Source organism: Deinococcus phoenicis, from assembly GCF_000599865.1.
In the GTDB taxonomy this organism is placed as follows: domain Bacteria; phylum Deinococcota; class Deinococci; order Deinococcales; family Deinococcaceae; genus Deinococcus; species Deinococcus phoenicis.
Window position 1 is genome coordinate 1 of sequence record NZ_JHAC01000023.1, and the last position, 48999, is coordinate 48999.

Sequence of the window (48999 nt, forward strand, 5' to 3'; positions counted from 1 at the left end):
GGTCGTCCTGAAGCTCGACGAGGAAGGCGCGCTGCTGGAAGGGCCGGGCCAGCCCCGCCTGCATGTCCCGGCCACCCGTGACCCGCTGATCGACGCGACCGGGGCGGGGGACGCGTTCGGCGGGGCCTTCCTGGCGGGGTGGCTGGCGCACGGCGACGCGGGCCGGGCCGCGCGGCTGGCCGTGCAGGTGGGCGGCTGGGTCGTGTCGCGCTTCGGCGCGCGTCCCCCCGCCGACGCGGCCCTGCGGGAGCGGCTGGAACGCTTCAGCGTCAGCGGGGTGGAGGCGTGAGCCGCCTGCAAGGGCGCGGCATGGCCCTCTGGGTCAAGGTGCTGCTGGCGCTGGTGGTGGTGCTGCTGCTGGTGGCGCTGGCGGTCTTCCTGTACCTGCGGGGCCTCACGCAGCCCGCCGGGGGCAGCCCGTACACGCTGGAGGTCAAGCCGGGTGACAGCCTCCCGCAGGTGGCCCGCACCCTGCAAACGCACGGCATCGTGAAAAACGCCGACGCCCTGAGGTTCGTGATGCGCCAGAACGGCACGGCGGGCAGCCTCAAGGAAGGGCTGTACGACCTGACCGGCCAGATGAACGTCTATCAGGTGGCCGATAAGCTGGCCGGCCCGGCCCGCATTCCGACCGTGAGCGTGACCATCCCCGAGGGGCGGCGGATCAAGGACCTGCCGCCGATCTTCGCCAAGGCCGGATTCGACGTGGCAGGTCTGAAAACGGCCCTCAACGACGTCAGCCTCAGCCCCTACGCGAAGGGCAACCTGGAAGGCTTCGTCTTTCCGGCCACCTACGAGTTCCGGGTGGGCGAGAAGCCCCGCGAGGCCGTGCAGGAGATGGTCGAGCGCATGAACCAGGAGTTCACGACCCCGAACGTGGCCAAGGCCAGGGCGCTGGGCCTCTCGGTCCGCGACTGGGTGACCCTCGCCAGCATGGTGCAGGCCGAGGCCGCCAATGACGGCGAGATGCCCGTGATCGCCGGGGTGTTCCTCAACCGCCTGAGGGACGGCATCGCGCTGGGCAGCGACCCGACCGTCGCCTACGGGCTGGGCAAGGACCTGCCCGACCTCGACCGCAGCGCCGGGGACTTTACCCGGGACACGCCCTACAGCACCTACACCCGCCAGGGCCTCCCCGCCGGGCCGATCAACAACCCCGGCCAGGCCGCGCTCCTGAGCGTGCTGGACCCCAAGCGCCAGCTCGCGGATGGCCGCGCCGCCCTGTACTTCCTGCACGGCCTCGACGGCAAGATCTACGTGAACCACGACTACGCGGCGCACCTGCGCGACGTGGCCCGCCACCGCTGACCCCCTAGACTCCCTCCATGCCTTCCCGTGACTTTCTGGAGCGCCGCAATGCCCTGTGGGCGCGGTTGCGCGCGCTGACCCCCGGCACGCCCGGCTTCGATGCTGCCGGGTTCGAGGAGACGCTGGCGGACCTCGCCGCGCTGACCGGCTGGAGCCGCGAGCGTGTGCTGGCGGGCCTGGGCCTGACACCCGCCGAGGTTCCGCCCCCCGGAGAGCGGCCTTGAGCGGCGCGGAGGTCGTGCCGTTCGAGCTGGGGCGGATGTTCCTGGGCGACACCTCGCCGCTGTTCTTGCTGGAAATCGTGTTCCGTACCGCCGTGATCTTTCTGTGGCTGGTGTTTCTGCTGCGGCTGACCGGCAAGCGGGGGCTGGCGCAGCTCAGTCCGCTGGAACTGGCCATCGTGATCGCGCTGGGGTCGGCGGCGGGCGATCCGCTGTTCTATCCGGAAGTGCCGCTGCTGCACGCCATGCTGGTGCTGGCGCTGGTGGTGGGCTTTCAGCGGGTGCTGGCCAGTCTGGTGATCCGCAGCGAGGCCGTCGAGACCTTTATCGACGGCCAGCCGGTGGAACTCGTCCGCGACGGCGTGATCGGCCGCCGGGCGCTGGACAGCGTCCACCTCAGCCTGGAAGACCTGTTCGAGCGGCTGCGCAGCCAGGGCGTGCGCCAGCTCGGGGAGGTCCAGCGGGCCTATCTGGAACAGGACGGCAACCTCAGCGTGTTCACGCACCGGCAGGACCCACCCGCCGGGCTGCCCATCGTGCCCCCCTGGGACCTCGAGGCCCCGCCGCGCTTTCAGGCCGGCACCGCCTGCCCGCAGGAAGTGGCGTGCCTGAACTGCGGCTCCCGGCTGGAAACCTCCGGCCCGCTGCCCGCCTGCCCGGTCTGCGCCTGCGAGGCCTGGACGCCTGCCGTCACCGACCCGCTCGGCGGTGGAGACTGCTCCCAGCCCGTGCGGGAAGGCCAGGAACGCGGCCCCAAGTTCGCGGGGCAGGGCTGAGGCGCGGGGCGGGTGCCCGGGGTCGCGCTACCCCTCGGTCGAGGCCCCGGGCCGGGTGGTCCACTGGGGTTCCGGCTCGATCTGCTCGGCGGGGGCCTTGCCTTGCCGGCTTCCAGGCCGGTGGTCTGCACCGTCTGGAGGGGGGTCAGCACCATGCCCTCCGCGCACTCGATCTGGCAGGAAAGTCGGGCCTGTCCCAGCAGGCCTTTTTCCGTGAGCTTGTCGTACTCGGCGACCGTCATGGCGTCCGGTTCGCCCTCCGAGAAGCTCACCCGGCAGGTGGTGCAGCGCGCGTGGCCGCCGCAGCGGTGCAGGATGTCCACGCCGCCGCGTTCCAGCGCCAGCACCAGCCGCTCGCCTGCCCGTGCCGTGAGGTCCCCGTATCCCTGGGCTGTGATGCTCACCGTGTCGGTCGTCATGATTCGAGGATGGCACGAACTGCCGTTGCCGTGGGCGGGGCGGACAGAAACCCGGTCAGCAGGTTGTTGACCCGCACCGGCTCGTCGCGCATGACCCAGTGACTCGCGCGGGGCAGGCGCACCACCCGCAGGTCCGGCACCCAGCGTTCCAGCCCGTCCGCCAGCTCGGGCAGCAGCGCCGCGTCCCGTTCGCCCCACAGCACCAGGGTGGGCACCCGCACCTGCTCGTCCTTCTCCCCTCTGCCCTGGCTCTTTCCCGGTGACCTGCCCGGGCGGCCCATCGCCCGGTAGTAGTTGATCATGGCGGTGGCTGCCCCCGGCTGGTCCCAGGCCTGCCGGTAGAGCTGGCGGTCCCGGTCGGTGTAGGCGGCGGGGTTGGTGCCGTGCAGCGCCCAGGCCCCGAAGCGGTGCAGGAACCGCTCGGGCAGCCAGGGGAGCTGGAAGAAGAAGATGTACCAGGACCGCCGCCACTGGGCCGGTTTGCGAAACACGCGGCGGGCGGCGGCGGGGTGCGGCGCGTTGAGGATCACCAGCCGCTCGACCACCTCCGGCTGCCGGATCGCCAGTGCCCAGGCGATGATGCCCCCCCAGTCGTGCCCGACCACGTGCGCCCGCTCGTGGCCCACCCGCTCGTGGCCCAGTGCGCGGATCAGCGCGGCCACGTCACTTTGCAGGGTGTGCAGGCGGTAGGCGGCCACGCCCGGCGGCTTCTCGCTGAGGTTATAGCCGCGCAGGTCCGGCACGACCACCCGGAATCCGGCGCGGGCCAGCGGCCCGATCTGCCGTTCCCAGGCCCGCCAGAACTCGGGAAAGCCGTGCAGCAGCACCACCAGGGGGCCGTCCGCCGGTCCCGCCTCGACGAGGTGCAGACGGACGCCGTTCACGACCAGCTCTCGCTCGCTCAGTCCTCGCTCGGTCAGCATGGGGCCAGTGTTCCTGCCCCGCTCACGCCTGCGGTGCGAGGAACCCCAACCCGCCTTGACGTTCTCCTTCAGCTCTCCGGCCCGCCAGACACCCGGCGCGGCTCACGCGGCAGAAGCTGCCAGGCGTTCACGTCCAGCAGGCCGCGCGGCGTGAGTTTGAGCGCCGGAATCACGCTGAGGCCCAGGAAGCTGAGGGTGGTGACCGGATAGGGAAGGGTGCAGCCCAGCGCCCGCGCCGCTGCCGTCACTTCCGACAGCCGCGCGGCAGCGTCCTGCGGGGGCAGGTCGCTCATCAGGCCCGCGTAGGGCAGGGGCAGGCTGGCGCGCACCTCGCCGCCCGCCACGACGACCACGCCGCCGCCCAGGGCCTCCAGCGCCCGGCCCGCCGCCCGCACGTCGGCGTCGGTGCCGCCCAGCACGGCCACGTTGTGCGCGTCGTGCAGCACGCTGAGGGCCAGCGCGCCCCCGGTCAGGCCGGTGCCGGAGGTCCAGCAGGCCGCGTGTTCATTCCGCCCGTACCGGTCCGCGACCACCAGCCGCGCGTCCCCGCTGCCCGGCGCACCCACCCCGGTCGTGATCTGGTCGGGCCAGACCTGCATCACCGGCCAGTGGGCGGGGACCTCGAAAGTGGCGCTGTCCCAGCCGGGTCCCAGGTCCACGCCGCCGCCGGGCAGGGGTGGCGTCACGGTGCCCGCCCGCGCCTCCACGCCGCCCACGAACGTCTCCAGCACCTCGAACCGTTCCAGATCGCGCAGCAGCACGAAATCGGCGTGATAGCCGGGCGCGACCAGGCCCAGGTCGTGCAGGCCCCAGTATTCGGCGGGGTTGCAGGTGACCAGCGCCACCGCGTCGGCGGGGTGCAGGCCGCCCGCCACGCAGGCCCGCAGCAGCCGGTCGAGGTGCCCCAGCGCGAGCAATTCGTCCACGCTCACGTCGTCGCTGACCAGCATCGCGCGGCGGGGGCGTTCGCGCAGGACGGGCAGGAGGGCTTCCAGGTTCCGCGCCGCCGACCCCTCGCGGACCATCAGCCACAGGCCCGCGCGCAGGCGGTCGCGGGCTTCTTCGGGGGTGGTCGCCTCGTGGTCGGAGTGGGGGCCGGCCGCCGCGTAGGCTTGCAGGTCGCGGTCCCTCACGCCCGCCGCGTGCCCGTCGATCCGCCCGCCCCGCGCGGCGTCCAGCACGGCCCAGGTGTCCGCCTCCAGGTTCAGCACGCCGGGGTAGTTCATCAGCTCGGCCAGGCCCAGCACGCCCGGCAGGCGCAGGGCCGCCGCGATCTCGGCCCCCTCCAGCACCGCGCCGCCGCGCTCAAAGGGGCTGGCGGGCACGCAGGACGGCACCGAGCCGAAGACCCGCAGGCCCGACGCCTGCCCCGCCTCCAGCATCCAGCCCATCCCGCGCACGCCCAGCACGTTCACGACCTCGTGGGGTTCGGCCACCACCGCCGTTGTGCCGCGCGGCAACACCGCCGCCGCGAAACGCGCGGGCGTCAGCAGGCTCGACTCGATATGCACGTGTGCGTCCATGAAGCCGGGGGCGAGGTACGCCCCGCGCGCCTCCACCGTCCGGGCCGCCCGCGCGTTCGCCCCCGCGCCCAGCAGCGCCGCCACCCGGCCCCCCGCGATCAGCACGTCGGCCCCGAACACCTCGCGGGTCGCGGGCTGCACCACCTGTGCGCCGCGCACCAGCAGGTCACCTTCCTCCAGCCCGCGCGCGACCCGCACCAGGCGCTGCCGCGCCGTCCTCTCTTCTGCCCGGTCTCCTGCTGCTTCTCCTGCGGTCATGGCGCAGTCTAGCCGGGACTTCCCGCCGGGGAAGGCCGCCGTTTGAACACGTCCAGCAATGGCCCCCGTTCGGCCAGCGCGCGGGCGAAGGTCTGCGCGTCGTTGAGCGCAGATGCACCGTTCACGCTCCGCGCCGTCATGCCTGGCCCGGCTTTCGCTGGGGGGGCCGTCCCGAACCGCCGCGCGCGGAACATGCCCGGATGTTCCTCGAAGATGGCGGTCACCCCTTCGGGCAGGGCCGCCAGATGGGCCGCGAACGCCTGCTCCTGGCTCAGCTCCGCGTGCGCCGCGCTGCCGCCCAGCTCGGTCAGCAGCCGGTCGATCAGCGCGAAGACCCGCGCCGCGTAGGCGTCCACCTCCGCGCGGCGCGGCAGGTAGCCTCTGTGAATCACCCGGTTGCGGAAGTCGGCGCCCAGCGCCTTCGGCGTGAGAAAGTCCGGCTCGCGGCCCTCGCGCAGCAGGTACGCCAGGGCCAGCATCCCCACCTGCCGTTCGGACTGGCTCGCCACGTGCCGCCAGGTGCCGTCGAGCGCCGCGAGCGCTTCCCCGAAGTCGCCCGCCGCATCCGCCGCCCGTTCCAGGGCGAAGGCGCGCACATAGAACTCGAAAAAGCGTTCCAGCGCCGCCGCGAAACTTGCCACCGCCTCCCGCGCGTAGCCGTCCAGCAGCGCGCGGGTGCCCAGGTCGAACAGCACCTCGAACTTGTGCTTGCGCACGAACACGCAGTACCGCGTGCCGCAGTGCGGGCAGGTCAGGTCATGAATGGCGCTGTCCGCGAACTCGGCGCGCACCTCGCGGGCGCAGCCGGGGCAGACCGTGGGGAAGTGCATGGGGAAAGTCTAGCCCGCGTCCCTCAGGGCAGCTTCGCTCCCGGTGGCGCGATCACGTAGCTCAGCCCGCCCGAGTGCGTGAGCCACTGCCGCTCGAAGGCCGCGCGGGGATAGGTGCGGCGCACGCCCGCGTCGGTGGGCGCGGCGGGATCGTTCAGCACCGGGTTGCCCCCGGCATCGAAGCCCACCAGGACCATCAGGTGCCCGTCGCTGTAGGTGAGGGGCGCGCCGGGCAGCTCGCCTTTTTTCCAGCCCAGGCTGACGGCCAGCGGGAAGCCCGCCGCCGTGTACCGCTCGGCCTCCGCCAGACTGGGCAGGCGGGTAATAAAGGCCCGCAGGCCGAGTGCGCCCGCATAGGCCGCATTGAAGGACCAGTTGCCGGTGCCCTGATAGGCGCGGTCGAAGGTGCCTCTGGCCGCCTGCGGCACCGTCACGTTCACGCCGTGCCGGGCCAGGATCATGGAGACGCTGGTGGGGCTGCACCAGACCTCGCCGCCGTCCGGATAGAGCATCTGCGAGCGCTGGGGTACGGTCACGACCTTGCCCCAGGCCGCCCGGTCGCCCGCCTGCCCCAGCCCCGCCGTCCGCCGCGCCCGGTCGGCCGTGTTGAAGGCCAGCAGGCGCACGCCCGTCCCCGCGCCGCGCAGCGTCACCCGGTACTGGTAGGCACTGGCTTTCGCGTTCAGGCGCAGGGTGTCGGTCAGGACCTGCCCGGCCCCGTCCTTCTGGCCGTTCAGGCTGGCGCGGCCTTCCCCGCCCGGCCCCTCGCCACTGCGCCAGCTCCCGAAGGAAAACCAGCGGCCCCAGCCCGCCGCCGTCTGCGCCCGCACCTCCACCGTCACGCTGCCCGCGCCGGGCGTCACCGCGTTCCAGGAGGGCACCAGCTCGTCGAAGGCCGCGACCTTGAGGGGCTGGCCGGTCAGCGTGCCGCTCGTGACGCTGGGGGCCAGGGTCAGCGTGTCCCCGCGCACCTCCACGCCCTTCAGCTCCGCACCTGCCCAGTCGCCCGCGCGCTCATGGATTACGGTCGTCGAGTGGGGATAGGTCATGGTCAAGGCCTCCGCGCCGCCCGCCAGGGACAGCGCCAGCAGAAGTGCGGCGCGCATGGCGTGACTATGCCGCGCCGGCAGGGGCGGGCGGGTGAGATGGGGGCGGGGGCGACCCTCCCCTCAGCCCCCCTGCATGTACAGGAACGCCTCGGGCAGCGCTTCCCGCCAGGTGACCCAGTTGTGCCCGCTGGGATACTCGCGGTACTGGTGCTGAAGGCCCAGGTCGGCAAACATCCCGGCCATGCGGCGGTTGGGGCCGGTCAGCCATTCCAGCGTGCCGGTGTCCAGGCTGGTCTTCAGGTGACGGGGCGGCGTCTGCTCCAGCCGTTCGCGCAGCCACTCGCCCGCCGTGGTGGTGTCGATGACGCCCTGCGCGTCCGCTGCCCCGGGCCGGGCGATGAAGGCCCCCGAGTGGCTCACCACCCGCGAGAACAGCTCCGGGTGCCCGCTGCCCAGATACAGCGAGATCAACCCGCCCAGCGAGGCACCCCACAGCCCCCGCTCGCTGACGGTCACGAACTCGCCTTCCACGCGCGGAAACACTTCCTCGCGCAAGAAGTCCAGATACCGGTCGTTCAGGTAATATTCGGCGCTGCGGTCGCCCGGCTCCACGAAAACCAGCACCGCGCCCTGTGCCAGCCCCGCCTCCACCGCCCGGTCCATCACCTCGCCCAGCTTACCGGTGCGGTAAAAGGCCACACCGTCCTGTATGTAGTACACCGGCGTGGGGTGCGCGGGGTCGTGGCCGTGCGGCGTGTACACGATGGCGCGGCGGGTGCCGGAAAAGACTGTGCCCGCCCAGGTCAGGCGGTGGGCCGTGCCCCTCCGGGCCGCGTCGGGCCGCAGCCACAGCGGGTGGCGCGCATACTCGCCCACCACGGCCGCGCGGGGGTACGGCCACCAGGGATTCAGGGACCTTTGCGGGTTGTCGGGGTCCGCAAAGGCCTTTCCCTTCGCGTCCAGCCACGCATACTCCACCCAGGCCCCACGCGGCAGCGTGAGCGTGACCGGGTGCCCGCCCTCAACCGGCAGGGCCGGTTTCTTGTGCCAGTCCGTGAAGTCGCCCACCAGCGCCGCGGCCCCCGCTGGAGGCGTGAAGGTCACCTGCTGCCCCTGTACCGAAACTGCCATACGGGCGATTCTACGGGGAGCGGTCAGCGCTCAGGCGGGAAGGCCGAGGCCGGGCGGTGGTCCGCCGCTTACTCGCTCTGGCCTGCGGCGGCTGGTGCAGCTGTCCCGCCCGCCGTGCCGTAGCCCCGGTACTGCTCACGCAGTTCGCGTTTCAGGAACTTGCCGGTCGCGCCGATGGGCAGACTTTCCGCCACGACGGTCGCGTCGGGGAGCCACCACTTGGCGAACTTGGGGGCGAGAAACGCGTGCAGCTCCTCGTGCGTCACCTGCTGCCCCGGCCTCAGCGTAATTACGGCCAGGGGCCGCTCGTCCCACTTGGGGTCGTCCATCGCGATGACGGCGGCCTGCGCGACGGCGGGGTGGGCCATCAGCGCGTTTTCCAGATCCACGCTGCTGATCCACTCGCCGCCCGACTTGATCAGGTCCTTGGCGCGGTCCTGGATGTGCATGAAGCCCCGTTCGTCCAGCGTGGCGATATCGCCTGTGTCGAACCACAGTTCGCCGTCCAGATCGAGGAAGTTCGCCGTACCCTCGCCCTTGAAATAGCTGCTGGCGATCCAGGGGCCGCGCGCGATCAGGCGGCCCATCGTCTTGCCGTCGTGGGGCAGCCGCTCCCCTTCCTCCGAGAGCAGGTCCAGAAACACCAGCGGGACGGCGCGGCCCTGCTTGGCCCGCAGCGCGTAGCCCTCGTCGCTGGTTTCGGAAACGCCGGAGGGAACGATGCTGGCGGTGCCCAGCGGATGCGTCTCGGTCATGCCCCAGGCGTGGGCGAGGCTCAGGCCGTGCCGGTCCTCGAAGGCGCGGATCAGGCTCTCGGGTGCGGCGCTGCCGCCCACCACCAGGCGTTCCAGGCTGTGCAGGTCGTAGGGCTGCCCCGCCGCCTTCGCCCGGTCGAGTTCGGCCAGCAGCCCCATCCAGATGGTCGGCACGCCCGCCGTGATGGTCACCTGCTCGTCCTGCATCAGGGCAGCGAGGGTGGGGCCGTCGCTGAAGGGACCGGCAAAGACCTGCTTCGCGCCGTACATGGCGCAGGTGTAGGGCAGCCCCCAGGCGTTCACGTGGAACATCGGCACGATGGGCAACACCGTGTCGCGCTCGCCCACGTTCAGCGCGTCCTTGGGGGCGCTGGCCAGCGAGTGCAGGATGGTCGAGCGGTGGGTATAGATCACGCCCTTGGGGTTGCCGGTCGTGCCGCTGGTGTAACACATCCCCGCCGCGTCGGTTTCCGCGAATTGCGGATAGCGGCTCAGCGGCTCATGGCCCATCACCCAGGCGTCGTAGTCCTCCGCGCCCTCCACGGGTGCAGGCGTCGGCCCCAGCACGAAGACCCGCTCAATCTTCGGACAGGCGGCGCGAATGGCCGGGACCATCGCCGCAAAGAGATTCTCCACGATCAGCACGCGGTCCTCGGCGTGGTTCAGAATCCAGGCGATCTGCTCGGCATGCAGGCGGATATTCACCGTATGGACCACGAAACCGGCGGAGGGTACGCCCAGGTACGCTTCCAGGTGCCGGAAGGAGTTCACGGCCAGCGTCGCCACCCGGTCGCCCGGCTTCAGTCCGAGGGCTTGCAGGCCCGCGCCCAGCCGCAGCGCACGGTCGGCCACCTCGCCGTAAGTCGTGCGGTGCTTGTACGGGACAAGTTGCCCGGCGGCGTCTCGCCCACCGACCAGCAGGCTCACGATCTCCCGCTCGGCGTAGGTGGTGCGCGCGCGCTCCAGGATGAAGGGGATAGTCAGGGGAACGTCCATCATGTTGCCTTGCATGGGTTGACCTCCGTGGGGTAAGGGGCGCGCGGCCCGGCGAATGGGGACGCCCGGCCGAAGCAGGAGACTGTGTGTGGGCGCATTCTAATGCCTGGAAAGGGTTACTGGACCGGGTGCAACGGGGGAGAAATCAAAAAAGGCCCCCCGAAGGGAGCCTTTTGAGAAGAGAAGAGGATCAGGGGGTGGCGGTGGTGTCGGCTTCTTCGCCGAAGAAGCTGTACGAGCCAGCGGTGTCGGTGACGATACCGTTGAACTGGTCGTAGGAGACGGCGTCGGTGGACAGGACGGCGTCATCGTTGCCCGTGTTGGGGAAGCCACGGTTGTTGTAGAAGTCGTTCAGCAGGTTGCTGGTGAAGGTGTACTGCTGCTTGTTGTCGGCCGTGGCGCTGTCACCCAGGGCGACCCAGGGGCTACGGATGCTCCAGTTGGTGACGCGCTGGTTGGCCAGACCGCTGTTGGTCGCGTTCGGGCTGGTGAGCGTGGGGTCACCGGCGCGCTGGTAGTCACGGATGGCCGCCCACTGGGCAGCATCGAAGCGACCGTACGCCATCACAGCGTTGATCTTCTCGACCAGGTTCGGGGTGGGCGAGGGGAGAGGCTGGTTGGGGAAGCCGTTGGTGGTGAAGGTACCAGTGGCATCCAGCGTGAGGTTGTTGTCCAGGGTGCTGTTGCCGGTGGTGTTGACCACGAGCACCGTGCCATTGGCACCCAGCCCAGCGATGGTGTTGCTGGTGTTGCCGAAGACGGCGCTCGTGTTCCGCAGGTAGCCGTCCGAGAGGCCCAGCGTGGGACGGGCATTGTTGATGGTCACGGTGGAGATCACGCCAGCACCGTTGTCAATCTTGCCCGTCTTGGGAACAATCACGATCGGCGTGCTGACGATGGTCGCGTTACCGGCGCGGTCGGTGACCATGGCACGGAGCTGCACGATGCCGCCTTCACCGGGCACTTGCAGCGCGTTCCAGCCCTGATTCAGGCTCATGGAGGAGCTGCCAGCGTCGGCCGTGCGGCGGGCGAACTGCACCGGGTGACCGATGGTGTCCGTGGTGCCGTCATCAATCGCACCGGGGGCACCATTGGTGCTGATGTTGGTGTCCCAGAACAGGCGGGCTTCGTAGACACCACAGCCGCCGTCAGAAGCGCTGCTCTCCACCGAGACGCGCTCGCCGCTGTTGACCACGGATTGCAGCGCCGGACGGTTGAAGTTGACGGTGGGGTCGGTGTTGTCGATGAACACCGTGTTGTTGACAGCGCCGGTGGCGGGGTTGCCCAGGGCGTCGGTCAGCGTGCCGTAGTCGATCTTGTACTGGCCGTCCGCGAGGCGGTTGGTATCGAAAGCCTCGCCGTTGGTCAGGTTGATGCCACCGATGTTGAAGGTGGGCTGGCCGATCACGCCGATGCCGCCTTCGTTGTCCGTCGCACCACCCAGGTTGACCGTGGCGATGTCGCTCAGGCAACGCTCGGGTTCCAGCGAGGGGAAGGGCAGGGCGGAGGTATCACGCAGCGCGCTGCCAGTGATGACCGGGCCGACGTTGTCGAAACGGATGGTTTCGTAGCTGGCGCTGGCGGTCTCGTTGCCCAGCTGGTCGCGCACGATGGTGTAGATGCGGTAGTTGACGTTGTCCAGCGCCCGCTGGGCCGTGCCCACGGTGGTCTGGCTGCCGGAGCCGATCATGCTGCTGAACGCGGTGCTGCGGTCGCTGCCGGGTTCGAGGATCGCGGCGCTCTTGACGGTCGCCACGCTCTTGATGGCCTGGGCGCGGCGCATCTCGTCGCTGTCCTGGAGGCCGTTGTCGTTGAAGGCCGTCTCGGGCACCAGGTAGTAGCGGATGCTCTCGAAGCCGGCGGGGCGGCGCTGGAGGAAGGAGGCACCGTAGGGAGCCTGGCCGTACTCGCGGTCCTGGAGGCTGGGGTTGCTGGTGAACAGGTTGATGTCACCACGCGCAAAGTTGATGTTGGTGCCGTTGTAGTTGCGGCGGAGGGCCGAGTAGCCGTTGCTGACGCCGTTGAACTCGGGGTCCGCCTGCTGCGGGCCTTTGTTGTCGGCAATCACGGGCTGGAAGCTGACAGCCGTGCCGTTGACACGGAAGACCAGCCACTCGCGCACGGCCTCGAACTCACCGAGGCGGCGGGTGTCCAGCTGGGCCGTCACGGGGCCGTTGGCCGAAGCCACGGCGCGCAGAACGTCGCCCGCCTGGATGTCGTCGTTGGTGGGCACATCCGAGCCGGTGGTGCGGGCCAGGATGATCTCGACCTTGGAGCCGGCCGCGGCGGTGTAGGACACGTTCACGGTGCCCTTGACGTACACGTCGACGTTGGTGTCGGGGTTGCCGGGGGTGCTGACACCCTGACCGATGCGGCGCCAGCCGTTGACGGCATCAATAACGATGCCCTCGTTCGTCAGGGTCAGTTCCTGGGTGGGGTCGAAGCTGATGTTGGAAGTCGCGGGGGTAGCCGGAGCCTTGGCGTCCACAGCCACGCTGCTGGACACGGTGTTCCCGTTGGCGTCCTTACCGCTCACCGTGATGACGTTGCTGCCTGCGACTGTGGGGGTCACGGTGCAGAAGCCGCCGCTGGTGCTGCTGGAGGCGTTGACGGCGGTGCCGTCGGCGATGGTGCAGGTCACGCCGGTCAGGGCTGCCGAGGTGGTAAAGGTCACCTGGATGGCCTGGTTCATCGTCACCGAAGCGCCGTTGGTGGGGCTGGTGATGTTGAGCACAGCGCTGGGGTTCGGGTTGGGATTGGGGTTGGTCCCGGGGTTGCTGGCCGTGTAGTTCAGCGTGACGCTGCCGTTACCGTTGGTCAGGTCGGCCGTCTGGGAGTTGGGGGAAGTGTAGCCGTTGACGGTGCCGCCGGTCACGGTGTACTTCTTGTTCTTCAGCGTGAGCACCTGGCCGTTGTTGACCGTGAAGCTGCTGGTCACGCCGTTGGTGTCGGTCACGGTGATCGGGGCGGAAGTAACGCCACCCGTCAGGTTGACAGTGAGCGTGCGGTCCACAACCTGCGTACCACTGTTGTCCGTGGGCGTGTTGCCACCGCAGGACGCGAGTGTGAGGATGCCCGTCAGGGCCATCAGAGCCATGTTCTTCTTCATACTTCCTCCGTGGGGATGAATCCCCAACCTGCTTGACGTGTGCCGCCGCTTGGGGCTTGGTGAGCGAACTGGAGGCCAGTTGCCGAGTTTCCTGCTCCCGCTCGTTCCTGCCGCCCTGTCCATAGGTCCCACGTTAAGCCAGGATGTGAATCCTTAGGCGAGTATATGGACGCCCCTGGGGGGTGTCAACAAGATTTGTGCGGCGTGTACGGGGCGAAGGACTCATGAAGAATCAGGAACCGGTCAGCTGAACCAGGTTCAGTTTTCTTCCAGGGAGGGTGCCCTGAGAGAAGGCGTTCCAGAGAGAAAAAAAGCCGCAAACTCACTTCGCCTTCCGGAAAGAGAAGCCGCGCCACACCGGCCTCACTAAAGGGAGGATAAAGAGAGGGGTGCCCCTGGTGGGTCAACGGGTTTTTATCGAAATCTCATCCGAGAACGGCTCTGGCTGGCTCCTTTCTTTGGCACATTGTTCTCATCTCCTGACAGTCGGGATGGAATGGTCCTCGTTCCCAGGTGCAGCGCCCCTTACTCCCGCCCCAGCAGGTACAGTTCCAGAATCTGCACCGCCGCTGCCTCGTCCTCGTCCTGTGCGCCCAGGGCGCGGGCACGGCGGGTGGTGAAGCGCTCGTCCTGATAGGCGATCCGATACCCCTTTTCCTGGAGGACTTTTCCAAAGGCCCGCACCCGGTCGGCGCTGGGGCTGTGTGCGCCGTCGGTCCGCAGGGGCAGCCCGAGCAGCAGCAGACCCGCGCCCGTTTCCTCGACCTTCAGGCGCACGGCCTTGAGGTCCAGCGGCAGGCGTTTGCGGTCCACGCTGCCCCGTCCGAAGGCCAGCTTTCCCGCATTCACCGCGAACCCAATGCGCGTTTTGCTCACGTCGAGCGCCAGGATGACGGGGGAAGCAGACGCGGGAAGGGTCATTGGGACGAGTGTAGCCGAGGGGGCGTGGCCCAGGGAAAAGAAACAGGCTGGCCCTCACGCGCTACGCTGCCCGCATGACCAGCGATGTGATTCTCGTAGACACCCGCGCGGGCGTCCGGACCCTGACGCTGAACCGCGCCGACCGGCTGAATGCCGCGAATGACGCGCTACTCCTGGCACTGACGGAGGAACTGAAGGCCGCCGACGCCGATTCCGGCGTGCGCGTGGTGGTCATTACGGGGGCGGGGCGGGGCTTTTGCGCGGGGCAGGATCTGGGGGACGTGTCGGGGCGGGACATGACCTTCACCGAACACCTCAACCGCACCTACAACCCGTTGATCCGCACCATCCGGGGGCTGGGCAAGCCCGTCGTCACCGCTGTCAATGGGGTGGCGGCGGGCGCGGGGGCCAGCCTCGCGCTCTCGGGAGACATCCGGCTGTGGGCGCAGTCGGCCAGCCTGATCGAGGTGTTTTCCAACATAGCCCTGGTGCCGGATTCGGGCAGCACGTGGTTTCTGCCCCGGCTGGTCGGGTACCACCGCGCCTTCGAGCTGATGGCCCTGGCCGAGCGCGTGAACGCCGAGGAGGGGCAGCGCCTCGGGCTGTGCGAGCACGTCTACCCCGACGAGACTTTCCGGGAGGACGTGCAGGCGTACGCCGAGCGCCTCGCCGCGCGGCCCGCGCACACGCTGAAGCTGACCAAGCAGGCGCTGAATGCCGCCATGACCAGCACGCTGGACGAGGCGCTGGACCAGGAGGCGGCGTTGCAGCAGCTGGCCGGGGATCACTGGGAACACGAGGAAGGGGTGACGGCCTTCAAAGCGCGGCGGGCGCCGGTGTTCGTGCGGGAGGAGTAAGGGCGGTGTTCACTGGGGCTGGAAGGCGTTTCCCCACCCCCCAGCCCCCTACCCCGCCGGGTAAGGGGAGCTTTTCGCTGCGCTCGGCAGGAGTCGTTCCGGGCGTGTTCGGCGTCGCCTGTCCCGTGACGGTTCCGGCCTCGACGCCATCCTTCGCCCAGGGGGAAGGCCTCGGGCCTGCGGCCCGAACGGCTCGGCGGCCTGGAAGGTGAAGTGGGAAGGTAGGGCTTGGCCGTCCGCTGACCCGGTCAAAAGCCGGGGAAGCGAGAGCTTTGGCCTTTTCCTCCTGCCGCTGAGCGCCCTTACGTGAGAAACAGCCGGTACGCCGCGTTTTCCGTCATGTCCTGGGCCGGGTAGCCCAGCCCGGCGAGGAAAGCGGCGAAGTCGGCGTGCTGCTCTCCCGGCACCTGGATTCCGGCCAGGACGCGGCCATGCGCGCTGCCGTGGTTGCGGTAGTGAAAGAGGCTGATGTTCCAGCGCGCGTGCAGGTGCGTCAGGAACTCCAGCAGCGCGCCGGGCCGCTCGGGGAAGGTGAAAGAATAGACCTGCTCGTCGGTGGCCTCGGGGGCGCGGCCGCCGACCATGTGGCGCACGTGGACCTTCGCCAGTTCGTCGTCGGTGAGGTCGGTGACGGCGTAGCCCTGCGCGGTGAGGGCGTCCACCAGTTCGGCCCGCTCCGACGGGTGCCCGAGCTGCACGCCCACAAAGATGCGGGCCTCGGTGCGCGGCGCGTAGCGGTAGTTGAACTCGGTGATGGCGCGGGGGCCGATCACCTCGATAAAGGCGCGGAAGGCCCCGGGGCGCTCGGGAATCGTGACGGCCAGGATCGCTTCCCGCCGTTCGCCGATCTCGGCGCGTTCGGCCACGTGGCGCAGGCGGTCGAAGTTGACATTTGCGCCGCAGGTCAGGGCCACCAGCGTTTCGCCCTTCAGGCCGCGTTCCTGCGCGTAGCGTTTCAGGCCCGCTACGCTCAAGGCCCCGGCGGGTTCCATCACGGCGCGGGTGTCGTCAAAGACGTCCTTGATGGCCGCGCAGACCTCGTCGGTGTTCACGCGCACCCAGTCGTCCACGTAGCGGCGGGTCAGGTCGAAGGTGTAGGCCCCCACCTGCTTGACCGCCACGCCGTCCACGAAGATGCCCACCGTGTCCAGCCGGACCCGTTCGCCCGCCTGAAGGCTCTGGTACATCGCGTCGCTGTCGTCCGGCTCGACGCCCACGATCCCCACGTCGGGACGCAGGGCCTTGAGCACGCCCGCTACGCCCGCAATCAAGCCGCCGCCGCCCACCGGCACGAACACCGTGTACGCGCCCGGCGTCTCCACCTGCCGCAGCAGTTCCAGGGCCACCGTGCCCTGCCCGGCCAGCACGAGGGGATCGTCGTAGGGATGCACAAAGGTCAGGCCGCGCTCGCGTTGGAGGGAATAGGCGTGCGTCTCCGCGTCACTGAAGGAGTCGCCGTGCAGGATCACTTCTGCGCCCCGGCTGCGGCATGCCTGCACCTTGATCTCCGGCGTGGTCGCGGGCATCACGATCACCGCGCGCACCCCGAGCTGCTGCGCCGCGTAGGCCACCCCCTGCGCGTGGTTTCCCGCCGAGGCGCAGATCACGCCGCGCGCGGCCTCCGCCGCCGTGAGCTGGCTCATCTTGTTGAAGGCCCCGCGCAGCTTGAACGAAAAGATCGGCTGCTGGTCCTCGCGCTTGAGCCACACGGCGTTGCCGCTGCGGGCGCTCAGGCCCGGCGCGGCGCTCAGGGGCGTCTGCACCGCCGCGCCGTACACCTTGCTGGTCAGGGCCAGGCGCAAGACGTCCTGCGCGTCCAGCGTTCCCGGCCCAAAGTCCTGTGTCTGCGTCATAGGTCCCCCGGTTCCCAAAGAAAACTCCCCGCCGGACAGTGGCGGGGAGAAGCGTGCAGCGCGCAGGCCGGAAGCGTCAGTCCCCGAACCCCCGAATAATTCGCGCCGCGTTCATGGGGCCAGAATAGGGGCGCGGCGGGGGAGAGGATGGCGGGAGAGGTAGACAAATCGGAAAGGGGACGCGGGAGGGGAGGCCCCCTCATTCCCACGGCCTTTCCCGCACGCCCGCTATCTGGGCGGCGAGGTCGGAGGCCACCGCCAGACCGAGCGTGTCCGCCAGCGGTCCGCCGAGGAGAAGGTGAACGCCGTCCGTGAGGCGTTGATGGACCGGTGGTGTCTCGGTCCGGCCCCCGGGAAGCGCCAGCCACGCGCCCGGCACGTCCGCGAGACTGTGCCCGACCTCCAGCGCCTCCGTCGCCAGGGGCGGCAGGGCGTCCATCAGCCGGATCAGGTCTTCGAGCGTTTCGCGGCGCACGCCGACGGGCACGCCGGTCAGGCGGCCCCCGCCCGGCAGGTAGCCGTGCGGGTCGCGGTGGTGAATAGGGGGAATCAGGGTAAAGCCGCCGTGCTGCGGGCGCAGGGTCAGGCCGCCCGCGCGCAGGAGGGGTGTCCGGTCACTGCTGGCCGTGTTCAGCCGGGGCGTCTGCCGGTACGCCCGTCCATGCGCCGTATGAACGCCCAGATCGTGTTCGGCGGCGTGGGGACCGTCCGCGCCCATCGCCACCACGACCACGCCCGCGCGCAGCTCGTGCGTCTCGTGCGTGACGATCTGGTGGGTGTTGGTGACGGTCAGGCGGTCGAGCCGGACCCCGCCCGGTGTGAGGTGCGCGTGGGTGTTCAGCAGCAGGTCGGCCCCCACCCGCACCGCGCCCTGCCCGCAGGCGAGGGCGACCGCGCCGGGGCGGTAGGTGGCCGCCTCCCCGTCCAGCCGCGTCCAGGGGAGGGCGGCCGGATCGAGCAACCCGGCGGCCTCCGGAAAGTGGGCGAGGAGGTCGGCGGTGGGCACGTGGCCCTCCCCCTCGCCCGCGTGCAGTTCGAGCAGCGCACGAGTCTGAAATGTGACGTCCCCGAAGTCGCGCTCCAGCGCCGCCCGCACCCAGGCGGCTTCCCGCTCGCGGCCCGGCGGCACGTCCAGCGCCGTCCAGACCCCCGGCGCGAGGATCGTCGCGCCTTCCTCGTTGGGCAGGCCGCCCCGCTCGACCAGCAGCAGGCGCAGCCCGGGCGCGAGCCGCCGCAGGAACAGCGCGCAGGCCGTCCCCATACGCCCCGCGCCGACCACCACCACGTCGTACTCCCACTCCGCGAATGCCTGCCCGACGTGTGCCCAGACCCGCCCCGCCTCCTGCGTCCCCCCGGTCATGCCGGACATCATGCCGCAGCCGATCCTGGAGGCAGGGGAGCCGGGTGGGCTGCACGGCCCTCATCTCACGCGCCTGTCAGCCCCCGCACAGGGGCCGCCCCTTATACTCGCGGAACAGATGCGCTCCCTCCTGCTTACGCTGGCGCTCGTCACCGCTGCTCTCCCGGCCGCCCAGGCGCTCAATGTCCGGGTGCTGGTGGCGAGTGCGCCGCAGCTCACCGTGCGCCTGCCGGTCACGCCGCTGCCCGCGTCGTCCCCGCTGGTGGCGGCCCCGGCGGCCCCCTCCGCCCCGGCGCGGGAAACGGCCTGGACTGTGGGCGCGCGGGGCACGGCGCTGACCCTCAACGGGCAGGACGCGGGCAGCCCCACGCTGTACCTGCCGCCCACGCCGGGCAGCCTGGTCACGGTCGCGGGGCAGACCTACCGGGGCGGCGTGCTGCTGCGGGCCGTCTCGGGCGGCGTGCAGGCCATCAACGTGGTGGACGTGGAGGACTACCTGCGCGGCGTGGTGCCCGCCGAGATGCCGACGAGCTGGCCCGCCGCCGCCCTGGCCGCCCAGGCCGTGATCGCGCGCACCTACGTCGCGGCCCGCGTCAATCCGGCGTTGCCCTACGACACCTGCGCCACCGAGAGCTGCCAGGTGTACCGGGGCCTCATGGCCGAGAAACCCAGCGCCGACGCGGCGGTCCAGGCCACCGCCGGCCAGGTCGTCGCCTTCGGGGGCAAGGCCGCCAGCACCTACTTTTCCAGCGATTCCGGGGGCTTCACGGCCTCCAGCGCGGAGGTCTGGGGCAAAGCCCTGCCGTATCTGCCCGCCAAGGCCGACCCGTATTCGGGAGGCAGCCCGCGCGCCCGCTGGCGGCTGGAGATCGGCGCCGCGAAAGTGGCCCAGGCCGCCGCCGCCTACCGCGTGCGGGTGGGCACCCTGCGCGACGTGCGCGTGACCCAGGCGAGCGAGTCGGGCCGGGCGCTGGAGGTCACGCTGACGGGCAGCGGGGGCGTCACCCGCCTGACCGGGGCCGACGCGGGCGGCTTCGTGCGGGCGCTGGGGGCGGCCAGCAGCCGCGCGACCCTCAGCGGCCCGGTCGGTCCCCAGACGCCGCTGGTCGTGGAGGGGTCGGGGTCGGGGCACGGCGTGGGCCTCTCGCAGTACGGGGCGCTGGGGCTGGCGCGGCAGGGACAGGACCACCTGCATATCCTGGGGTTCTACTACCCCGGCACGGCCCTGAGCCAGCTCGCCGCCGCCCCGCGAACCGGGCAGCCCGTGCTGGCCCAGGTGCAGCCGCTGCCAGGCCTGCCGCCCCTCCTCCCCACGCTCGCCCTCTCCGGCCCGCATGGCGAGTAAGGCCGTCCGGAACCTGTTCCGGGGGCGGCCGTTCCGGGGTCAGGTCAGGCGCGGCGCGCTGGTCACACTGACCTCGCTGGCCGGGCTGCTGGCGCTGGGCGAGGCAGACGCGCGCACCGTGCGGATCGTGCAGGCGCAGACGCTGGAACTGCGCCGCCTGGACGATCAGGAAATCGTGATCATCACCGGGGGCGCGGGGGGTGGCCCGGTGGAACTGCGGGTGGACGACGACGTGGTGCGCGCGACCCGCGTCGAGTACAACCGCACCCGCCGCACCCTGACCCTGATCGGGGCCGCCACCTACCACACCGCCCGCGACAACCAGAACCTCCAGGGCGAGAACCTGGTGGTGGACCTGGCCGGGGAACAGCTGACCGGCGAGGACGTGCTGATCAGCGACGGCGACATCGAGATCCGCGGGCAGGAGGTCGAGCGCATTCCGGGGCAGCTGCGGGCGACCGGCGGCTACTTCACGCCCTGCGCCAAGTGCGGGCGGACGCCCAACGACTACGCCTTCCGCGCCGAGCGCCTGATCGTGTATCCCGGCGACCGCCTGGTCGCGTACCGCGCGCAACTGCTGCTGGCCGACTTCCCGGTGCTGTACCTGCCGGTCGTGGTGATTCCGCTGAACGATCCCGAGCGTCAGCCGCGCCTGGCGGTGGGCCGCGGCGACCCCGACGGCGTGACGGTCGAGGCCGACCTGCCCTTTTCCATCGGTGCGAACACGCTGGGCACCAGCCTGATCCGCTACTACGAGAACCGCGACCCCAGCATCGGCCTGGGCGTGGCGCTGCGGTCCTACGCGCCGCTGCCCTTTGTGGACCGGGTCAACCTCTACACGCTGGCGAACCCCAAACCCTTCGCCGCCGACGGGACCCGTCAGGTCGGCTACGACGTGGACCTGGACTTCAGCGCGCGGGGCCGGGTGCCGCTGGCGCTGGCCGTGCGCGACCTGGACTACACCCTGAACGTGGTGCGGCGCGACATCGGGCGCACCGAGACGGACCCCGAACGCGGCGTGACGCGCGTGAACTTCACGGCCAACGTCGAGTACCCCAGTTTTGCGGCGCAGTTCAACTACGTGGACCGCTTCGGCCCGGAACCCACCACCGCGCTCACCACGCCGCTGAAGCAGCCGGAAGTCGTGCTGGACCCCAAACCCTATACCCGGGGCAACCTCAGCGCCGATACCAAATTCACGGCGGGGCGCTACACCGGGCAGAGTAACCCCCTCTCACGCAGCGCCACGGCCCAGGGGATCAACATCAGCACGACGCGGCTGGAGGAGCAGCACAGCGTCAACTACAGCGTGCAGCCCTGGAAGAACGCCGACCTGACGCTGCGCAACACCTTTACCGGGCGCTATTACGGCACCGGGGCCAGGACGGTACAGCTCGACGCGGGCGCGCAGCTCACCCAGCGCTTCAACGTGACGAACACCGTCACTGCCCGCTACAACTACATCCGCATCGAGGGCACCAGTCCCTTTGCCTTCGACGCGCTGTCGGGCCGCCGCCTCAGCGCGCCGCTGAGCGTGGACCTCTACACGGTGCCGGTGCCGGACGTGATCTTCGGGGCGTCGTACACCCGGGACCTGTTCCTGCCCTGGAACCAGCAGGCCCCCGCCACCTTCCGGCTGAACGTGAACCGCCTGCCCGTGCTGCTCGCGTACAACCTGGCGCACAATTTTGCTACTGGAGAACTGGAAAGCACCAATTTCAACCTGACGCTGGGTGACCGGGGCCTTTCGCGCCCGGTCAGCCCGGTGCCGGTGCGCCCCGGCCAGCCGCCCGTGCCGGCGCCCTTCCGCGCCACCTGGCCCGCGCCGAACCTCACCCTGACGGCCAGCGGCGGGTATACCCGCACGGGCGGCTACCAGCCCTTCACGGTGCGCGCGACCGTGACCGGGGATAACCGGGCCAATTCGTTCAGCGTGTACGCCACCCACGACATCCAGACGCCGCGCCTGAGTGCGGTGGGGGCCGAGTTCAGCGGCGTGACCCGGCAGGACACGGTGCTGAACCCCATCAGCTTCACGGGCCGCGAGAATCTGAATCTGCTCACGCCGCGTGTGACCGGGGCCTACAGCCTCACTTGGCGCGGCGCGTACACCCTCTCGACCGCGCACGACCTCGCACTGGAGCAGGCCGAGAACGTCAAGGAAAGCGGCACGATGACCTTCAGCGTGGGCACCGCCAGCGGGCGCGCGACCAGCTGGCAGCTCACCTACGGCGGTCCCTACGACGTGCGGCGGGCAGGCTTCACGCGCCCCAGCGTGACCGGCACCCTGACCGCCACCCGGCCCGGCCAGCGGCTGGGGTTGTCGGCGGTCGTGAACACGCCCGGCCTGGACCAGCAGCGCAGCGAGCTGGTGCGCGCCGACGTGAGTGCCGACTGGCAGTTCGGCACGCGGGTGGCGCTGGCGGGGCGGGCCGTGTACACCCGCAGCCGCACGGGCACCTACCCGGACGACGTGCCCACCGACACCCTGATCCTGGACCCCATTCAGGTGGGCCTTGCCATCGGCAGGGGGCCGAAGCCCGGCGCGTACCTGACCGGCAGCCTGCGCCAGACCTTTACCTGGAAGGATGGCGAGCGCCAGAACCCTGCGCCGCTGGCCCCCGTGATCGGCCTGACCATCGACCGCTGCTGCTGGGCCTTGCAGGCCGAGATCGACATGAGCCTGCGGCGCTACCGCCTGGGCATCAGCCTGCCGGGCAGCACCAGCTATCCGCTGTTCGACTACGGCACGGGCGGCCTGAATGTGCCGCTGCTGCCCGGTGCCCTGAATCCCGGCAACCGCTAAGGGCCGGTTCTCCCGCCCCCCCTTTTTTTGCCTTGTCCCCGGAGGTTCTCTTGAAACGTTCGCTGCTTCTGCTCTTGCCCGGCCTGCTGCTGGCCGCCTGCACCGGCACCGAGGAGTCCACGCCGCCCACCCGTCTGGCCGTGCTGACGGACGGGGGAGCCTCGGTCCGCACCGTGACCGTCGGGGGAACGGGCGTGACACCTGCGCCCGCCGATCCCAGCGTGACCGTCAACGGCGGCGTGACCCTGGACACCCTACCCGGCGGCAAGCGTCTGGCCCTGACGCTGACGGGCGGCATCGAGAGCCGGGACGTGGATCTGGCCGACGTGCAACCCTTCGCGCCGCCTTTCGAGGTTGCCGGCTTCGTGTCGCCGCCCTGCCTGAAGACCACTGTCCTGAACGCGCAGCGCGACCGTCTGCTGACCCTCAGCCAGTGTGGGAGCGGGGGCACGGCGAACGGAACGCAGCAGCTTGCCCTGTACCGTACCGACGGGACGCTGGTGTGGCGCGCGGCCCTGCCGGTGGCCTTCACGCCCACCGACCCGGACGCGCCGCCCGTCCGCCTGGCCCTGGTGCGTGAGGGCACGGTGGATATCGGCATCGTGGCCCGCCCGGCGCTGGGCGGCGGCAGCGAGGTCCTGCGGGCCGCCGTGCCCACGTCCAGAACCGGGTCGGACCTCGCCGACGTGAGTGCCCCGGTGTCGGCCCCCGCCATCCGCGACCTGGCTCCGGCTCCGGGTGGCAGCGTGGTGTATGCCGCGACCGATACCGGGGTACAGCCCCTCACGGGAACGGGCATTCCCGACGCCGCTGCCACGCTGCCCGCCTTCGGCACGGCCCGGGTGGACCGCCTGTGGACCGGGGTGGGCAGCGGCGCCGGCGGCAACCTGATCGCCGCCTGGCGCGACACCACCCTCACGGGAGGGGGCAGCGAACCCCTACGCCTGTGGGACGGTACCCGCTCCAGCGCCGCCGTCGTCGCCTACGTCTCCGAGCTGCGCGACGTGACCTTTGCCCTCGACGGCAACCTCTACGCCCTCACCCGCACGTCCCTGACCAGTTACGACACCCTCTTCGGGCTGACCCAGGGCAACTGGCGCGCCACGACCCTCCTGTCCAACCTGAACGACGCGCGCGCCGTGACCTGGCTGGTGCCCTGAGCGCGCCGAGTTCAGCGTTCAGGACGTCCGGCTAACGGCGGGGCACCCAGGAGTGTCAGCAGCGTCGCCGGCACCGCGCCGCGCGGCCCCCAGAGCGGCAGGCCGCCGCGCACGAGCAGGGTCACGGCGGCGCCGTCCGCCGGGCGAAAGCCCAGGGCCGTACGGGTGCCGCGTGCCACACCGTCGTGCCACCACACGCCCCGGGTCTGAAACCAGCCGGGCGCGACGCCGGTCAAGTGCGGGGGCAGACCGGGGGACCGCGTGACAGCCTGCCAGTCTGTCCCTGCCCGGCCGTCCAGCTGCGCGGTACCGAAGATCAGCAGGTCCGCCGCCGTGCCGAACAGCCCACCCGCGCCGATCAACGGCCCGAAGCCGGTCACGCCCTCCCCGAACAGGGTGGCGGTGGGAGTCACCAGCCGGGCGGGGTGAGGCGTGGCCGTCACGCTTTCCAGCGCCAACGGGCCGGTCACGTGCCGCGCGAGGGCCTGAGCGTACCCCGCCGCGCTGACCGCCTCATCCGCCGCATGCGCGAGAGCCAGGGCCAGCACACCCGCACCCAGGTTGGAATAGACGAAGCGGCCTGCCGCGCGGCGACTGGCCCAGCGGCGCGCACTCAGTAGCACACCGGGCGCGCTCATCTGGCCGTAGGGGTCCTGAAAGTGCGTGAAGGCCGTCACCATCACCCGGGCCGGGTGGGGCGGCAGGCCCGCCGTGTGGGTCGCCAGCGCCCGCGCCGTCACGAAGTGGGGAAAGCCCCGCAGCGGTCCCCCCAGTGCCGAGATCGGGGCGTCCCAGGCCAGCCGCCCTTCCCGCACCAGCGCCCCGGCCAGCGCCGCTGTGAAGGGCTTGGTCACGCTGGCGAGTTCAAAGACGCCCTCACGCGGCACGCCCCCCAGCCCGGCCAGGACGACCCGTCCTTCCCGCGCCGCGCCCAGCACGCCCCCCCGCCGGAACGCGGCCCGCAGCAACGGCAGGGCGGGCCGGACCTCCTGGCCCAGCACCTCCTCCACTTCGGCCAGGGCGGCGCGCAGGGGATCACGGCGAAACATGGAGTCAGGGTAGCGTCCCCGCCCGAGTCCCACCGTGCCAGTTCTGGCGGGTGTGGCCGCACTGACCATAAAAAGCCGCCCTCTCGGGCGGTGATGGAACCAGGATAGCGTAGAATGCAGGGGAAGTCAAAGTATGCAGGGGGCTTCGCCGGGGCCGCGCCTCACGCCCAGCGGAGCGGCAGCTCTACTTCGGCCGTCCCCACCTCCCGGCCCGCCCAGTTGTACTGCACGTTCGGGGCGAGCGCGCGCAGTTCCGCCGTCACGGGCACGCCCAGCGCCTCCAGCATGGCGAGGGCGACATGGGGCCGCGCCCGCTCGCCGCCGTCCTGCACCTTGAACGCCACACCCAGCGGCCCGCGCGGTGTCTCCCGCAGCGCCATCCCGTAAAAGGCTTCCGCACCCATCTTGGCCGCCAGACCGGGGACCAGCGACATCAGCGTGGTGTCGAGCCGGCCGGGTCCGGCGATCAGGAGGGGATGGGCGGTCATGGCCCCAAAGACGCGCTCCAGTGCGGGGGCGAGGGGGCCGGCCAGACTTTCGGCAGGGGCGGCCAGCCGTGCGAAGACGCGGGCCATCCCATGCAGCGGCAGCGCGAGGGCGGGCACGCTGCATCCGTCGGTGCCCACGTGAACGTCGTCCATCGCCACGCCGCCCAGGTCCGCGTGCAGTTCCCGGATGCGCAGCTGGAGCGGGTGGGGCTGTTCGGTGTACCCCTCGCGCGGCCACCCGTTCAGGACGCAGGCGAGGAGCATGCCCGCGTGCTTTCCCGAACAGTTGTGGTGCAGCGGCGTGGGCTGTTCGCCCCGCCGGATCAGGTCGGCGGCGGCAGCGGGGTCGAAGGGCGGGTGCGTGCCGCAGCGCAGGTCCTCCACTGTGCTGCCCGAGCGCGCCAGCAGCCGCGCCACCACCGCCAGATGCTCCGGCGTGCCCGCGTGGCTCGCGCAGGCGATGGCGAGTTCGTCCCCCGGCAACTCCGGCGCGGCCAGCGCCAGCGGGAGCGCCTGCACCGGCTTGGAGCTGGAGCGCGGGAAGGTCACGAGGTCCGCATCCCCGCAGGCCGCCACCTGCCGCCTGCCCGCGTCCACGACCGCGACGTGGACCCTGTGGAGACTCTCCGGCACCCCGCCGCGCGTGAAGATGACCTGTCCGGCCTGCCCCGCTCCCGTCTGCCCTGTCATGGTGCCCAGGGTAGCGTGGCTTGACTTCTGCCCGCGCGCCCTTTAACCTTCTGTCCGCTGGTGCGCCAGTGTTGGTCCGACAGTTCTGGTCCGGTAGTGTAGCGGTTAGCATAACTGCCTGTCACGCAGTAGGTCGCGGGTTCAAATCCCGTCCGGACCGCCATCAGAAGAGAGCGAGGTGCCTAAGCCTCGCTCTTTTTGTTTTGGCTTTCAGCAGAGGAGCTGCTTTCTGGCGGCTGAAAGCGGAGCACTGGCCGCGCAATTGCCACCCATGCCCCCACCCATGCCCCCGCCTTGCCGTATCATGCGCGGCGGTTTCGCACGGCGTCCGTGAGCAGCTTCCGCAAGGCAGGCTCCCTCAAGGCCCCGCGCACGGCGAGCCTACCTTAGTCACGGAGGACGCCTGAATTGACGACTTTGCCTTTTTCTGTTGCTGACGCCGCCGAGCTGTACCAGGTGCCGAACTGGAGCGGCGGCTGGTTTCGTGTGAACGACCGCGGCCAGGTGGAAGTGACCCCCGCGCCCGGCCTGCACGCGCCCCTGCGCCCCATCATCGACGAGATCGTGGAGCGCGGCGAGAGCCTGCCGGTGATCCTGCGCTTTCCGCAGGTCATCGCGGGCCGCGTCAAACACCTCAACGATGCCTTCCGCAAGGCCATTACCGAGTATGGCTACAGCGGGCACTACCAGGGCGTGTTTCCGATCAAGGTCAATCAGCGCCGGGTGGTGGTGGAAAGCATCGCCGCCGCCGGGTACGAGTACGCGCACGGGCTGGAGGCGGGCAGCAAGGCCGAACTGGCGCTGTGTCTGGCGCAGCGGCTCAACCCCGAGGCCCTGCTGTGCTGCAACGGCTTCAAGGACGACGGCTTCATCAAGCTCGCGCTCTGGGGCCGCACGCTCGGCAAGAACGTGGTCATCACCATCGAGAAGTACTCCGAGCTGGACCGCATCCTCAAGCAGGCCCGCGCGCTGGGCGTGAAGCCCGCCATCGGCGTGCGCTTCAAGCTGCACGCGCGCGGCTCGGGGCAGTGGGAGGAATCCGGCGGCGACCAGGCCAAGTTCGGGCTGAACGCCTACGAACTCCTGCGCGTGGTCGAGCGGCTGCGCGAGGAGAACATGCTCGACTCGCTGGTGATGCTGCACACCCATATCGGCTCGCAGATCACCGACATCCGGCGCATCAAGGTCGCCGTGCGCGAGGCCACCCAGACCTACGCGGGCCTGATCGCGGCGGGCGCGCAGCTCAAGTACCTCAACGTGGGTGGCGGCCTGGGCGTGGATTACGACGGCTCCAAGACCACCTTCTACGCCTCCATGAACTACACGGTGGCCGAGTACGCCGCCGACGTGGTGTACACCGTGCAGGAGGTCTGTAAAGCCCGCGAGGTGCCCGAACCCACCATCGTCTCCGAGTCGGGCCGCGCGCTGACCGCCCACCACGCCGTCCTCGTGATGCCGGTGGTGGACGTGACCGGCCCCACCCGCGACCTGGAAGAGCTGGCCGCGCCCAACGAGGACAGCCACCAGATCGTCAAGGACCTGGAAGAGATTCTGGTGGGCATCAGCGCCCGCAACTACCGCGAGATGTACAACGACGCGGTGGGCGACAAGCAGACCTTGCACAACCTCTTCGACCTGGGTTACGTCACGCTGAACGACCGCGCGCGCGGCGAGGCGCTGTTCAACGCCATCCTCCGCAAGATCGCCAAACTGATTCAGGGCGAGAAGTACGTGCCCGACGAGCTGGAAGACCTCCAGAAGGTGCTGGCCGACAAATACATCTGCAATTTCTCGCTGTTCCAGAGCCTGCCGGACAACTGGGCGATTCAGGCGCTGTTTCCCATCGTGCCGCTCGACCGCCTGGATGAGAAGCCCACCCGTCAGGGCACCCTGGTGGACATCACCTGCGACAGTGACGGCAAGATCGAGAAGTTCATCGACCTGCGCGATGTGAAGGCGACCCTGCCGCTGCACGAACCCGGCAGCCGCCCCTATTACCTGGGCGCGTTCCTGATGGGCGCGTATCAGGACGTGCTGGGGAGCGCGCACAACCTCTTCGGCAAGGTCAGCGAGGCGCACGTGACGGTGCGGCCCGGCGGCAAGTTTCACATCGACCTCTTTGTGCGCGGCCAGAAGGCCCGGCGCATGATCGAGTCGATGGGCTACGAGGAACCCATGCTGCGCGACTCCATCGAGGACCAGGCGGACGAGGCCCTGAAGGAGGGCACCCTCACCTCCGACCAGGAACACGAGCTGCTGGAAGACTACGGCGAGGAGCTGCTGGGTTACACCTATCTGGAGTACGAGGAGGGCTGAGGGAAGCGGAGGCCACCCCGGCAAAGTCGGCCGACCCGCCAGACACACCCTCTGCGGTGCTGTGGCGGGTCGGTTTCCGTGCGGTCTTATACGAACTTAAGGTGAGTCGAAGACGAACCCGAGCGGAGCGAGAATAAGAGAATACCGGCTGGCGGCGATGGAAGAACATCCGGTGTTGTGCCCGGATGTTCTGGAATCAGAGCAAGTCGGTCTTAGCGGTTGTCCTGTTCGGTCGTGGTCGTGGTGCTCGTGCCCTGCGGCTGACCGCTGGAGTCGAAGGACTTGGTCGTGGTGGTGCTGGTGCTGCTCTCGGTCTTGTTGTCGCAGGCGGCCAGCAGCAGCGCGGCGCAGGCACACAGCAGGGTCAGGGCCTTTTTCATGCCCCCACTTTTGCGGCGGAGCGCTGACGCCAGATGAAAGAATGCGGCAGAAGGTCTTTACGCTGAGGGGGAGAATGACGCCGTGAACATTCCCGGCCTGGACCTCCCGCCCCTCCCCGGCGCTGCCGCCCTCACGCTGCCCCTGGAAGACGTGACGCTGGGCGGTTACTTCTGGGCGCAGCCGCAGTCCGCGCCCGCCGTTCTTCTGCTGCACGGCTGGGGGCAGGACGCCTCGCACATGGCGCACCCGGCCCGGCTGTTCCGCGCGGCGGGGTGGCACGCGCTGAGCCTCTCGCAGCGGGGCTGGCGTGGGTCGAGCGGCTGTGACGACTACGGGCGCAGCGGCGCGGGCGACGTGCGGCGGGCGCTGGCGTGGCTCGGGCAGCAGCCCCGGGTGACGTCCACCCTGCTGCTGGGGTTTTCGATGGGCGGGCTGGTGGCGCTGCTGGCGGCTTCCGCGCCCTGCGCCGCGCGTGGGGTCGTGGCGGTGAGTGCGCCCACCGACCTGCGCCGCACGGCCCGGACCACCGCGCTGGGGATTTTGCGCCGCTATTACGACGTGGTCCTCACCGAGCGGCAGTGGGTGGAGGGTTCGCCCCTGCACCACGCCGCGCACCTGGGCGTGACCGCCCTGATCGTGGTCGGCACGGAAGACCGCTTCTGCCCGCCGGAGGAGGGCCGCAGTTACGCGGCGGCCACCGGCGCCCGCCTGCTGGAGCTTCCCGGCATGGCCCACCAGCCGACCGGCGAGGAGTGGCGGCTCATCGTGGGGGAGACGCTGACCCTGTTCGGGGGCTAGCCTGTTCGGGGCCAGGGCGCAAGCGTGAACGGTCCCCCGGCCCGGCCCCATCTTCTCTCACCCCCGGCCCGGCATGATTCCGGGCATGGAGCCTCAGTCCTTCCTGAAGTCGGCCGCCGCCGGTTGCGCCGCCACCCTGCCCATGTCGGTCTGGATGCTGGCGGCGCAGCATTTCCTGTTGCCGGGCCGTGAGCGGTACCCGCTGCCGCCCGAGCAGATCACCGAACACGCGGCGGAGGCGGTGGGCCTGGACACGGTGGCCGAAAACGAACCGGCGCTGAAGGCCGCGACCGTGTTCAACCACTTCGCTTACGGGGCGGCGGCGGGTGCCCTCTATGCCCCGCTGCGGTCCCTGCCGGGTGCGCCGGTGGTCAAGGGGATGGGTCTGGGCCTTTTCGTCTGGACCGGCAGTTATCTGGGTTTGCTGCCCGCGACGGGCCTGCTGAGTTCCGCCAAACACCACCCGGCCCGCCGCAACGCCCTGATGATCGTGGCCCACCTGATCTGGGGTGGGTGGACCGGCGTGCTGGCCGAGCGCAAGCGGTAGGTGGTCAGGCGTCCGGCGTGTGCTGCCTGTCCGGCGGCCCCCCGTCCCGTTGTCCCGCCCGGCCCTGATACGCCCGGCTGGGCAGCCAGTAGCGTACGGCCCAGCGTTGCAGCAGCAGGGCGACCGGCACGGCCAGCAGCGCGCCCCACGCGCCCGCCAGCCCCAGCCCGATCAGGACCGCCACCATCAGGGCCGCCGGGTTGGCCTGGGTGGTGCGGCCCATCACCAGCGGCCCCAGGACATTGCCGCCCACCTGATTGAGAATGAAATACAGCCCGGCCACCAGCGCCAGCGTGGTCGTGCCCTGCGGAATGGACTGGAGCAGGGGGGGGACGGTCGCCAGGACCATCCCGACAAAGGGCACCAGATACAGCACGGCGGTCAGCAGCCCCAGCGCCAGCGGGTTGGGCACCTTCAGCAGCAGCAGGCCCAGGCCCGCGAGGACGCCCACGCCCAGGCCGGTCAGCAGTTGCCCCCGGATAAAGCGCCCGAAAGAGACGCTGACATCCTCCGAGAGGCGCTCCATAGTGGGTTGCCAGTCGCGCGGGAAGACCTTCAGCAGGCCGCGCCCGACCCGTTCGTAATCCAGGGCGAGGTACAGCGCCAGCGTCAGCACCAGCCCTGCCTGCCCCAGCCAGCCCAGCAGGCCCGTCAGCCGACCCAGCAGCGAGGGACCGGAAAACAGCATCTGGTCCAGAATCGGGCCGATGTTGTGGGCGATCTCGCCCGCCTTGGTCTGCACGTATTCGGCCAGGCGGTGCTGAAAGGCCAGCATCCCCGACCCGCCGCTGGTGTGGCTGAGGGCCGAGTCCAGCAGCGCGGTGAGGCGGTCGGCCAGCGCGGGCAGCCCCTCCACGAAACTGCTGACCTGCGTGACCAGCCGCCAGAACAAGAGCGCCACGATCCCCAGGAAGGCCAGCAGCACCAGCAGCACGCCCCAGGCCCGCCCCAGCCCACGCTTTTCCAGCCGGACGAGCAGGGGATTGACCAGGTAGGCCAGGCCGTACGCCAGAGCCACCATCACCAGCACGCTCGACAGCCGCCGCGCAGCGAGGGACAGCAGCAGCAGCAGTAGCAGATAGGCCAGCAGCCGGACCAGCGGCCTGGCCCACAGGTTCTCCAGCATCTCGGGCACGGTGCGGGTTCGGTTCAAGGCGGCTCCTTGGGCGTGGGAAAGTGGCGGGTGGGGGGGCGGCTCTGTCCCGACTTTAGAACAACCATCAGCAAGGGGGCGGGCCGCCGCGTGTTCCGGTGGGTGGCTGGTGGACGCGGGAAGCGGTTTCCTGGCCCCTCAGGACAGCGGCGATCGAGCGGCCCCATCGCCCTTCGCGTCCGGCCTTCCCTTCGCCGGGGGCTGGGCGCGCTACCCTGTGCCCCGTATGTCTGACGCTCTGATCACGCTGGAAATCGAAAAACTCGTCGCCGGAGGGCTGGGTCTCGCGCGGGACGAGTCCGGCGTGGTGCTGGTGCGCGGGGCGCTGCCGGGCGAGCGGGTGGAGGCCAGCGTGCGCGCGGGCCGGGGCGTGCGCCAGGGCCTCACCCGCGAGGTGCTGCGTGCCAGTCCCGACCGGGTGGACGCGCCGGACCTGCCCACGGTGGACCTCGCGCACGCGTCCTACCCGGCGCAACTGGTCTACAAGCGCGGTTTCGTGGAGGAGGCCCTCTCGCGCATCGCCAAGCTGCGGCACCCGGTCGCCGAGACCGTGCCCAGCCCACACGAGTGGCACTACCGCAACACCGCGCAGTACCTCGTGACGCCCCAGGGCCTCGCCTACCGCGAGCGGCGCGGGCGCGACCCCCTGGTGGTGGGGCAAGACCCCCTGGTGATGGCGCAGATTCAGGCCGTGCTGGACCGCGTGGACCCCGCTCAACTCGACCCCGCCACCGAGGTGGCCTTCCGGGCCAGCCGCCTGACGGGTGAGGTGGTCGCGGCCCTGATCGGGGCGGGTGAGCCGCGGGTCTTCCTGCGGGCCAGCGACCACCTGATGGACGCCGGGGTGGTCGGCGTGAGCCTCGCGGAACCCGCCGGGCGGCGCTTCGGCGCGGGCGTCCGGTTGATCGCGGGCGAGGCCGAGGTGCAGGAGCAGTTCGGGCGCGTGCAGGTGGGCGTGACCGCGACCGGCTTCGCGCAGGTGAACCCCGAGGCGGCGGGTCTGGCCTATCTGCGCGCGGCGGAGCTGGCCGGAAGCGGCCTGCACGCGGTGGACCTGTACGGCGGTTCGGGGGCCATCGGGCGGCACCTGGCCCCCCACTTCACGCGCGTGACCGTGCTGGATTCCTCCCCCGAGGCGCTGGCGCGCGGAAGGCAGGCGGTGGCCGTCAGCGGCGAGCGCAACGTCACCTACCGCAGCGGCGACGCGGCCCGCTTCAGCGAACTGGGCACCGACGTGATCGTGGTCGACCCGCCCCGTGCGGGCCTGGAGGCGGAGGCGCGCGACCACATCCATGCCAGCACTGCCGACCGCCTGGTCTACGTGAGCTGCGACCCGGCGACCTGGGCGCGCGACGTGGGCGACCTCACCCAGCGCGGCTGGAAACTGGGGGCCGTCACGCCGCACGACTTTTACCCGCAGACCAGCCACGTGGAAGTCGTGAGCGTGCTGGACCGCTGAGCGGGGCGCCCTTGACCGATCACTCACGCCCGCCGGGGCGCTGGGAGGAACGCGTTACGCTGCGGGCGTGAAGCGAATGGCCCTGCCTCTGCTGCTGCTGCCGGGCCTGCTGTGCGGCTGTCAGGACCGGGAGGCGCGGGCAGAAAATGCCCGGCTGGCCGCCCGCGTCACGGCGTTGGAGGCCCAGATCGGGGCGCTGGCGGCGCAGGCCAGGACCGAGCGCCGGACCCGGGCCGACGCGGACAGCGTGGTGAGGCAGGCCGCCGCGCAGAACTGCGCCAACGATCTGGCGCGCTTTCTGGAGAGCCTGCGTCAGGACGTGGGCACCTACCCCGCCATGCGGCTGGTGACCCTCCCCGACTCGTGCGTGGACCTGCGCGTGAACTGGCGCACGCTGAAGCCGGAAGCCTATGCCTTTGACGTGCTGGACAAGGGTGGAGAAGTCCTCGCCACCGGGCGCGGCCCCTGAGGCCCGGCGTTCCGTCCCTGTTTGCCCTGGGCTGTTAGAGCATTTGTCAAAAAGAGAGCTTCTTGTTGACCGAGCGGGCGGGCAGCGGGCAGGCCCCATCCGGGTGCCGTTTTGCCCAAGAAGGCGTCCTCAAGGGGAGGGCAGGCTGGCTCAAGCGCGTCCGTTCTGACCGACCGTCCGTTCTGGAGGCGTGGCGTGCTCCTGCGCGTCCGTTCACGACGATGCCCAAGACAGCGAGTGAAAGAGGAAGAGCGTTTGGGACTTGCAAAGCTCCGAAGGAGAGAATGGAGCCGGAAGAGGCGCTTTTCCTCCTCCGGCGTAATTCGGACAAATGCTCTAGGCTCGGCCCATGCAGGACATTCTGGTGATTGGCGCAGGTCTGGCGGGCCTGACGGCGGCGCGCGTGCTGACGCGGGCGGGGCGGCGGGTCCGGGTGCTGGAGGCGGCGGACCAGGTCGGGGGGCGGGTGACGACGCGCCGGGTGGAGGGCTTCACGCTCGACGCCGGGTATCAGGTGCTGTTTCCGGCCTATCCGGCGGTGCGGCGGCACCTGGACCTGGACGCCCTGGACCTGGTCCGGGTGCCTTCCGCCGCCGTGGTGCGCCGGGGCGCGCGGGCGGAGGTGCTGGGCGACCCCTTCCGCGACCCGGCCAGTCTGCCGGGCACCCTGACGACGCGGGTGCTGACGCTGGGAGACAAGCTGCGGGTGGCCCGGCTGGCGGCCAGCCTGCGTGGTCCGGCCCCCCATACGCTGCTGGTCGGCCCCGACGAGACCACCGAAACCTATCTGCGCCGCCAGGGCTTCAGCGAGGGGGCGCTGGATCACTTTTTCCGCCCCTTCTTCGGCGGCGTGTTTCTGCGGCGTGACCTGCACACCAGCGCGCGGCTCTTTCGTTACTACTTCCGCATGTTGATGGACGGCGGCACGGCTCTGCCCCGTTCAGGCATGGGGGCCATTCCCGCCCAGCTCGCGCAGGGGCTGGACGTGACGACCGGCGTGCGCGTCACGCGGCTGCGGCCTCATGCCGGGGCGGCGGGCGGCCCTGCCGTGACCGCCGTGACCTCGGCGGGGGACCTCGATGCCCGCCACGTCATCGTCGCCACCGACCCGGACACGGCGCAGACCCTCACGGGGGAACCGGTGTCACGGGGTCGCCTGGGCAGCACGTACCTGTATTACGCGGCCTCCCACCCGCTCGACGACCAGCCCCGCCTCCTGCTGAACGCCGAAGAGGGCCTGATCAACAACGCGCAGTGGACCAGCCGGGTCATTCCCGAGCGGGTGCCCGCCGGGCAGCAGCTCCTGACCGTGTCGGTGCTGGGCCTGCCCGATCTGGACGACGACGCCCTGGACGCGGGGGTGCGCGGTGAACTGTCCCGCTGGTACGGCACGGCGGTGGCGACGCTGCGGACGCTGGGCACCGAGCGCATCGCCTTCGCGCAGTACCCGCAGCCGCCTGAATACGCCGCCACGCTGCCCGGCCACGCTGCCGCCCTGCCCGGCGTGCTGCTGGCTTCCGAGGTCACCTCCATGAGCGGCATCCAGGGGGCCATGGAAAGCGGCGAGAAGGCCGCCGCGATCCTGCTGGGCGACCTCGCGGCCATGAGCCGCCCACGCGGGGCATAACGTACCCTGACCCCATGACCTCCACCCTCGACCACCTCGTGATCGCGGCCCGCACGCTCCCGGAGGGCCGCGCGTGGCTGGAAGGCCGGCTGGGCGTCTCCATGCATCCCGGCGGCGGGCACGAACACTTCGGCACCCACAACGCGCTGCTGTCGCTGGGGCCGGACGCTTACCTGGAGGTCATCGCGGTGGACCCGGCGGCCCCCGCCCCTGGCCGCCCCCGCTGGTTCGGCCTCGACACCCCAGAGGTGCGCGGGCTTCTGGAGGATGGGCCACGGCTGCTGCACTGGCTGGCGCGGGTGCCGGGCCTCGCTGGCCCCGACCTCACGCCTTTCGGGGAGGCCCTAGAGCTGTCACGCGGGGAGAACCGCTGGACGTTGACGGTGCCGGACGACGGGCGCCTGCCGGGCGGCGGCGTAGTGCCCAGCCTGATCGCGTGGCACACGCTGCCCCCACCCACGCGCCTGCCCGATGTGGGTGTGCGCCTGGAGAGTCTGACGCTGGGCACCCCCGACCCGGATGGGCTGCGGTCCCTGCTCGACCGGCTGAACTTCGTGGGTGAGGTGGAGGTCCGGGAAGCGCCCCAGCCGGAACTGTCGGCCCTGCTGGTCACGCCGGATGGGCTGGTGACGCTGTGAAGAGGCAGGAATGACGCCGACGCCACCGGATGACACCTGGTCCGTCCACCCGGAGGGACTGCCGGAGCGGGCCAGCGTGGGCGCGGTGGTCCTCCGGCGGGAGGTCGTGGGCTGGCGCGTCGCCACCGTGGTCGAGCGGGGCGAGTCCTTCCAGCTTCCGAAGGGTGGGTTGGAGGCAGGGCTGTCACGGGTGCGCCTGGTGGCGGACCTCGGCGTGCTGGAGCGGCAGAACGACGCCCGCACCCGCTGGCAGGTCACGCGCTACTTCCTGGGTCTGACGGACGAGGAAGGGGAGACGCCGCTGGAACCGGGCTTCCGGCTGGAATGGCATCCGCTGGACGCCGTCCCGCCGCTGTTCTGGCCGGAGCAGGCGCGGCTGGTGGCAAGTTCGTCAGAATCTCGAACGGGGCGAGGACGGGCTGATCTGAGCGGCGCGCGGTGGGCGTCTCCGGTGCAGCAGCGCCGCCGCGAGCAGGCCCGCCAGGAAGCCGAACAGGTGCGCTTCCCAGGACACGACCGGGTTGGTGGGCAGCACGCCCCACAGCGCCCCGCCGTACAGGAAGAGGGCCACCACGGCGGCGGCGATGGCGACGGGGGTCCGCTCCCACCAGCCCACGCCGAGCAGGTAGGCCAGGTAGCCGAACACCAGCTCGCTGGCCCCCAGGTGGACGCTGTTCCCGCGCCCGAAGAGCCACACCAGCAGGCCGCCCACGACCACGATCACCAGGGTCGCTGCCAGAAAGCGCCCCACGCCGCGCAGGGCGCTCATAAAAGCCAGCACCGCCAGCGGGACCGTGTTGGCGATCAGGTGCCCGAACCCCACGTGCAGAAAGGGGGCCGTCAGCACGTGGGGCAGGCTGCCGGGGTCGCGCGGCACGATGCCGTAGCTGTCCAGCGTCCCGCCGAACGCGAACTGATCGATCAGCTCCTGCGCCCACTCCCCGCCCACCAGCAGCAGGGCCAGCAGCGCGGCCAGCCCGGCGGGCGACCGTCTGCGCGCGGGCCGGGGCGGGAAGGGGGGCCGGGGTCTCACGCTCCCAGTCTGCCCCAAAAGCGGGGCGGGCGACCGGAAGGTTTCCCCGGTCGCCCCTCTCTTTCGGGTGGCCTACCCGCTGACCCGTCCGCGCAATGCGCCCTTTTCCTGGAGGTACTCGGCGATCTGCACGGCGTTCAGCGCCGCACCCTTGAGCAGCTGGTCGCCCGCCACGAACAGCTCCAGGCCGCCGTCAAAGACCAGCGAGGCCCGGATGCGGCCCACCTCCACGTCGTATTTGCGGGTGGCGGTGAGGGGCATCGGGTAGAGCCGCGCGGCGGGGTCGTCGCGGACCTCCACACCCGCCGAGTGCCGCAGCAGCTCGCGCGCCTCTTCCGGGGTGGCGGGGCGCTCCAGTTCCAGCGTGATGGCCTCGCTGTGGGTCCGCAGGGTGGGGATGCGGACGGCGGTGCAGCTGATGCTCAGCGACTCGTCGCCCAGAATCTTGCGCGTCTCCCAGACGACCTTCATCTCTTCTTTGGTGTAGCCGTTGTCCTGGAAGGCGTCGATGTGCGGAATGACGTTGAAGGGCATCGGGTAGGCGAAGACCTCGGCCTCGGGCTGCCCGCCTGCCAGTTCCACGCGGGTGCCCTCCAGCAGTTCCTCGATGCCTTTCTGGCCGGCCCCGCTGGTCGCCTGGTAGGTGGAGACGATCATGCGCCTGACGCCGTAGGCGCGGTGCAGCGGCGCGACCGCCACCACCGCGATGGCCGTCGTGCAGTTGGGGTTGGCAATGATGCCTTTGTGCCGCAGGGCCGCGTCCCCGTTGACCTCGGGCACGACCAGCGGCACGTCCGGCTCGTAGCGGAAGGCGCTGGAGTTGTCGATCACCAGCGACCCGCCGGCCACCCACGCCGGGGCCTTTTCCTTGCTGATGGACCCGCCCGCCGAGGCGAGAATCACGTCGGCATCGATCGCGCCTTCGGGGGTGGCGCGCACCGTCAGTTCCTGCCCGGCAAAGGGCAGCTTCAGGCCCGCCGAGCGGGGACTGGCGTACAGTTGCAACTCGTCCAGTTTCAGCGTGCTGCTTTCCAGCACCCGCAAGAGTTCGTGTCCGACCGCACCGGTGGCTCCCACAATCGCTACGCGCATCCCACGCCTCCCTCAAAAAAAAGCCCGCCACGCGACTCTCGCGGGCGGCTGCGTCCAGGGCCGCCCTCACGGGATAGTGGTCGTGTGGCGGCGCATAGGGGCAAGGTACCCGCCGGGGGCCGGGGGGTCAAGCGGGCGGGCTAGAGAAGGTCCTTAGGTTCTATTTCCTGCGCCGCAAAAAGGACAGCCACCCCGCCCGCTCGGGCTGCCGCGCCGGGGCAAAGTCCGTCATATGGATCTCGGCGTCGGGGTGGGGGGCAGCTTCCCAGCCCCCGGGCGTGGCGATCAGGCCGCCGAAGCGCCCGGCAGCGTAGCGGGCGTGTTCCTGCTCGGCCTCCTCGCTGATGGCGCGGGGGTCGGCGAGGGCTTCGAGCATTGCCTGGAGGCTGTCATCGTCGCAGGCCCAGTGACCCTGCGAGAAGGTGGCTTCCTGACCATAAATCCGAATGCTGACGGGCATGGACGCTCCCGGGCCGAACGGGCTGACCACCGTCCGGGCTTGTCAGTTGTCTTGACCCGACCAGCATAGCGCAAGCGCCGCGTCTGCTCCCGGAGTTCCGCGCCCGCCTGCCCGCTTCACTTCGGTTCGCCCAGCCGCCGCTCCTGCCCGGCCTGGAGGCGGCGGATGTTGTCGCGGTGCTGCCAGGTCAGCAGCGCCGCCAGAAAGGCGACCGTCAGGCTCAGCCAGCCGGGACGGTTCAGCGCGGCCACCAGGGTCACGGCGGTCAGTGCCCCCAGGATGCTGCCCGCCGAGACGAAGCGCGTGAGCCACATGCACGCCGCGCCCACCACAAAGGCCCCCGCGCCCACCAGCGGATCGATCGCCAGGATGGTCCCGAAGCTGGTCGCCACGCCCTTGCCGCCCCGGAAGCCCAGAAAGGGGCTGAAGTTGTGCCCGATCACGGCGGCCACGCCGCACAGCGCCGCCCAGGCCGGGTCGAGGCCCAGCGCCCGCGCCAGCCACACGCTGGCGGCCCCTTTCAGGATGTCGAACACGGCCACGGCCAGCGCCGGTCCCTTGCCGAGCGAGCGCAGCACGTTCGTCGCGCCGCTGTTGCCGCTGCCGACCGTGCGGATATCCACGCCGCGCGTGCGGGCCAGCCAGGCGGCGGCAGGCAGGGAGCCGATCAGGTAGGACACCAGCACGGCCAGGAGCACAATCAGGATCACGGTTCCGATTGTACGCATTGGCCTTCCGCCCTGGGACTTCCTTGAGGCTCTGGCGTGGGGGGAGCGCCAAGGTCCCGGTGCCCCAGGGGCGCGCGAAAGCCGAAACGCTGCGGCCAGCGCGACTTCACGTTCCATTTCGTTGTTCTAAAGCTCCGGTGAGGGGCGGTCATTTCGGCGTGGAAGGGCTTCCGCTAGCCTGTGGGGTGTGTGTGCCGCCCCCCTGCCCCCCGATGAACCTGAACGTCTGGCCGCCCTGGCCCGCTACGACGTGCTCGGTACGCCACCCGAGGAGGCGTTCGACCGCATCACGCGCCTGACCGCGCAGGTGCTGGGGGTCCCGGTCGCGGCCGTCAACTTCCTGACGCTGGAGCGGCAGTGGTCCAAGGCCTGCGTCGGTGAGCTGCCCGGTGAGCTTCCGCTTGCCGACTCCCTGTGCCGCTGGACCGTCCTGGGGCCGGAGGTGCTGGTGGTGCCCGATGCCCGCCAGGACCCACGGTTCAGGGAAAATCCCTTCGTGCGTGCCGGGCAGATCGTGCTGTATGCGGGCGCGCCGCTGATCACGCCCGAGGGCGTCCGTATCGGCACCCTGTGCGTGACCGACGACCGGGTGCGGCCTTTCGGGCCGGAACAGGCCGAGACGCTGCGCCTGCTGGCCGGACTGGTCATGGATGAGCTGGAACTGCGGCGGCGCACGCAGGAGCTGACCCGGGCACGCGACCATGCCCGCACGCTGCGCGACCTGGCCGAGCTGATGAACGAACCTTTGGGGCCGGAGGAGATGGCGCGGTTGGGCCTGGGCCTGCTGCACGAACGGATGCGGCTGGACTGGTCGGCCCTGCTGCACCTCACCCCGCGGGGTCCGGCGGTGCTGAGCGCGCATGCCGGAGAAGGCCACGACGCCTTCGGGGAGGTCCTGCTGGAACGCCTGGTCGTGAAAGGCAGCCCGCTGTGGACGGCGCTGACCACCCACGGGCGCGTGTTTCTCGACGGTGATCTGGCCCTGGCGGGAGAGGCTAGCTTCCCGCACCTGCTGGAAGCCGGTCTGCGCAGCGTGGCCTGGCTGCACCTGCAAGTCGGAGGGGCGCGGGAGGACCGGGGCGGGGAGCCTTACGTGCTGGTGCTGGCCCGCCTGGGTCAGGCGGCAGCCTGGACCCCCGAGGAGCGCGCGCTTCTGGAGGCGGCGGCCCGCAGCGTGGGCGTGGCCCTGGAACGCGTGGAGCACGTGTGGTCGCTGGAGCGGGCCGCGCGGACCGACGCGCTGACCGGCCTGAGCAACCGCCGCGCGCTGGACGAGGCCCTCGACGAGGCCGACCGCCGCGTGGCCGCGACGGGGCTGGGCTACGTGCTGGGCGTGGTGGACCTCGACGGCATGAAGCGGGTGAACGACGAGCGCGGGCACGCGAGCGGTGACGACCTGCTGCGCGAGTTCGCCGGGCGGCTCGTGGCCCCCGGGATCAGCGCCTACCGGCTGGGCGGCGATGAATATGCCCTGCTGCACCTCCAGCCCGAGTTTCCGGAGGTGGAGGCCCCCGGAGCGGAGGAGTTCCCGGAGGCGGCGGCGCAGGCCCTGGTGACCCTGGTGGCCGCCGCAGAACACGCCGTGCGGGTCAGGGGATACCCCGCCGGGGCCTCGCTGGGCGTGGCGACCGTGCCGGAGGATGCCCCGGACGCGACCGACGCCCTGCGCACCGCCGACGCGCGGATGTACGCCCGCAAACGCGAGCGCCGCGCTGCCCGCCCCACCGCCGACGCCCGCCCGCTCCCCTGAGACCCGCTACCCTGGGACCCATGACGCTGCTGCTCGATCACGTCGCCATCGCCACACCCGACCTCGATCTGGGGGCCGCCCCGTACACGGCGCTGGGCCTGACCCCCGAGGGACCCGACGAGGAGGTCGCCGGACAGGGGGTGCGGGTCCGGGCCTTTGTGGTGGGCGAGACCCTGATCGAACTGCTCGCCCCGACCCGCCCCGACAGTCCCGTCGCGGGCTTTCTGGAGCGCCGGGGGCCGGGCCTGCACCACACCGCCTACCGGGTGGAGAACCTGGAGGCCGAGATGGAGCGGCTGCGCGGCCTGGGCGCCCGCTTTCTCTCCGAGACGCCCTCGCCGGGCCGGGCCGGGACGCGGGTGGCCTTTTTGCATCCCAAGTGGGGCGCGGGCACCCTGATCGAACTGGTGGAACATCCCGCCGGGCCGCACGCTGCGGGGGCACACGGAAAGGCCGAGCATTGACCCGCCCCCAGCCTCCTCTCGCCCAGCCCCTCTGGTGGCTGCCCGCCCTCGCCGTGATGGGGGCGATCTGGTGGCTGAGTTCCTCGTCCGACACGCCCGGCCCGCCGCTGGTGCATCCGCTGGACTGGGCCGCGCACTTCACGGCGTATCTGGCGCTGGGCTACAGCCTGGGGCGGGCGACCGGGCGCTGGGGGCTGGCCCTGGTCCTGGCCGTGTGGTTCGGCGCGCTCGACGAGGTGCATCAGGCGTTCGTGCCGGGCCGTGACGCGGGCGTGACCGACTGGCTGTTCGACCTGGCGGGGTCGTGGCTGGGCACCCGGCTCGCCACGCGCCGCCCGCCGCCCGGTGTCGCAGTTCTGTCAGACCCGCCCCGCTAGGCTGCGCGCGTGACCCGTGCCGTCCCCACCGTCTTCCAGCCCGCCGGGAGTGCCGAGCCGGTGCGGCGTGCCCTGGAGCAACTCGACCGGGTGATTCTCGGCAAGCCGGGGCAGGTGCGGCTGGCGGTGGCCTGCCTGCTGGCGCGGGGGCACCTCCTGATCGAGGACCAGCCCGGCGTCGGCAAGACCACGCTGGCGCACGCGCTGGCCCGCACGCTGGGCCTGGGCTTCCGGCGGGTGCAGTTCACCAGCGACCTGCTGCCCGCCGACCTGCTGGGCGTGAGCATCTGGGACGCGGGGGCCGGGGTCTTCCGCTACCATCCCGGCCCGATCTTCTCCGAGGTGCTGCTGGCCGACGAGATCAACCGTGCCACGCCCAGGACCCAGGGCGCGCTGCTGGAGGCGATGGAGGAACGCACGGTCAGCGAGGGCGGCGTGACCCGGCCCCTCCCCGATCCCTTCTTCGTGATCGCCACCCAGAACCCCGCCGCGTTCGTGGGCACGTCGCCCCTGCCCGAAGCGCAGCTCGACCGCTTCCTGCTGACCGTCACGCTGGGCTATCCCGACCCCCGCGCCGAGCGTACCCTGCTGGAAACGGGCGGGCGGGGAGGGGCCGTGCGCGACCTGCCCGCCGTGCTGGATGCCCAGGCGTTGCTCGCCGCCCAGCGCGAGGTGGACGCCGTTCACGCCGCGCCCGCCCTGCTGGACTACCTGCAACTGCTGGCCCGCGCCAGCCGCGAGCATCCGGCCCTGGTGGCGGGCCTGAGTCCCCGCGCGCTGCTGGCACTGCTGGCCGCCGCCCGCGCCTGGGCCTTCCTGGCGGGGCGCAGCATGGCGCTGCCGGAGGACGTGCAGGCCGTGTTTCCGGCCCTCGCCGCGCACCGCCTGCCCCTCCGCGACCCTGGCGCGCGCATCGGGGACGTGACGGCCCGGATTCTGGCTGAGACGCCGATTCCCTGACCGGGAGCATGCCCCAGCCTGTGCGCCCTCCCCCCGGCACCCTCACCCGTCTGCACCCTACCCGCCTGCGCCCCACTCGTCTGGGCCTGGCCTTTCTGGGACTGACCGTGGTGACGCTGGTGGGCTGCATCAACTACGCCCTGAGCCTGGGCTACGCGGTCACGTTCCTGCTGGGCGGCGTGTGGGTCGTGACGGCGGCGCACGCGACCCGCGCCGGGCGGGCGGTGTCGGCCACGCTGGCGGCCCCGGCGGAGGCGGTCGCGGGAACGGACGCCGCGTTCGTGGCGCGGGTGAGCAGCGCGGGTCCGGCCCTGACGGCGGCCCTGCGGGCGGAGGCCGGACGTGCCCCTGTCCAGACCATGCGGCATGTCCCGGCGGGGGAGACGGTGACCGTCACGCTGCCGGTGCCCGCGCCCCGTCGGGGGAAACTGGCCCTGACGCGCCTGCAAGTGGTGGCGCTGGACCCGCTGGGCCTGTGGGAAGCGCGGCGCGCCCTGCCGGTCCCCGAACCCCTCACCGTGTTTCCCGCGCCCGAAGTGAACGCGCCCCCACCCCCGGCCCGGACCGTTCCCGGCGCGGGGGAAGGCGCGGGCCGGACGCGCGGCGACGAGGAGTTCAGCGGTCTGCGCGCCTACCAGCCCGGCGACTCACCCCGGCAGGTGGCGTGGCGGCACGCGGCCCGCACCGGGGTCCTCCTGACGCGCGAGACGGACGCGCCCGCCGGGACAGTGCTGGCGCTCGACTGGGCGGACACCGCCCGCCTGCCCGACCCGGAAGCGCGCCTGTCCCGGCTGGCCGCCTGGGTGAACGCCGCCCGGCGCACAGGCACTCCCTTTTGCCTGACCCTCCCGGGCCGGACGTTGCCGATGGGGGGGGGAGAGGCGCACGCGCGGGCGGCCCTGGCGGCGCTGGCCGGGCACGCGCCGTTGCCCGCTGCGGCGGCTCCCGCCCGGAGGGCCACCCCGCCTGCCCCGTTGCCGGGGTCGGTGTTGCGGTTCACCCTGTTCGCGCTGGCCGTGGCCTTGGCCCCGGCGGCACTCCGGCAGCCGGTCTGGGTCACGCTGATGGTGGCCGGGGTGCTGGGGTACAGCGCCGCCCGCACCCTGCGCCCGCTGCCCGCCCCGCCCACCGTGCTGCTGGGCCTCGCGGCGGGCGTGACGGCGGCGCTGCTGTACGCCCGCTACGGCACGCTGCTGGGGCGCGACGCGGGCACGGCGCTGCTGGCCCTGCTGGTCGCCCTGAAAACCGCCGAGACGCGCACCCGCCGCGACGCCCGCTTGCTCGCCCTGCTCGGCCTGTTCGTGACGCTGACGCACTTTTTCTTCAGCCAGGGACCCCTGGCGGCGGCGCACGCGGCGCTGAGTGTCCTGCTGCTGCTGGCGGCCCTGGGCGGCTGGACTGATCCCCTGACTGGCCCGCCAACCGGGGCGCGTCCGCTGCGCGGCGCGGGCCTGCTGGCGCTCCAGGCCGCCCCGCTCGCCGCGCTGCTGTTCGTGCTGTTTCCGCGCCCGGACGGTCCCCTGTGGCAACTCCCGGTGCAGGACGCGGCCCGCACCGGCCTGGCCGATCAGATCAGCGCGGGCGACTTTGCCAGCCTGGCGCAGAGCCGGGCGGTCGCCTTCCGGGCGGACTTCGCGGGTGCCCTGCCCGCGCCCGCCGAGCGCTACTGGCGCGGCCCGGTCTATGAGGCGTATGACGGCGTGCGCTGGAATCAGGTGCGGGTGCGCGGCCCCGCGCCCAGCCTGGAGCTGTTCGGCCCCACCTTCACCTACACCCTCACCCTGGAGCCGAGCGGCAAGCCCTGGTTGCTGGCGCTCGACTCGCCTGCGGTTCTGCCGTCCGGGGCCTTCCTGACGAATGCTTTTCAGGCCGTCACCCCCCGTCCGGCGACGGGCCGCACCCGGTACGCCTTCCAGGGCCGTGCGGCGCGGCTGGGCCTGCGCGAAAGTGAGGAACGCCTGGCCTTCGACCAGCAACTTCCGGAGGGCGAGAGTCCGCGTGCCCGCGCGCTCGCCGCGTCCTGGCAAGGGCTGGCCCCGGAAGCGCGGGTGGAGGCGGCGCTGGCCTTCCTGCGCTCCGGGGGCTTCGCGTACACCCTCTCGCCGCCGGCCCTGCCCGAACGGGACCGGGTGGACGCTTTCCTGTTCGGCACCCGCCGGGGCTTTTGCGAGCACTACGCTTCGGCCTTCACGTTCCTGATGCGGGCGGCGGGGCTGCCCGCGCGGATCGTGGGCGGCTACCTGGGCGGCGAGGTGAACCCGGACGGCAGCTACCTGATCGTGCGCCAGCAGGACGCGCACGCCTGGACCGAGGTCTGGCTGCCGGGCCGGGGCTGGGTGCGGGTGGACCCCACCGCGAGCGTCGCGCCCGCCCGCGTGAATGCCGGGCTGCCCACCGCCCTCACCCGGCCTGCCGCGTCGGCCGCGCCCGCACCGACGCCCCTGCACCGCGCCGCCTTGCGCCTGGACGCCCTCCAGAACCGCTGGAACACCTGGGTTGCCGGGTACGACGGTTCACAGCAACGCGCCCTGCTCAGCCGCGCGGGGGTGGGCCGGATCGGTGGGGCCACCTATCTGGGGGTCGCCGGGGCACTGCTGGCGCTGGCGCTGCTGCCCGCCCTGCTGGCCGCCCGCCTGCGTCCCCGGTCTGCCGATCCCGCCGCCCGCGCCCTGCACGACCTCACCCGCCGCCTGCGCCTGCCCCGCGCACCGGGGGAGACGCCGACCGCCTACGCCCAGCGGGCGGCCCGCCAGTTCCCCGCGCAGGCCAGCGCCATCGCCGACGCCGTGCGCGCCTACCATGCGGCCCGCTACGCCCCCGACAGGCATGCGGAGGCGTTGCGCGAGCTGCGGGCGGCGGTGCGGCGGGTGCGGAGACGGTAAGACGGACTCCGATCGAACCATTTACGAAGTGATTCAGTCCGAGCGGGAGGAGCAGCGTCCTCATGTGCGTCTGTTCGCGACGACGCGAGAAGGAGAACAGACGGGTTCCGGGGGCTGGCTTTCCTTCCGGAAGTCAAGGAATCGGACGGAAGCCGTATAAGCGGGCCGCGTGGGCGGCGACCCAGCGCTCATTTCTGCTCCGGCTCTCCCGCTTCCCGCTCGCCTAGCAGTGCGGCGCGTTCGCCGGGGGTCAGGGCCGCCATTACCCGGCGCAGGACCACGTCCACAGCCTGATCGGCGCTCTCGTCGAGGGTCAGGCCGTCGAGCAGCGGCACGTCCTCGCGGGCGGCCAGCTCCTCCAGATAGTCCTGCATCATACGGATCTCGCGGAAATACCGCATGTAGCGGTGCAGCGGGCGGCTGGCAGCGGTCTCCTGGTCGCGCGACTCGAAATGGCGGCGGTGTTCGGTCTCGTCGGGCAGCGTGACCAGCATCGGCACGACCAGCGCGCCCGCGTAGTCGGCGGCCCGCAGGTAGCCGGGCACCAGGTGCGCCCCCTCCAGCACCAGGCTGGTGCCCTCCTCGATGGAGCGGCGCACCACCGCCCCCACCCCCACGTTGACCTGCTGCACCTGATCGCGGAAGCCCGCCAGCAGCTCGGGGCGCGTGGGCTGCTCGGGCCTCGGTTCGCCGGGCGGCAGCAGCGCTTCCCAGGCATTGAAGGTGCTGGCGTGCAGGCCCGGCACCAGTTCGGGCGACACCATCGCGCGCATCACCTGCCGGATCGCGTCGGTGCCGATCACCCGCGTGATGCCCAGGCGGTAGGCGACCTCGGCGGCCAGGTAGCTTTTGCCGGTGCCGCTCACGCCGCCCAGCAGCACCACCAGGGGCCGGGGCGGTCGGCGGATCACCCGCAAGAGGCGGTAGCGCGCGCTGATATCCGGGCCGACCTCGTCGCGCAGCAGGGCTTCGACCTTCTCGCGGATGGCCTGGCGGGTCACCAGCCGGTCCTCGCTGCCGCGCAGGTCGCGCTGGGTCACGCGGGCCACCTTGCGGGCCACGTCCGGCGCGACGCCCGCCGCCAGCAGCGACTGCACCAGCAGCCCCTTGCTGAAGGGCAGCGGCGTGCCGCCGTCCGCGCTCACCACGCCCAGCTTGCCCCGGTTGCGTTGCAGGAAGCGGTAGGTGAGGCGCTGGTGTTCGCCGTACCGCTCGGCCAGCGTCTGCTCGGTCAGCGCGTCCAGGTCCCGCACACTGAGTTCGCGCAGTCCTGCTTGCCGCATCCGCACGTCCACCGCGCTCGCGGTGCCGTAGGCGTCACGCGGCGACAGGCCGGTGTCCTCCAGCGTCCTGGCCAGCACCCCCCGGCTGAAGGGAAGGTTGCCCTTCTTGGCCGTCACCAGAATGTCGAAGAAGGCGGGCGTCTGCCGGGCCGCCGCGTCCGCCACCTCGTCGCCCGCCGCGTCCCGCGCGACCTGCACCATCAAGGCTTGAAGCTCGCCGGGACTGACCGGGGAGCGCCGGGCGTTCCGCAGCCCCTGCTCGACCCGCCGCGCCACCGCCGCCGCCACCGCGCCGCTCGCCCCCGCGTTCACCAGCGACTCGACCACCAGCCCCCGGCTGAAGGGCCAGTGGTGTCTCGGCGTGCCGACAGTGAGTTCAGGCTGCGTCATGGGGAAAAAGCCTTCCAGGGTCCGGCCTTCCGGGACGGGAAGCGGGGCCTTCTACGGGGGAGCGGGACTTCAGGGGGTGCGGGCGGGCGGCTCGCGGCGCAGCGCACCTTCCAGCAGCAGGTTCAGCGCCAATCTCGTTTCCTCCTGCAAGGTGCGCTCGGTGCCGTAGGCGCTCCAGCGCAGCGCGACCATCAGGTAAGTGTCCGCGATCAGGTTGCTGATGCGCTGAAGGCTCAGGTCGCCCCGGATCTGCCCGGCCTGGTGCAGCGGGCGCAGGATCAGTTCGATCACCTTGCTCAGCGGCAGCGCCTGATAGGCCGTGCGGGCGCGCTCGGGGTTGGGATTCATCACCTCGTAGGCCAGCGGGGGAAAGAGGTCCCGCTCGCGGCCATTTTCCTCGGCCAGCTCGTCCCAGATCTCGTACAGCACGGCCAGTGGCGGCACGCCCTCTTTCAGACGGGCCTCGGCCTTGTCGCGCAGGCGGTCCATCACCTCGCTGCCGTAGTCGAGCAGCACCGCTTCCTTGTAGGGGTAATAGTTGAAGAAGGTGCCGCGCGAGACGTTGCTGGCCCGCGCGATGTCGGTCGCGGTGGTCGCCTGGAAGCCGCCGCGCTTGAACAGGTCGAGCGCCACGCTGTAAATCCGCGCGCGGCGGCGTTCCTTCTGGCGCTCCCGGAGCGACGACGAATCCATGTTCCCCCAGATATAGCGCCTGGAGTCCAAAATTGCACCCCGTCAAACCCGCGAGGCGTGAGGACGGGCCGCGGTTCCGCCGGCGGGCATCTACAAAGCCGGGTTAGGGAAAAGGGTATCCCTGGCGGCCCGGCTTCCCTGATGCTGGTCCCATGAAACTGGTCACACCCCGCGTGCATGGGTTCATCGATTACGTCGCCTGCGCCGCGATGCTGGCCGCCCCCTCCCTGCTGAACCTGAAGGGCGGCGCCCGCACGGCCTCCTCCCTCTTCGTCGCCTCGTATCTGGGGGTCAGCGCCCTGACCGACTATCCCCCGGCCCTCAGGCGCCTGATTCCCTTCCCGGTGCATGGCCGGGTGGAACTCGCCAGCGTGCCCGCGCTGCTGCTGGTCGCGGCCTGTCAGAAAGGCACCCGCGAGCGGGCCTATTTCCTGGGGCTGGCGGGGACGGTGCTGACGGTCTATACCCTCACCGACTGGCAGGCCGACCCGGACGCCTGAGGGCGAACTTGCCAGCCGACAATGACCTGCACCCCGCCGTTCAGGGCTGGGTGCAGGTCAGGGAGCAAGTGGGAAGCCCGGAGCCTTAGCCTTTCTGGCGGCCGCCCTGCTGCGGGTCGTCCAGCATTTGCTGTGTCTCGGCGTAGGCCATCGGCATGGGCGGCGCGAGTTGCGGCTCCTGGCCGAAAGGCTGCGCGGGGCGAAGTTCGTACTCGCCCAGCCCGTCGAGCGAGGGGCCGTGGGTGAAGCGGCCCTCGGGGGCCGGCACGCCCTCGATGCCGGGGGCGAAGAAGACATAACTCACGTCGCGCAGTTCCTCCTCGACCGGGAAGGAGTTGGGGATCGGCAGCGTGCCCTGGTGACCGCCGAGTTCCTCGATCACGGCCAGCCACTGCTGCTGGTGCATGGTGTCGCGCGCGATCAGGAAGCGCAGCATGTCTTTCATGCCGGGGTCGTCGGTGAGTTCGAAGAGGCGGCAGGCCAGCGCGCGCCCGGTCGCCTCGGCGGTCACGTTGGCGTACATGTCGGCGGCGATGTTGCCGCTGGCATAGATGTGCGAGCCGTCGAAGGGCACGCCGTTGGCATCCGAGGCCAGGGCCGCCATGCCCGCCGAGAGGTACTGCCGGGGGTCCATGCCGCCCATCACGGCCTCGACCACCGGGTTGGCCTTGGCCGCGGCGTCCTTCATGTGGTCCGGCGCGCCCTCCAGGTTCAGGGCGACGGCCGTCGCGAGCATCTCGATGTGGGCGATCTCCTCGGTGCCGGTCGCCAGCAGCATGTTGCGGTACTTGGCCGGGCCGCGCGCCCCAAACGCCTGAAAGAGGTACTGGAGACACACCCGCATCTCGCCCTCGACGCCCCCGATGGCCTGCTGAAGCATTCGCGCAAAGCGGGGATCGGGTGTCTGGACGCGGACCGGGTACTGCAACTTACCGTCGTAATAGAACATAGAGTCCCCCTCCTGGCTCCCGGAAACCGGGTGGTCAGCTGGGGCCTATTCGAACAGGTGGGACGGCCACGGGCGTGAGTTTCCTGTGGCTGCCCCGCCCGGAACTGCTCATGAATCCGCCTTCATGGGCGGGAGGACCGGGCACCACGCCCGGGCACGTTACGGCTCGAAGCTGTCCTGGAAGGCGTAGCGGTCGCCGCGCACCCAGTAGTTCACGTAGGAC

42 protein-coding genes, 1 tRNA gene and 1 pseudogene are annotated in these 48999 nt (G+C 71.0%); 22 read left to right on the forward strand and 22 right to left on the reverse strand.

Annotated features, from left to right (window positions below; translation table 11 throughout):
• The 4 genes from DEIPH_RS07180 to DEIPH_RS07195 form a co-directional block, all read left to right on the forward strand.
• Positions 1-289, forward strand: a 289-nt coding sequence (locus tag DEIPH_RS07180; protein WP_034356096.1) for a PfkB family carbohydrate kinase, incomplete at its 5' end; no start/stop codon positions are given.
• Entirely contained in the window at positions 286-1308 is a 1023-nt protein-coding gene (gene mltG, locus DEIPH_RS07185; protein WP_034356099.1) for an endolytic transglycosylase MltG, read from the forward strand. The genes DEIPH_RS07180 and mltG, both read left to right, overlap by 4 nt.
• A gap of 17 nt (positions 1309-1325) precedes the next feature.
• A complete protein-coding gene (locus tag DEIPH_RS07190) occupies positions 1326-1532 on the forward strand; it encodes a hypothetical protein (protein WP_034356102.1) in 207 nt (68 codons plus the stop codon).
• Positions 1529-2305 (forward strand): DUF421 domain-containing protein, encoded by a 777-nt coding sequence (locus tag DEIPH_RS07195; protein WP_034356105.1) that lies wholly within the window; start codon positions 1529-1531, stop codon positions 2303-2305. Before DEIPH_RS07190 ends, DEIPH_RS07195 begins: the two co-directional genes overlap by 4 nt.
• Positions 2306-2332: 27 nt before the next feature.
• Here the strand turns inward: DEIPH_RS07195 and DEIPH_RS19245 are convergent.
• From DEIPH_RS19245 to ruvX, 9 genes and pseudogenes are all read right to left on the reverse strand, one after another.
• Positions 2333-2724: pseudogene (locus DEIPH_RS19245) on the reverse strand (2Fe-2S iron-sulfur cluster-binding protein).
• The gene (locus DEIPH_RS07200) at positions 2721-3647 is read right to left on the reverse strand and encodes an alpha/beta fold hydrolase (RefSeq protein WP_051517223.1); all 927 of its coding nucleotides are present in this window, start codon (positions 3645-3647) and stop codon (positions 2721-2723) included. The pseudogene DEIPH_RS19245 and the gene DEIPH_RS07200 overlap by 4 nt, the downstream one beginning before the upstream one ends.
• Positions 3648-3715: 68 nt before the next feature.
• Complete coding sequence (locus tag DEIPH_RS07205; protein WP_034356108.1) at positions 3716-5428, reverse strand: adenine deaminase; 1713 nt, start codon at positions 5426-5428, stop codon at positions 3716-3718.
• Positions 5429-5436: 8 nt separating this feature from the next.
• Positions 5437-6258, reverse strand: coding sequence for a Zn-finger containing protein (locus DEIPH_RS07210; RefSeq protein WP_034356111.1), 822 nt, complete (start codon positions 6256-6258; stop codon positions 5437-5439).
• A gap of 23 nt (positions 6259-6281) precedes the next feature.
• Positions 6282-7364: a peptidase C39 family protein gene (locus DEIPH_RS07215; protein ID WP_034356114.1), complete on the reverse strand. Its 1083-nt coding sequence runs from the start codon at positions 7362-7364 to the stop codon at positions 6282-6284.
• A 63-nt stretch (positions 7365-7427) separates the two neighbouring features.
• Positions 7428-8438, reverse strand: coding sequence for an alpha/beta hydrolase-fold protein (locus DEIPH_RS07220; RefSeq protein WP_034356116.1), 1011 nt, complete (start codon positions 8436-8438; stop codon positions 7428-7430).
• A gap of 68 nt (positions 8439-8506) precedes the next feature.
• On the reverse strand, positions 8507-10204 hold the full coding sequence (locus DEIPH_RS07225) for a long-chain fatty acid--CoA ligase (RefSeq protein WP_034356119.1): 1698 nt from the start codon (positions 10202-10204) through the stop codon (positions 8507-8509).
• 175 nt (positions 10205-10379) lie between these two features.
• Positions 10380-13298, reverse strand: a complete 2919-nt coding sequence (locus DEIPH_RS07230; protein WP_034356122.1) for an Ig-like domain-containing protein — start codon at positions 13296-13298, stop codon at positions 10380-10382.
• Positions 13299-13823: 525 nt separating this feature from the next.
• Positions 13824-14219, reverse strand: coding sequence for a Holliday junction resolvase RuvX (gene ruvX / locus DEIPH_RS07235; RefSeq protein WP_034356126.1), 396 nt, complete (start codon positions 14217-14219; stop codon positions 13824-13826).
• A gap of 74 nt (positions 14220-14293) precedes the next feature.
• On the opposite strand from ruvX, the gene DEIPH_RS07240 reads away from it, so the two are divergent.
• Positions 14294-15076 (forward strand): enoyl-CoA hydratase-related protein, encoded by a 783-nt coding sequence (locus DEIPH_RS07240; protein ID WP_034356129.1) that lies wholly within the window; start codon positions 14294-14296, stop codon positions 15074-15076.
• 302 nt (positions 15077-15378) lie between these two features.
• On the opposite strand, the gene ilvA is transcribed toward DEIPH_RS07240, so the two are convergent.
• Positions 15379-16929, reverse strand: a complete 1551-nt coding sequence (ilvA, locus tag DEIPH_RS07245) for a threonine ammonia-lyase, biosynthetic (protein ID WP_034356132.1) — start codon at positions 16927-16929, stop codon at positions 15379-15381.
• A 199-nt stretch (positions 16930-17128) separates the two neighbouring features.
• A complete protein-coding gene (locus DEIPH_RS07250) occupies positions 17129-18298 on the reverse strand; it encodes an FAD-dependent oxidoreductase (RefSeq protein ID WP_407636504.1) in 1170 nt (389 codons plus the stop codon).
• Between the two features lie 109 nt (positions 18299-18407).
• Here DEIPH_RS07250 and DEIPH_RS07255 point away from each other — a divergent pair, with 109 nt between their 5' ends.
• From DEIPH_RS07255 to DEIPH_RS07265, 3 genes are read left to right on the forward strand one after another with little or no spacing between them, the layout of a single operon-like run.
• Positions 18408-19634, forward strand: coding sequence for a SpoIID/LytB domain-containing protein (locus DEIPH_RS07255; RefSeq protein WP_034356138.1), 1227 nt, complete (start codon positions 18408-18410; stop codon positions 19632-19634).
• Positions 19624-22440: an LPS-assembly protein LptD gene (locus tag DEIPH_RS07260; RefSeq protein ID WP_034356141.1), complete on the forward strand. Its 2817-nt coding sequence runs from the start codon at positions 19624-19626 to the stop codon at positions 22438-22440. The genes DEIPH_RS07255 and DEIPH_RS07260 overlap by 11 nt, the downstream gene beginning before the upstream one ends.
• Positions 22441-22490: 50 nt before the next feature.
• Entirely contained in the window at positions 22491-23600 is a 1110-nt protein-coding gene (locus DEIPH_RS07265) for a hypothetical protein (RefSeq protein ID WP_034356144.1), read from the forward strand.
• 11 nt (positions 23601-23611) lie between these two features.
• Here the strand turns inward: DEIPH_RS07265 and DEIPH_RS07270 are convergent, their stop codons facing one another.
• Entirely contained in the window at positions 23612-24649 is a 1038-nt protein-coding gene (locus tag DEIPH_RS07270) for a serine hydrolase domain-containing protein (RefSeq protein ID WP_034356146.1), read from the reverse strand.
• Between the two features lie 161 nt (positions 24650-24810).
• Positions 24811-25788 (reverse strand): asparaginase, encoded by a 978-nt coding sequence (locus tag DEIPH_RS07275; protein WP_034356207.1) that lies wholly within the window; start codon positions 25786-25788, stop codon positions 24811-24813.
• 126 nt (positions 25789-25914) lie between these two features.
• On the opposite strand from DEIPH_RS07275, the gene DEIPH_RS07280 reads away from it, so the two are divergent.
• A tRNA-Asp gene (locus DEIPH_RS07280) sits at positions 25915-25990 on the forward strand.
• Between the two features lie 245 nt (positions 25991-26235).
• A complete protein-coding gene (speA, locus tag DEIPH_RS07285) occupies positions 26236-28143 on the forward strand; it encodes a biosynthetic arginine decarboxylase (protein ID WP_034356150.1) in 1908 nt (635 codons plus the stop codon).
• A 212-nt stretch (positions 28144-28355) separates the two neighbouring features.
• On the opposite strand, the gene DEIPH_RS20395 is transcribed toward speA, so the two are convergent.
• Positions 28356-28523 (reverse strand): hypothetical protein, encoded by a 168-nt coding sequence (locus DEIPH_RS20395; protein WP_162833995.1) that lies wholly within the window; start codon positions 28521-28523, stop codon positions 28356-28358.
• Between the two features lie 82 nt (positions 28524-28605).
• Between DEIPH_RS20395 and DEIPH_RS07290 the strand changes: the two genes are divergently transcribed.
• Together DEIPH_RS07290 and DEIPH_RS07295 are read left to right on the forward strand one after the other, a co-directional pair.
• Positions 28606-29322, forward strand: coding sequence for an alpha/beta hydrolase family protein (locus DEIPH_RS07290; RefSeq protein ID WP_034356153.1), 717 nt, complete (start codon positions 28606-28608; stop codon positions 29320-29322).
• Positions 29323-29407: 85 nt separating this feature from the next.
• On the forward strand, positions 29408-29869 hold the full coding sequence (locus DEIPH_RS07295; RefSeq protein WP_034356156.1) for a hypothetical protein: 462 nt from the start codon (positions 29408-29410) through the stop codon (positions 29867-29869).
• Between the two features lie 4 nt (positions 29870-29873).
• Here DEIPH_RS07295 and DEIPH_RS07300 read toward each other — a convergent pair whose 3' ends face one another.
• Positions 29874-31022, reverse strand: a complete 1149-nt coding sequence (locus DEIPH_RS07300; RefSeq protein ID WP_051517225.1) for an AI-2E family transporter — start codon at positions 31020-31022, stop codon at positions 29874-29876.
• A gap of 226 nt (positions 31023-31248) precedes the next feature.
• Between DEIPH_RS07300 and DEIPH_RS07305 the strand changes: the two genes are divergently transcribed.
• From DEIPH_RS07305 to DEIPH_RS07320, 4 genes are all read left to right on the forward strand, one after another.
• Positions 31249-32481 (forward strand): class I SAM-dependent RNA methyltransferase, encoded by a 1233-nt coding sequence (locus DEIPH_RS07305; protein ID WP_034356159.1) that lies wholly within the window; start codon positions 31249-31251, stop codon positions 32479-32481.
• A 76-nt stretch (positions 32482-32557) separates the two neighbouring features.
• Entirely contained in the window at positions 32558-32950 is a 393-nt protein-coding gene (locus DEIPH_RS07310) for a hypothetical protein (RefSeq protein ID WP_034356162.1), read from the forward strand.
• Positions 32951-33299: 349 nt separating this feature from the next.
• Positions 33300-34577 carry an NAD(P)/FAD-dependent oxidoreductase gene (locus DEIPH_RS07315; RefSeq protein WP_034356165.1) on the forward strand — a complete coding sequence of 426 codons (1278 nt, stop codon included), beginning with the start codon at positions 33300-33302 and terminating at the stop codon, positions 34575-34577.
• 14 nt (positions 34578-34591) lie between these two features.
• A complete protein-coding gene (locus DEIPH_RS07320) occupies positions 34592-35215 on the forward strand; it encodes a VOC family protein (protein WP_034356167.1) in 624 nt (207 codons plus the stop codon).
• 391 nt (positions 35216-35606) lie between these two features.
• On the opposite strand, the gene DEIPH_RS07325 is transcribed toward DEIPH_RS07320, so the two are convergent.
• The 4 genes from DEIPH_RS07325 to plsY form a co-directional block, all read right to left on the reverse strand.
• Positions 35607-36248: a rhomboid family intramembrane serine protease gene (locus DEIPH_RS07325; protein WP_051517226.1), complete on the reverse strand. Its 642-nt coding sequence runs from the start codon at positions 36246-36248 to the stop codon at positions 35607-35609.
• Between the two features lie 72 nt (positions 36249-36320).
• Entirely contained in the window at positions 36321-37340 is a 1020-nt protein-coding gene (locus DEIPH_RS07330) for an aspartate-semialdehyde dehydrogenase (protein ID WP_034356169.1), read from the reverse strand.
• Between the two features lie 160 nt (positions 37341-37500).
• Positions 37501-37800 (reverse strand): hypothetical protein, encoded by a 300-nt coding sequence (locus DEIPH_RS07335; protein ID WP_034356171.1) that lies wholly within the window; start codon positions 37798-37800, stop codon positions 37501-37503.
• Between the two features lie 116 nt (positions 37801-37916).
• Positions 37917-38510, reverse strand: coding sequence for a glycerol-3-phosphate 1-O-acyltransferase PlsY (plsY, locus tag DEIPH_RS07340; RefSeq protein WP_034356215.1), 594 nt, complete (start codon positions 38508-38510; stop codon positions 37917-37919).
• Positions 38511-38715: 205 nt separating this feature from the next.
• On the opposite strand from plsY, the gene DEIPH_RS07345 reads away from it, so the two are divergent.
• The 5 genes from DEIPH_RS07345 to DEIPH_RS07365 are packed head-to-tail and all read left to right on the forward strand — an operon-like array spanning position 38716 to position 44961.
• Positions 38716-40278, forward strand: coding sequence for a sensor domain-containing diguanylate cyclase (locus DEIPH_RS07345; protein WP_034356174.1), 1563 nt, complete (start codon positions 38716-38718; stop codon positions 40276-40278).
• A gap of 20 nt (positions 40279-40298) precedes the next feature.
• Entirely contained in the window at positions 40299-40742 is a 444-nt protein-coding gene (locus DEIPH_RS07350) for a VOC family protein (RefSeq protein WP_051517228.1), read from the forward strand.
• Positions 40743-40798: 56 nt separating this feature from the next.
• On the forward strand, positions 40799-41119 hold the full coding sequence (locus DEIPH_RS07355) for a VanZ family protein (RefSeq protein ID WP_081790835.1): 321 nt from the start codon (positions 40799-40801) through the stop codon (positions 41117-41119).
• 9 nt (positions 41120-41128) lie between these two features.
• On the forward strand, positions 41129-42079 hold the full coding sequence (locus DEIPH_RS07360) for an AAA family ATPase (protein WP_034356179.1): 951 nt from the start codon (positions 41129-41131) through the stop codon (positions 42077-42079).
• A gap of 8 nt (positions 42080-42087) precedes the next feature.
• Positions 42088-44961: a transglutaminaseTgpA domain-containing protein gene (locus DEIPH_RS07365; protein ID WP_051517229.1), complete on the forward strand. Its 2874-nt coding sequence runs from the start codon at positions 42088-42090 to the stop codon at positions 44959-44961.
• Between the two features lie 188 nt (positions 44962-45149).
• Here the strand turns inward: DEIPH_RS07365 and DEIPH_RS07370 are convergent, their stop codons facing one another.
• Positions 45150-46634 carry an ATP cone domain-containing protein gene (locus tag DEIPH_RS07370; RefSeq protein WP_034356182.1) on the reverse strand — a complete coding sequence of 495 codons (1485 nt, stop codon included), beginning with the start codon at positions 46632-46634 and terminating at the stop codon, positions 45150-45152.
• A gap of 69 nt (positions 46635-46703) precedes the next feature.
• The gene (locus tag DEIPH_RS07375) at positions 46704-47327 is read right to left on the reverse strand and encodes a TetR/AcrR family transcriptional regulator (RefSeq protein WP_034356190.1); all 624 of its coding nucleotides are present in this window, start codon (positions 47325-47327) and stop codon (positions 46704-46706) included.
• A gap of 152 nt (positions 47328-47479) precedes the next feature.
• Here DEIPH_RS07375 and DEIPH_RS07380 point away from each other — a divergent pair, with 152 nt between their 5' ends.
• Positions 47480-47827, forward strand: a complete 348-nt coding sequence (locus DEIPH_RS07380) for a hypothetical protein (protein ID WP_034356196.1) — start codon at positions 47480-47482, stop codon at positions 47825-47827.
• An 85-nt stretch (positions 47828-47912) separates the two neighbouring features.
• Here the strand turns inward: DEIPH_RS07380 and DEIPH_RS07385 are convergent, their stop codons facing one another.
• Positions 47913-48776, reverse strand: a complete 864-nt coding sequence (locus DEIPH_RS07385; RefSeq protein ID WP_034356200.1) for a manganese catalase family protein — start codon at positions 48774-48776, stop codon at positions 47913-47915.
• Positions 48777-48999 lie beyond the last annotated feature (223 nt).

Coding starts and splice junctions, on each gene's coding strand:
- DEIPH_RS07190 (WP_034356102.1), top strand. CDS start 1,326: ATGCCTTCCCGTGACTTTCTGGAGCGCCGCAATGCCCTGTGGGCGCGG.
- DEIPH_RS07200 (WP_051517223.1), bottom strand. CDS start 3,647: ATGCTGACCGAGCGAGGACTGAGCGAGCGAGAGCTGGTCGTGAACGGC.
- DEIPH_RS07205 (WP_034356108.1), bottom strand. CDS start 5,428: ATGACCGCAGGAGAAGCAGCAGGAGACCGGGCAGAAGAGAGGACGGCG.
- DEIPH_RS07210 (WP_034356111.1), bottom strand. CDS start 6,258: ATGCACTTCCCCACGGTCTGCCCCGGCTGCGCCCGCGAGGTGCGCGCC.
- DEIPH_RS07215 (WP_034356114.1), bottom strand. CDS start 7,364: ATGCGCGCCGCACTTCTGCTGGCGCTGTCCCTGGCGGGCGGCGCGGAG.
- DEIPH_RS07220 (WP_034356116.1), bottom strand. CDS start 8,438: ATGGCAGTTTCGGTACAGGGGCAGCAGGTGACCTTCACGCCTCCAGCG.
- DEIPH_RS07225 (WP_034356119.1), bottom strand. CDS start 10,204: ATGCAAGGCAACATGATGGACGTTCCCCTGACTATCCCCTTCATCCTG.
- DEIPH_RS07230 (WP_034356122.1), bottom strand. CDS start 13,298: ATGAAGAAGAACATGGCTCTGATGGCCCTGACGGGCATCCTCACACTC.
- ruvX (WP_034356126.1), bottom strand. CDS start 14,219: ATGACCCTTCCCGCGTCTGCTTCCCCCGTCATCCTGGCGCTCGACGTG.
- DEIPH_RS07240 (WP_034356129.1), top strand. CDS start 14,294: ATGACCAGCGATGTGATTCTCGTAGACACCCGCGCGGGCGTCCGGACC.
- ilvA (WP_034356132.1), bottom strand. CDS start 16,929: ATGACGCAGACACAGGACTTTGGGCCGGGAACGCTGGACGCGCAGGAC.
- DEIPH_RS07250 (WP_407636504.1), bottom strand. CDS start 18,298: ATGTCCGGCATGACCGGGGGGACGCAGGAGGCGGGGCGGGTCTGGGCA.
- DEIPH_RS07255 (WP_034356138.1), top strand. CDS start 18,408: ATGCGCTCCCTCCTGCTTACGCTGGCGCTCGTCACCGCTGCTCTCCCG.
- DEIPH_RS07260 (WP_034356141.1), top strand. CDS start 19,624: ATGGCGAGTAAGGCCGTCCGGAACCTGTTCCGGGGGCGGCCGTTCCGG.
- DEIPH_RS07270 (WP_034356146.1), bottom strand. CDS start 24,649: ATGTTTCGCCGTGATCCCCTGCGCGCCGCCCTGGCCGAAGTGGAGGAG.
- DEIPH_RS20395 (WP_162833995.1), bottom strand. CDS start 28,523: ATGAAAAAGGCCCTGACCCTGCTGTGTGCCTGCGCCGCGCTGCTGCTG.
- DEIPH_RS07295 (WP_034356156.1), top strand. CDS start 29,408: ATGGAGCCTCAGTCCTTCCTGAAGTCGGCCGCCGCCGGTTGCGCCGCC.
- DEIPH_RS07305 (WP_034356159.1), top strand. CDS start 31,249: ATGTCTGACGCTCTGATCACGCTGGAAATCGAAAAACTCGTCGCCGGA.
- DEIPH_RS07310 (WP_034356162.1), top strand. CDS start 32,558: ATGGCCCTGCCTCTGCTGCTGCTGCCGGGCCTGCTGTGCGGCTGTCAG.
- DEIPH_RS07315 (WP_034356165.1), top strand. CDS start 33,300: ATGCAGGACATTCTGGTGATTGGCGCAGGTCTGGCGGGCCTGACGGCG.
- DEIPH_RS07320 (WP_034356167.1), top strand. CDS start 34,592: ATGACCTCCACCCTCGACCACCTCGTGATCGCGGCCCGCACGCTCCCG.
- DEIPH_RS07330 (WP_034356169.1), bottom strand. CDS start 37,340: ATGCGCGTAGCGATTGTGGGAGCCACCGGTGCGGTCGGACACGAACTC.
- DEIPH_RS07335 (WP_034356171.1), bottom strand. CDS start 37,800: ATGCCCGTCAGCATTCGGATTTATGGTCAGGAAGCCACCTTCTCGCAG.
- DEIPH_RS07350 (WP_051517228.1), top strand. CDS start 40,299: ATGACGCTGCTGCTCGATCACGTCGCCATCGCCACACCCGACCTCGAT.
- DEIPH_RS07355 (WP_081790835.1), top strand. CDS start 40,799: ATGGGGGCGATCTGGTGGCTGAGTTCCTCGTCCGACACGCCCGGCCCG.
- DEIPH_RS07365 (WP_051517229.1), top strand. CDS start 42,088: ATGCCCCAGCCTGTGCGCCCTCCCCCCGGCACCCTCACCCGTCTGCAC.
- DEIPH_RS07370 (WP_034356182.1), bottom strand. CDS start 46,634: ATGACGCAGCCTGAACTCACTGTCGGCACGCCGAGACACCACTGGCCC.
- DEIPH_RS07375 (WP_034356190.1), bottom strand. CDS start 47,327: ATGGATTCGTCGTCGCTCCGGGAGCGCCAGAAGGAACGCCGCCGCGCG.
- DEIPH_RS07380 (WP_034356196.1), top strand. CDS start 47,480: ATGAAACTGGTCACACCCCGCGTGCATGGGTTCATCGATTACGTCGCC.
- DEIPH_RS07385 (WP_034356200.1), bottom strand. CDS start 48,776: ATGTTCTATTACGACGGTAAGTTGCAGTACCCGGTCCGCGTCCAGACA.